Annotated in this window: 41 protein-coding genes and 1 other RNA gene (1 of these 42 running past the window's edge); 19 read left to right on the top strand and 23 right to left on the bottom strand. The window is 42.4% G+C overall.

The features are described 5' to 3' along the window. From hrpA to CXF62_RS04060, 5 genes are all read right to left on the bottom strand, one after another. Positions 1-2,879, bottom strand: partial view of an ATP-dependent RNA helicase HrpA gene (gene hrpA / locus CXF62_RS04080; protein ID WP_228153159.1) — the 5' portion only. Its footprint begins 1,354 nt before the window's first position; 2,879 of the gene's 4,233 nt are visible here — the first part of the coding sequence; the start codon lies at positions 2,877-2,879; the stop codon falls past the left edge of the window. Positions 2,880-3,085: 206 nt separating this feature from the next. Beyond that, complete coding sequence (locus CXF62_RS04075; RefSeq protein WP_102093020.1) at positions 3,086-3,676, bottom strand: DUF1543 domain-containing protein; 591 nt, start codon at positions 3,674-3,676, stop codon at positions 3,086-3,088. Between the two features lie 85 nt (positions 3,677-3,761). Continuing rightward, positions 3,762-4,556: a metallophosphoesterase family protein gene (locus tag CXF62_RS04070; RefSeq protein WP_102093019.1), complete on the bottom strand. Its 795-nt coding sequence runs from the start codon at positions 4,554-4,556 to the stop codon at positions 3,762-3,764. After that, positions 4,549-5,547: an alpha/beta fold hydrolase gene (locus CXF62_RS04065; RefSeq protein ID WP_102093034.1), complete on the bottom strand. Its 999-nt coding sequence runs from the start codon at positions 5,545-5,547 to the stop codon at positions 4,549-4,551. Before CXF62_RS04065 ends, CXF62_RS04070 begins: the two co-directional genes overlap by 8 nt. Before the next feature lie 155 nt (positions 5,548-5,702). Next, positions 5,703-7,124, bottom strand: a complete 1,422-nt coding sequence (locus tag CXF62_RS04060; RefSeq protein ID WP_102093018.1) for an SLC13 family permease — start codon at positions 7,122-7,124, stop codon at positions 5,703-5,705. A 390-nt stretch (positions 7,125-7,514) separates the two neighbouring features. Between CXF62_RS04060 and CXF62_RS14675 the strand changes: the two genes are divergently transcribed. Then, positions 7,515-7,679, top strand: a complete 165-nt coding sequence (locus CXF62_RS14675) for a hypothetical protein (RefSeq protein WP_185156592.1) — start codon at positions 7,515-7,517, stop codon at positions 7,677-7,679. Positions 7,680-7,743: 64 nt separating this feature from the next. Here the strand turns inward: CXF62_RS14675 and CXF62_RS04055 are convergent, their stop codons facing one another. After that, positions 7,744-8,442 carry a YoaK family protein gene (locus CXF62_RS04055; protein WP_102093017.1) on the bottom strand — a complete coding sequence of 233 codons (699 nt, stop codon included), beginning with the start codon at positions 8,440-8,442 and terminating at the stop codon, positions 7,744-7,746. 134 nt (positions 8,443-8,576) lie between these two features. Next, positions 8,577-9,386 carry an enoyl-ACP reductase FabI gene (locus tag CXF62_RS04050; RefSeq protein ID WP_102093016.1) on the bottom strand — a complete coding sequence of 270 codons (810 nt, stop codon included), beginning with the start codon at positions 9,384-9,386 and terminating at the stop codon, positions 8,577-8,579. 445 nt (positions 9,387-9,831) lie between these two features. On the opposite strand from CXF62_RS04050, the gene folE reads away from it, so the two are divergent. Then, the gene (gene folE, locus CXF62_RS04045; RefSeq protein ID WP_185156591.1) at positions 9,832-10,428 is read left to right on the top strand and encodes a GTP cyclohydrolase I FolE; all 597 of its coding nucleotides are present in this window, start codon (positions 9,832-9,834) and stop codon (positions 10,426-10,428) included. Positions 10,429-10,526: 98 nt separating this feature from the next. Here folE and msrB read toward each other — a convergent pair whose 3' ends face one another. From msrB to CXF62_RS04010, 7 genes are all read right to left on the bottom strand, one after another. Then, complete coding sequence (msrB, locus tag CXF62_RS04040) at positions 10,527-11,741, bottom strand: peptide-methionine (R)-S-oxide reductase MsrB (protein ID WP_102093015.1); 1,215 nt, start codon at positions 11,739-11,741, stop codon at positions 10,527-10,529. Positions 11,742-12,195: 454 nt separating this feature from the next. Then, positions 12,196-13,500, bottom strand: a complete 1,305-nt coding sequence (locus tag CXF62_RS04035; RefSeq protein ID WP_102093014.1) for an iron-containing alcohol dehydrogenase — start codon at positions 13,498-13,500, stop codon at positions 12,196-12,198. 283 nt (positions 13,501-13,783) lie between these two features. Continuing rightward, the gene (locus CXF62_RS04030; protein ID WP_228153158.1) at positions 13,784-15,463 is read right to left on the bottom strand and encodes an ABC transporter ATP-binding protein; all 1,680 of its coding nucleotides are present in this window, start codon (positions 15,461-15,463) and stop codon (positions 13,784-13,786) included. Between the two features lies 1 nt (position 15,464). Beyond that, a complete protein-coding gene (locus CXF62_RS04025) occupies positions 15,465-16,514 on the bottom strand; it encodes an ABC transporter permease (RefSeq protein WP_102093033.1) in 1,050 nt (349 codons plus the stop codon). A gap of 62 nt (positions 16,515-16,576) precedes the next feature. Then, positions 16,577-17,647: a microcin C ABC transporter permease YejB gene (gene yejB, locus CXF62_RS04020; protein WP_057760341.1), complete on the bottom strand. Its 1,071-nt coding sequence runs from the start codon at positions 17,645-17,647 to the stop codon at positions 16,577-16,579. Positions 17,648-17,750: 103 nt separating this feature from the next. Next, positions 17,751-18,530 carry a hydroxyacylglutathione hydrolase gene (gene gloB, locus CXF62_RS04015; protein ID WP_057760343.1) on the bottom strand — a complete coding sequence of 260 codons (780 nt, stop codon included), beginning with the start codon at positions 18,528-18,530 and terminating at the stop codon, positions 17,751-17,753. A gap of 322 nt (positions 18,531-18,852) precedes the next feature. Next, positions 18,853-20,685 (bottom strand): extracellular solute-binding protein, encoded by a 1,833-nt coding sequence (locus CXF62_RS04010; protein WP_102093032.1) that lies wholly within the window; start codon positions 20,683-20,685, stop codon positions 18,853-18,855. Positions 20,686-20,918: 233 nt separating this feature from the next. Here CXF62_RS04010 and tnpB point away from each other — a divergent pair, with 233 nt between their 5' ends. Next, positions 20,919-22,073 carry an IS200/IS605 family element RNA-guided endonuclease TnpB gene (gene tnpB, locus CXF62_RS04005; RefSeq protein WP_102093012.1) on the top strand — a complete coding sequence of 385 codons (1,155 nt, stop codon included), beginning with the start codon at positions 20,919-20,921 and terminating at the stop codon, positions 22,071-22,073. A 261-nt stretch (positions 22,074-22,334) separates the two neighbouring features. Here tnpB and serC read toward each other — a convergent pair whose 3' ends face one another. From serC to ffs, 5 genes are all read right to left on the bottom strand, one after another. Then, a complete protein-coding gene (serC, locus tag CXF62_RS04000; protein WP_102093011.1) occupies positions 22,335-23,462 on the bottom strand; it encodes a 3-phosphoserine/phosphohydroxythreonine transaminase in 1,128 nt (375 codons plus the stop codon). Between the two features lie 92 nt (positions 23,463-23,554). Further along, on the bottom strand, positions 23,555-24,463 hold the full coding sequence (locus CXF62_RS03995; RefSeq protein ID WP_102093010.1) for a DNA polymerase III subunit psi: 909 nt from the start codon (positions 24,461-24,463) through the stop codon (positions 23,555-23,557). A 114-nt stretch (positions 24,464-24,577) separates the two neighbouring features. Then, positions 24,578-27,532: a M48 family metalloprotease gene (locus tag CXF62_RS03990; protein WP_228153157.1), complete on the bottom strand. Its 2,955-nt coding sequence runs from the start codon at positions 27,530-27,532 to the stop codon at positions 24,578-24,580. 13 nt (positions 27,533-27,545) lie between these two features. Beyond that, positions 27,546-28,142, bottom strand: a complete 597-nt coding sequence (locus tag CXF62_RS03985; RefSeq protein ID WP_102093008.1) for a LemA family protein — start codon at positions 28,140-28,142, stop codon at positions 27,546-27,548. Between the two features lie 268 nt (positions 28,143-28,410). After that, positions 28,411-28,507: signal recognition particle sRNA small type (ffs, locus tag CXF62_RS03980), an RNA gene on the bottom strand. Positions 28,508-28,815: 308 nt separating this feature from the next. Between ffs and CXF62_RS03975 the strand changes: the two genes are divergently transcribed. Continuing rightward, positions 28,816-29,532 carry an SIMPL domain-containing protein gene (locus CXF62_RS03975; protein ID WP_102091728.1) on the top strand — a complete coding sequence of 239 codons (717 nt, stop codon included), beginning with the start codon at positions 28,816-28,818 and terminating at the stop codon, positions 29,530-29,532. A gap of 123 nt (positions 29,533-29,655) precedes the next feature. Here the strand turns inward: CXF62_RS03975 and CXF62_RS03970 are convergent, their stop codons facing one another. Beyond that, positions 29,656-30,399 (bottom strand): DUF4124 domain-containing protein, encoded by a 744-nt coding sequence (locus tag CXF62_RS03970; protein WP_102093007.1) that lies wholly within the window; start codon positions 30,397-30,399, stop codon positions 29,656-29,658. A gap of 202 nt (positions 30,400-30,601) precedes the next feature. After that, positions 30,602-32,011 (bottom strand): type I glutamate--ammonia ligase, encoded by a 1,410-nt coding sequence (gene glnA / locus CXF62_RS03965; RefSeq protein WP_057760355.1) that lies wholly within the window; start codon positions 32,009-32,011, stop codon positions 30,602-30,604. A gap of 828 nt (positions 32,012-32,839) precedes the next feature. Here glnA and CXF62_RS03960 point away from each other — a divergent pair. The 5 genes from CXF62_RS03960 to CXF62_RS03940 all read left to right on the top strand — a co-directional run bounded on the left by CXF62_RS03960 (position 32,840) and on the right by CXF62_RS03940 (position 37,408). Beyond that, positions 32,840-33,463, top strand: a complete 624-nt coding sequence (locus CXF62_RS03960) for an anthranilate synthase component II (RefSeq protein ID WP_102093006.1) — start codon at positions 32,840-32,842, stop codon at positions 33,461-33,463. Between the two features lie 97 nt (positions 33,464-33,560). Then, entirely contained in the window at positions 33,561-34,682 is a 1,122-nt protein-coding gene (gene trpD / locus CXF62_RS03955; protein ID WP_102093005.1) for an anthranilate phosphoribosyltransferase, read from the top strand. Positions 34,683-34,852: 170 nt separating this feature from the next. Continuing rightward, the gene (gene trpC / locus CXF62_RS03950; RefSeq protein WP_102093004.1) at positions 34,853-35,728 is read left to right on the top strand and encodes an indole-3-glycerol phosphate synthase TrpC; all 876 of its coding nucleotides are present in this window, start codon (positions 34,853-34,855) and stop codon (positions 35,726-35,728) included. Between the two features lie 108 nt (positions 35,729-35,836). Beyond that, a complete protein-coding gene (locus CXF62_RS03945; RefSeq protein WP_102093003.1) occupies positions 35,837-36,568 on the top strand; it encodes a Smr/MutS family protein in 732 nt (243 codons plus the stop codon). 207 nt (positions 36,569-36,775) lie between these two features. Then, positions 36,776-37,408 carry a DNA-3-methyladenine glycosylase family protein gene (locus CXF62_RS03940; RefSeq protein WP_102093002.1) on the top strand — a complete coding sequence of 211 codons (633 nt, stop codon included), beginning with the start codon at positions 36,776-36,778 and terminating at the stop codon, positions 37,406-37,408. Positions 37,409-37,469: 61 nt separating this feature from the next. Here the strand turns inward: CXF62_RS03940 and CXF62_RS03935 are convergent, their stop codons facing one another. Beyond that, the gene (locus CXF62_RS03935; RefSeq protein WP_371547192.1) at positions 37,470-39,395 is read right to left on the bottom strand and encodes a mechanosensitive ion channel family protein; all 1,926 of its coding nucleotides are present in this window, start codon (positions 39,393-39,395) and stop codon (positions 37,470-37,472) included. Between the two features lie 497 nt (positions 39,396-39,892). Between CXF62_RS03935 and CXF62_RS03930 the strand changes: the two genes are divergently transcribed. The 10 genes from CXF62_RS03930 (at position 39,893) to CXF62_RS03885 (ending at position 56,586) form a co-directional block, all read left to right on the top strand. Further along, positions 39,893-41,812, top strand: coding sequence for a TonB-dependent receptor plug domain-containing protein (locus CXF62_RS03930; RefSeq protein ID WP_102093000.1), 1,920 nt, complete (start codon positions 39,893-39,895; stop codon positions 41,810-41,812). Between the two features lie 353 nt (positions 41,813-42,165). Next, positions 42,166-43,590 (top strand): adenosylhomocysteinase, encoded by a 1,425-nt coding sequence (ahcY, locus tag CXF62_RS03925; RefSeq protein WP_102092999.1) that lies wholly within the window; start codon positions 42,166-42,168, stop codon positions 43,588-43,590. A gap of 13 nt (positions 43,591-43,603) precedes the next feature. Then, positions 43,604-44,452 carry a methylenetetrahydrofolate reductase [NAD(P)H] gene (metF, locus tag CXF62_RS03920; RefSeq protein WP_102092998.1) on the top strand — a complete coding sequence of 283 codons (849 nt, stop codon included), beginning with the start codon at positions 43,604-43,606 and terminating at the stop codon, positions 44,450-44,452. Positions 44,453-44,752: 300 nt separating this feature from the next. Then, complete coding sequence (locus CXF62_RS03915; protein WP_102092997.1) at positions 44,753-45,688, top strand: 16S rRNA (uracil(1498)-N(3))-methyltransferase; 936 nt, start codon at positions 44,753-44,755, stop codon at positions 45,686-45,688. Positions 45,689-45,850: 162 nt separating this feature from the next. After that, entirely contained in the window at positions 45,851-47,563 is a 1,713-nt protein-coding gene (locus tag CXF62_RS03910; protein WP_102092996.1) for a putative bifunctional diguanylate cyclase/phosphodiesterase, read from the top strand. Between the two features lie 594 nt (positions 47,564-48,157). Next, positions 48,158-49,951, top strand: coding sequence for an acyl-CoA dehydrogenase C-terminal domain-containing protein (locus CXF62_RS03905; RefSeq protein ID WP_102092995.1), 1,794 nt, complete (start codon positions 48,158-48,160; stop codon positions 49,949-49,951). Positions 49,952-50,299: 348 nt separating this feature from the next. Beyond that, entirely contained in the window at positions 50,300-52,084 is a 1,785-nt protein-coding gene (locus CXF62_RS03900) for an acyl-CoA dehydrogenase C-terminal domain-containing protein (protein WP_102092994.1), read from the top strand. Between the two features lie 237 nt (positions 52,085-52,321). Continuing rightward, entirely contained in the window at positions 52,322-54,766 is a 2,445-nt protein-coding gene (locus tag CXF62_RS03895; RefSeq protein WP_102092993.1) for a site-specific recombinase, read from the top strand. A gap of 193 nt (positions 54,767-54,959) precedes the next feature. Beyond that, positions 54,960-55,319, top strand: coding sequence for a hypothetical protein (locus CXF62_RS03890; protein WP_102092992.1), 360 nt, complete (start codon positions 54,960-54,962; stop codon positions 55,317-55,319). Positions 55,320-55,647: 328 nt separating this feature from the next. Beyond that, entirely contained in the window at positions 55,648-56,586 is a 939-nt protein-coding gene (locus tag CXF62_RS03885; RefSeq protein ID WP_102093031.1) for a lantibiotic ABC transporter permease, read from the top strand. A gap of 184 nt (positions 56,587-56,770) precedes the next feature. On the opposite strand, the gene CXF62_RS03880 is transcribed toward CXF62_RS03885, so the two are convergent. Next, positions 56,771-57,607: a symmetrical bis(5'-nucleosyl)-tetraphosphatase gene (locus CXF62_RS03880; RefSeq protein ID WP_102092991.1), complete on the bottom strand. Its 837-nt coding sequence runs from the start codon at positions 57,605-57,607 to the stop codon at positions 56,771-56,773. Positions 57,608-57,671: the final 64 nt, after the last annotated feature.

Below are 57,671 nucleotides of genomic sequence, written 5' to 3'. Positions count from 1 at the left end.
AGATCGCCCAGCTTCCACACTTCTGGAAAGTCCCCTGTGGTCGGCGCCTGGCTATTAAGTACATCTTTATCAGTGAAGAATAGATGCTTGGCATCATGCTTTTCGACTTCTGCACGCCAATCCTCAAACGCTTTACGACTGGCAACGTGCTCAGGGATTTTCTTATCATAGAACTGATAGAGCGTCTCTTCATCTACCAACAAATCGCGGCGGCGCAGCTTGTCTTCGATACGCTCAACATGAGCAATCTTGTCCATGTTATGTTGCAAAAATGGTGCATTGCGACCAAAGTTACCAGTCACCAAGCCATCACGGATAAATATCTCTCGTGACTCGACCAGATTGACTTGCTCATAATTGGTCAGCTGCTTACTAATAATAATCAGCCCAAACAGACTGATCTGTGCGTAGGCTTTAACGCGTCCTGTTTTTTTGGACCAATGTGGCTCAAAGTAATGATATTTCAGCAAATCACCTGCCGCTGAAATAATCCATTCTGGTTCGATTTTGGCAACAGTACGCATAAAGACTTGTGAAGTCTCCACCATTTCAAACGCCATCACCCAAGGTGGTATTTGTTTAAACACCGTACTGGCTGGGAATATCTTGGCCTTTTGCTGACGCGCCGCTAAATACTCACCGCGGCTTTCAGTCTTGTGCGCGATGATAGACAATAAACCCGTCAATAACGCTCTATGCAGATTGGCATATTTGACCGCTTTTAGCTCTTCGTCTTCGATCGCTGTTGGATCATTGACAGCCACATTTTTATCAGCAGCTTTTGACTCATTGACATCAGTTAACTTCAGTTCAGTAACCATTTGTACCAATTGACGATGTGTCTGATGCCACTCACGTACACGCGGGAAGCTTAAATAGTTTTTCTTAGCAAACTGCTTACGCTGATTACCAGACAGTTTATTGCCGTCTTCATCTTTTTCAAACAGCGCCTTCCATAGACTCAGATAAAACAAAAAGTCAGAGTCGTCTTGACGGAAGACCGCATGCTTTTGATCCGCTTGCGTGCGTTTATTGGCAGGACGCTCGCGTGGATCCTGTACAGCAAGCGCTGCCACAACGATCAGCATTTCGCGAATACAATCAAAATCAGAACCAGCCACCAGCATACGTGCTAGCCTTGGATCGATTGGCATACGTGCCATTTTCTGACCAGTTGCTGTCAAACGCAGATGATCAAGCCCTTTCTTAGCTTTTGGTTTATTGGTTTTGTCCTGAGCAGCGATGTCTTTCTTAGAGGTAATAGCGCCCAATTCATCTAGCAATTTATGACCATCAGTAACCAATCGGCTATCAGGCGGCTCAATGAATTCAAAGTCATCTACACTACCTAGACGTAGGTTGGCCATTTGTAGGATTACTGACGCTAAATTAGTACGTAAAATTTCAGGCTCAGTAAACTCAGGGCGACCACTAAAATCTTCTTCACTATAAAGACGAATACAAACACCTGGAGCAACACGGCCACAGCGACCTTTACGCTGATTAGCCGCTGCTTGGGAAATTGCTTCAATCGGTAAACGCTGTACGCGCGAGCGATACGAGTAACGCGAAATCCGCGCAAAACCCAAGTCAATCACATAGCGGATACCTGGTACGGTCAATGCAGTCTCAGCAACGTTGGTCGCGATAACAATACGGCGACCTCGACCCGATGGTTGAAAGATACGCTGCTGCTCTTCGTAAGTCTGCCGTGCAAATAGTGGCAGTACTTCGGTATGGCGCGGACCATGACGCTCAAGCACCTCTTGCGTTTCGCGAATCTCCGCTTCAGTCGCAGCAAATATCAAAATATCAGCTTGATCGGCGTGGCCTTTGCTCTGCGCATCGCTAAAGCACTCTTCGACAGCGGCAACCACAGCACGCGGCAGGTTCTCTTCAAAATCATCGTAGCTGTCATCCTCTGAGCTGTTTACTGGCTCATCTGTCAACGGACGATAACGGACTTCTACTGGAAAGCTACGCCCTTCTACATTAAAAATAGGTGCAGGAACTTGCCGTTTTAGCTTGTTATCATAATGGCTGAAATACTCACTAAAGCGCTTGGTATCAAGGGTCGCCGAGGTAATAATGACTTTTAAATCTGGGCGCTTGGGCAGCATCTTTTTGAGATAACCCATAATAAAATCGATGTTCAAACTACGCTCATGCGCCTCATCGATAATAATCGTATCGTACTTACTCAAGAACCGATCATGACCCAACTCAGCGAGCAGAATACCATCGGTCATGAGCTTTACAACAGATTGCGCTGTCCCTTGCTCATTGAAGCGAATCTTAAAACTGACAGTATTACCTAATGGCTCACCCAACTCTTCTACGATACGGTTTGCCACACTACGAGCAGCCAATCGTCTCGGCTGTGTATGCCCTATCTGCCCTGTGATACCACGCCCTGCCAGCATCGCAAGCTTAGGCAGCTGCGTCGTTTTACCAGAACCCGTCTCACCAGCGACAATAATGACTTGATTATCAATAATCGCTTGTACTAAGTCTTCTGCGCGCTGGCTAACAGGCAGATCTAAATTTAGCTTGGTAGGTAAATCACTTGGAATACTATCGATACGTGCCTGCACAGCTTCTTGAGAACGCGTTTTGATTTTTTCGTACTGAGCACGTTTCTTGGCGATTACATCATCTGAATTATTCTTTTGCTCAGAATCATGATCAGATTTTTTATTTTTAGATACAGCAGCACGTGCCAGTTCTCGCTCAAGACGGCTTAAGTAATAGCTATCCTTGGCAAGTACTGGTAGATCCGCCAGTGGTACTGCTGGCTTCTTAGTATCTTGAGTTTCATTTACAGTAGATGTATCTGGATCGCTGTTTTTAGGAATATTGGGCTTAGAAGTATTGGGCATATTTGCTTAGGCTATTTATTATGTAGAAGTGGTTAGATTATGGGGGTAATTGGGGTATGATTCAAGTTAGTCGAGTCCTGATTGCTCTTGTATCAATAATGCTGAAACTATCACACATTACAGAACGTATCCGAACTTAAGTTATCCAGTAAGTTCATTTAATCAAGCATGTATTGGGTTACTTTTATAAAATTTAGATGAACCTATTATAGCGCCAATTTCTTTAAATTCTTGATGCTTAGATAGCCAACATATTCTTTGTCTTCGCAAGCATTCAGCTCATCTATATCACTGATAGGCTCAATCGAAAGTCGAACATTTGAGAGAAGATCATTTACGTTATATATGTCATCTATATCTACTGCAAACTTATCATCGATATGTGAGGCAGCGTCAAAAGGTGATGTTTCATCTTTAAAAGTAAATTGCTTATAAAAATCACTGTTCTTCGCTTGTTTGATCGCGTCAGCTTGGTTAGGTGCAACGATGAGTAGCTTATAATGGAATTCTTCAAAACTGCCCTGCTGATAGCCACCTAGATTGATAAAGAATAACTTTAAGTCAGCAGCAGCCGTTATTTGCTGACTTGGTTCAATTAACTTGATGGCATAACTACCCACTTTAGTAACTGCTCGATATGAATCAATATGCCATTTATTTTTTACTTCAGGCCAATGCTCATTGATATCTCCTATCAAGTCACTCACCTGGCTGGCTGCGCCAAAGAAAATATCGTGTTGCTCAATCAGACGGCCTTTAGGACGACCGCCCAGTTGAACCATATATAGTGTTACCATTTTACGTAATCTCTATTAAATCAAAATCCATAGTTAATCTAAAGGTAATGCTGTTAGTGCTAGGATAGAATGTTTTTAAGTACTGTCATACTGGAACTACTCTACCCGTCTTCAATGCAAATGCCCAATCTTCACGTCCGTTTCTTAGAGCCATATTTGCTGCTGCTTCATGGTTATAAGCCACTTTGACATGCTCAGTTTGCCAATGTTTACCTTGTTGAGTCTCAATACACTTGATAAGAGCATAATTAGCATGAGGCGAATAAGTTTGCATCTTATGAATAATAGGCAAATCATCTTCGTAAGCTGGATAGCCAACGCTACCACTATTCACAATAGTTTGTCCTGACGACAGTACTACTGTTCGCGGGATGTGTGTATGACCACATAAGATAATATCATTATCAATACCATCAAGTAACGCCAATATAGTCGCATCATTACGCACTATTGGTTGACCCGTTTCGATATCCTCTAGTAAATATATCATGTCATCGGTCGGCGAACCGTGGCAGAGGTATACATCCTCACTGACATGAAAATCAAATGGCAAAGACCGCATCCATTCAATCGCTTCTTTAGAGAGATCTTTGATAATAAAACCCATGGTTGGATTATTAGCAATTTCTGCCGTAGTGGCTTCATAAATCTGCCTATCCTGATTGCCTCTAATAGTAATAATATCATCTCGATTTGCTATTAATAGCTCATAGGTAGCATAAGGCGCTATTGGCCCGTACAAAATATCACCAAGATTGACAATCTGATCAACATCTCGATATCTTATATCGGCAAGCACAGCTTCAAGAGCGTAGACATTACTATGAATATCTGAAATCGCAGCGATGGTTGTTATTTGTTTCTTTTCTAAGTTATCCATTTCCTGACTCACTAATCAAAAACTGCTTTACAACGTCAATGGTTGCTAACGGATCTTCTTCGTGCGGTACATGACCTAAGTTATCAAATATCTTAAGCTGACTATTACGTATATCTCTATGAAATAACGCGGCGTTTTCTACAGGAATAAGGTCATCTTTTGCACCCCATAAGATCAAAGTCGGTATGTCGAGCTGCTTTATCTGCGCTTGGTCACTGTCATCATCAGTCTCATTTAGGCGACGACTTAGTGCTTGCCGATTACCTTGGCGCAAGGTCAATTCATAGTATCTATTAATCAACTCCTCATCGACTTTACTGTCATCGGCATACACGCTTAAAACGCTTTTCTCAACAATATTTCTGGGTAGGATACGATTTAAAATTGGTGACATCATTGGATATTTAGCAATTTTAAAACCAATAGGAATATGTTTTGGCGTTGCTGGATAACCAACTGAGTCTACTAATATTAACCGATCGACACGCTCAGGATACAAAGCGGCGGTGCGCCACGCTACCTTGCCTCCTAATGAATTACCGGCTAGCGTGACACGGTCCAGCTTCAAATGATTGAGTACTTCAATAACAAACGCCGCATAATTTTCGCTGCTATATTGTGTGCTCTCGTCCACATAAGGACCTGTAAAACCAAACCCTGGCAAATCCATGCTCACGACACAGTATTGATCAGACAGCGCCTTGGTCCAGCCCTCCCATGTATGCAAACTTGCCGATGTACCATGCAATAAAACGATTGTTTCAGGTTGATCTTTTTCAGCTGTATTGCCACGATTTACATGACAATTAGCTGACTGCGATACATGCGCTTGCATACCTTGTATGTTTATAAATTCGCTGTTGGGTAGTTGCCATTTTTTTAGCTCAGCGATGGTACGATCAGGTGCCCAGTATTTTGCTATAAATACCATTACCACGGCAATTGCGCCTAGTACTATTAGACTAATTGCTTTTAATAAATACTGTGTCATGTGATCAAATCCATTCAATAAGATGACGTTAATAATAAACATTCTATACCGTTATCTCGTATGATAAGCCATAAAAAACCCGACGTTTAAGAATCACTTAAACATCGGGGTTTTTAGCATTTGTACATATGACTGTGTCTACATGAGCTATTTAACTATAATAAGAAAAAGTATGCCCAACACCCAATGATGATAGTAGAGATAATATTAAGGATGACACCTGTACGTATCATCTCTGTTTGCTTGATCAAACCTGTACCAAACACAATAGCATTCGGCGGCGTGGCAACTGGTAGCATAAAGGCACAAGACGCACCGATACCAATAATAAGTACTAAGACCTCACTCGGTATACCCATATGCTCGGCAATTGCCACAAACACAGGTACTAAGAGCGCGGCTGAAGCCGTATTTGATGCAAACTCTGTTAAGAAAATAATAAAGGCTGAGATTGCAAGCATCACCACCAATAGTGGTGCTGTTTGTAAGCCATTAGCAACCGTCTCGCCTAACACTAATGACGCACCTGATACTTTTAAGATATTTGATAGCGCAATACCGCCACCAAATAACATGAGCACGCCCCAATCCGTGTTGTCTGATACCTGTTTCCAAGAAACTAGACCCAAGCTCACGACCGCCACTGCTGCAAGCAACGCGACAACGGCATCTGTATCTTCGATACCAACTGCAGCCCCAATTTGTTTAGACAACATCCAGCTAGCTGCCGTGACAATGAAAACAGTAATTGTTAATAGGCGGGTTTTGGTCCAAGGAATGATTTCATCTTGCTCTAGCTGCATAGTACGGTTTAGGTTCGGCTTTAGATACAAATACATCGCACCCAACAGTACTGGTAATAGTATCAGCATCATTGGGATACCAAACTTCATCCAATCAACAAATGCGATATCCAATGCTTTTGCAGCAATGGCATTTGGTGGCGAGCCGACAATCGTGCCCAAACCACCCAAACTTGCTGAATAAGCAATACCAAGCAGTACAAACACAAAAGTACCGCGATCTTCTTTACTATCAACTTGCGTTAAAATACCGAGTGCCAATGGGAGCATCATTGCCGTTGTCGCTGTATTCGATATCCACATGGACAAGAATGCCGTCACACCAAATATCAAAAATACTGCTGTACTGAGCTTGCCGCCCGACAACGATAGAATTTTTAGCGCAATCTTTCTATCAAGCTTTTGTACATGTAACGCGGCCGCCAAGGCAAAACCACCAAAGAAGAGATAAATAATGGGACTAGCAAAGCTTTGCAGACCGACTTCAGCATTAAAATCAGGAATGCCAATTAATGTCCCAACCACAACCACCAAGATCGCAGTGATTGTGACGTGTATCGCCTCAGTGAGCCATAGCACGCCGATAAAAAACAGCATTGCTAGCCCTTTGTTAGCACTGACCTCAAATGGCAATACACTATAAATAATAAAACTAATGATTGCCGCAATGGCGACCACGATCAATCCTTTTCCCGTTCCCTTTGGGAATGTATCCGTAAATAAATACTCGTTACCATCATCAGGAATATGGCTATCCAGCTTTTTCTCTGACATAAATTATCCTTATCGCATCCAAAGTGAGTATGAAGTCAAAATTATTGCAACATACACTTATTATAAGACATCATGATATTCATATAGCGAACATTACGCGCGAAAATATCATATCAGAATAACTTATATATGAATACATTTTGATTAATTTTGTTTTTTTAGGATATCTGTTTGATTCGTTAATGATAATCACCTCTCGACTTTGTGAGATTTTTCAATAGTAGCTCTCTCACTACTTTGTTCTCACTGCTTTGAATGGACGCCTTGGTTGATAAAAATTACATAAAGCATTCAAACATTCATCATTTGGGGCTATACAAGTAAAAACCGATACCACATAATTTTAGGGTTAGATAGATAATCATCAATAAAAACAAGAGGAATGACACTATGACAGATGCAAATAAAACCGATGCAACCACAAAAATGGCGCCAAAAGACATCAATCAAGATAGTCTGGCCAAAGAAGATCAACAACGTACTGACGACTCTATGCTCGATATGATGCAAGGGATGCATGAGCACGAAGATCATAAAGAAGAAGGCGCAAAATAAAAGATGGCAGAACGGCAGATAAAGCCAGTTATCTAGTATTAACAGCAAAAATAAGAAGCGCTTGTCATGATGATGAGCGCTTTTTTAGTTTTGTTTCTCTCACCTCTGGCAGATGATCTGAGACATAGTTATATATAAATGCTGCTGTTAGAACGATTGCGATGGGTACAAGCAGCGCATCATAGCTAACTTTGGCAAACAAAAAAGCCCCCACTGTACTGCCACCGCAGAAGCAATACCAAATAATGGCTTGAAAGCCCAATGTCGGCTTACTAATGGAGCGACCCGCAAGCCAGTTACCGATTGCTGCACCCATATCGGATGTCAGTCCTGTCAAATGAGTTGTGCGAATAACTGCTCCACTATAAGTGGCTACCATCGCGTTTTGTAATCCGCAGGCCATCGCTGCTGCCAATTGTCCGAGATAGTCATGCTGCTGATATAACCAATAACTCACCAACAGTAGTGCTGCTTCTAGATATAGCGCTCGTCCATAACGACGACCGAGTTTCAATGATGTCTGTCCAATGACAAAGCCGCTTAGTATAGCCCCTACCAAAAAGGACAGCAACAAGGTACCAATATATAAAATACTACGCGCGTCTGAATGAGCGATTGCCGCTGCAAACAAACTCACATTGCCCGTGACGTGCGACACTGATAAATTGGCAAACCCCATTAACGCCGTCGTATTCACGCAACCAGCACTAAATGCCAATACTGCCCCGCCCCATAGTATCCACTTTGGTAACTTGGTTATCATATCCCTCGTCCAAAGGCACGTAGCTAAAAAGCCGCATTGCTAAAAAAGCACGTAGCCAAAAAGACTCATAGTATAACTAGAAAAGACAGCCAATTGGCTGTCTTTTCTATTATCAAACGAATCATCTATAACAATTACTGTGCTGGTTCATCAAGCATCATCAACTGCTCGCTGATAGCAACTGTATTGAAACCCGCATCAACGAACATAATCTCACCTGTGATACCAGATGCCCACGGCGACAATAAGAATAACGCAGCGTTACCTACTTCTGTCTGTGTGATATTGCGTTGTAATGGCGCAATTTTTTCGCTGATATCGAGCATTTTACGGAAAGATTTGATACCACTAGCCGCTAGCGTGCGGATAGGACCTGCAGATATCGCATTAACACGGATACCTTCACCGCCCATAGACGTTGCTAAATAACGAACACTGGCTTCTAAACTGGCTTTTGCCATACCCATGACATTGTAGTTTGGCAATACTGAGATACTGCCTTCATAAGTTAATGTCAGCATAGAACCATGACGCATTGCAAGCAACTCACGAGCTGCTTTTGCCAATGCCACAAAGCTGTAGCTAGAAATATCATGTGCTATGTGGCTGCCTTCACGCGTGGTAGCATTGACAAAGTCACCATCGAGCTGATCCATTGGGGCAAAACCAATGGCGTGTACCACACCATCAATACCATCACCCCAATGCGCGGTTACTTGCTCAAAACAAGCAGCAATCGACTCATCAGAGGCGACATCACACTCTAGCACCAAATCCGCTTCGAACTGTTCGGCAGCCATGTCCACACGCTTTTTGATTTTATCATTCGGATAAGTCAGGATCAGTGAGGCGCCTTCGCGGTGTAGCGCTTCTGCAATAGCCCAAGCGATAGAGAGTTTACTTGCGATGCCAGTTACGACAAATCGTTGTCCTTGCAATAGCATAAGATTTCCTTTTGAATCAATCGAGATGATTTAGAGTATAGGTTTATTTAGAGTAATCAGAAAGTGACGCGTCATGAAATGATGCAAATCAAAAGATGACTTATTATACACGAATTAGTTTAAGTAAACAGTCGTAAACTGTACTTGTCGACTCTCATTAACGTTGTATTAACCTCTCATTTAGTAAACCAATCAGATATCTGCCATCCATAACGGTCTTTATATAAACGTTCTAAACGGTATACACCGTTATAGTTATGACCCTATTGATTTGTCTGACGACTCTGAACAGATTAAACACTCAACTGCTTGCTACAGCAGTATGAAGTTCAGCAGATTTCGAGTATAATCACAGCCCTTCCCAGCTTGCACAATTTTATAAGAATCCTGACATGATAGGATTCAACGTTAAGCTACACCCACATTTTGGATGGCTGCCAAACTTATGAGTAACACCCCAATAATAACCCCAGATTATAAAGAAAGTACCGAATCTTATCGCCAACTGATTGCTTCAACTGGCGAAGACTTAGATCGTCCGGGTTTGCTAGATACGCCTGTACGTGCTGCAAAAGCTTTTGCCCATCTGACCCAAGGCTATCATCAAAGTATAGATGAAGTGGTCAATGATGCTGTGTTTCCATCAGCCAATCGCGAGCTGGTACTGGTACAGAACATTGAGTTTTATTCACTGTGTGAGCATCATATGCTACCGTTCCATGGTGTCGCTCATATCGGCTACTTACCTGACGGCCAAGTACTGGGACTGTCAAAATTTGCCCGTATCGTCGATATGTTTGCCCGTCGTTTGCAAATACAAGAAAACCTAAGTGAGCAGATTGCGCAGACCATTATGGATGTTACTGGCTGCCGCGGTGTAGCAGTCGTCATGGATGCCTCGCATATGTGTATGATGATGCGCGGTGTTAGCAAACAACATTCAACCACGCGTAGTACCGCGATGCTTGGTGAATATCAACACAACAATCAAGCCCGTAATGAATTTTTGGGTGCGGTACCTAAACGTCAACCAGCGTTTTAAGTCGCTGTTAATTGATTAGGCTGTTGTGAATAACAACCAAATAAAAAGGACGCATATGATGCGTCCTTTTTATTTGACTGAGTGATGGAAAAATAGTACTAACCAATTGGTTTTACATCATCTACCCAATTGCCATAACCTTCAGCTTCCATATCCGCAAGCGGAATAAAGCGAAGTGCTGCTGAGTTCATGCAATAGCGCTTGCCTGTCGGTGCTGGACCATCATCAAATACATGGCCCACATGTGAGTCCGCGTAACGGCTACGAATTTCAGTACGGGTTCCAAATATCCCTCGATCTGGCTTTTCAACCACTAAGCTCGTATCCAATGGGCGAGTAAAACTCGGCCAACCCGTACCAGATTTATATTTATCACGCGAAGAATACAGTGGCTCGCCAGATACGACGTCTACATATAATCCAGGCTCTTTGTTATCCCAATACTCATTATCAAAGGCGCGCTCAGTACCCTCTTTTTGGGTGACTTTGTACTGAATGTCACTAAGGGAGTTCTTTAGCGCATTTTGTGAAGGTTTTACGAATGTATCTGGGTTAAAACCTTTACTTACTTTGTTATCCGCTGTGTTATTTGACGTCACTTGCTGTGTGCTATCTGCTTCGGGCGTAAACTTACTAAAATCAAGCTCATAGTTTTTACCATAGACACTCTCGATAAATTGATAGCGACCAGAATTGAAGGTATAAGCTTTATAGCGTATCGGGTTCTTTTTATAATAATCTTGATGATACTCTTCAGCAGGATAAAAAGTGCTAGCAGGAACAATCTCAATCACTACTGGATTGGCATACACACCAGAGGCTTGCAGTGATTGCTTGGCCGCTTCTGCGATTTGCTTTTCTTGCGCATTATTATAAAAAATTGCTGGACGGTACTGTGTGCCGCGATCAACATACTGCCCTTTATCATCAGTAGGATCAGCGATTCTCCATAGCGCCTGTACTATGCCGTTGTAAGTAATCTTCTTAGGATCATAATACACCTGCGCCGCTTCTGTATGCCCAGTACCACCTGCTGACACCTGCTTGTAGGTTGGGTTTTCAGCGGTTCCACCCGTATAGCCAGACACGACTTCTACCACGCCAGGGATTTTTTCATAACCTGCTTCAACACACCAGAAACATCCGCCCGCTACTGTGGCTACTGCCAATCCTGGCGTAGTCGGTGCATATGGGTTAGCGGCAGTTGTGTTCTTTACAGTAGAGCTGTTTTCAGTTGATGCGCAGCCTGCGTAAATCGCACTACTCGCTATGATAACTAACCCTATAATTCTAGATGGTAATATTCGATTCATAAAAATCTCCTAAGCGTAATGTCCTTTAGATATCCTAACGCTTTTGTATCACTGAAACATTCCTATACTGTAATATATTTACAGTTTATTAAGATATTTTTTATCAACTGGGTTTAGAGCGTGTCCTCAATTCAATCGATAGTCATCTAAATGGGTTAAAAATGGCTAAATCTTGTCAAATGGTGTCAAATAGCTGACTAATATCTCGATATTATCTGCGCTATTTTCCTTGTTTGACTGCAATTTATCTTATTTTTATCACCATTTTTAAAATGAGGACACGCCCTAATCACAAGATAAATTAAACGGTTGTTTGATAACGATTATATATTTTAGTATGAGTTAACTATAGAAATAAGACGAAAGCTTTGTTATCTCAATGCATTAAAAAAGCCCATTCTTAAAAAAGTAATGGGCTTTTATTTATCGTAAGGTTATCAATGTAAGCATAGGATTATGAAGATTTTTGGCTATCTTTATCAGCACGTTCGTCACTTGCCTGCTTAATCTTCATTAGAATTTCTTTGATTTCAGTTGCTGACAGATAGGTTGGCACGGCATAAGTATCGCTGACCTCTTTTGCAGCTGCCTTTGCAATCTCATCAAAGTCGCTAGTTTGCATACCATTGACAGTCGGGTCAATATTTAGATCTGCAATCAAGTCTCTAACTTGGGTGATAAGGTGATCTGCTATCTCACTATCGCCATTGGCTGCTTGACCATCCTGTACCATACCGGTTCTTTTCGCCAATGCAGCCAGTCTTTTTTTGCTCGCTTTGCGATTGACGTCGAGCACATAAGGCAACACGATGGCGTTGGCACGACCATGAGGAATACTATAGTAAGCGCCTAACTGATGCGCGATAGCATGCACATAACCCAAACCTGCTTTGTTAAAGGCTATCCCGCCATAATGAGCAGCGATACCCATCTCTTCTCTTGCTTTTAAATTGCCACCGTCTTTATAAGCTAGTAGTAGATAATGCATGACAGATTTTACGGCAGAGGCTGCATAGTAATCTGTCTCTACGCTGGCATTGGCACTCATCCATGCTTCTAAGGCATGGGTCAATACATCAATACCAGTATCTGCTGTTATATGGGCTGGCATGCCTTTCATAATAACTGGGTCAATCGCAGCGGCTAGTGGTACCATTCTTGGGTCGATAGACAATGCTTTTTGATGCGTTTTGTCATCAGACACTACTGCACCAAGTGTCGCTTCTGAACCCGTGCCAGCTGTCGTTGGTACGCAGTATAGCGGCGTTGCAGGCTTTCTTGCTTTAAGAATACCGATTAGCTGCTTTGGCTTGCACTTATTGCCTTGAGACATTGCTATCATTTTGGCCGCATCGATCACTGAGCCGCCACCAATGGCTACGATAGAGTCACAATTGGCCTCTATAGACTGACGTAGTCCTTCTTCAACTACTTTAAAAGTAGGATCTGGCGTAACACCGTCATAGATGTGGTAACTGATATTTTTCGCATCTAGATAATCGGTAACTTTTGCTGGTATGCCCAGTTTGTTGAGCACTGCATCCGTGACAATAAACACATTGGTATTGCCTTCATTGATAAGCATATCGCATAGCTCGTCACAGGCAGTCTCGCCAACGAATAACATCGGTCTTCTGATAGGTATCACATAAGATACTGCTTTTAATACCTTTGCCCGAGTCTTAGCCACAGCCAAATAACCAGCATGCTGCAAACTGTTGTTCTTTACCAATTTAGTAATACTGTTTTGTGTTTTCATGAGCACAAAAATCCTTTTTAATGATGGTTTTAACTGCAATAAAGACCGTTAAAGACCGTTTTTGCCAGCCAGTTAAATATTACTAATTTACGAGCGCCAGAATGTATAAAGATACGCATCACAGCATTATAAAATGGGCAGCTCTCTAAAATTATTGTACCACTGCTTTTTTCGTTATGTCGCTATTATTATGAACTGTGATGTGTCAATTTTATACCAAGCCGCTTATTTTAGTCGCTTAGTTTGATTGATCAATCTAAGTGGCTACAGTAAGTCGTTTAAACTAGTCAGTACTTGCCCTTAATAATTGCTGAGTGTAAGTATGTTGTGGATGATTAAAGAGATCTTCGGTACGTCCAGATTCTACGCAAGTGCCTTGTTTTAACACCATGATATGCTGACACAGTGCACGTACTACCTTGAGATCATGACTAATAAAGACATAACTGATTTCTAGTCTTTCTTGTATTTCACGTAATAAACTAACTACTGTGACCTGTGTGGTACTGTCGAGCGCAGAGGTCGGCTCATCCAATATAAGTAAGCTTGGTTTCATAATGAGGGCACGCGCCAGCGCCACGCGTTGACGCTGACCACCTGACAGCTCATGAGGATAACGCTGCGCAAATGCTAAAGGCAAATGTACCGTAGCAAGACTATCTAGCACCGCTTGCTGACGGGCGACTTTATCCACGCCTTGTACTAGCAATCCCTCTTCAACGATTTGCATGACTGTCATACGCGGATTAATACTGGCAAATGGATCTTGAAATACCATCTGAATTTGCGAGCGGAAATTACGTAGTGCTTTTTTGGACAATACTGAGATATCTTGACCATTGACCACTATCTGCCCATTCACACGTGCTTGGTTGCTCAGTAGTTGGCTAAGCCCCAGCGCAATGGTGGTTTTTCCAGAGCCAGACTCACCGACGATACCCAATGCTTGGCCTTTTTGTAGCGTCATATCGACATCTTTGACCGCATCGAACCAGCGCTTGGTACCTCCAAGCAGACCTTTTTCAATTGGGAACTGTACGTTAAGACGCGTCACTTCTAATACGATTGATTGTTTATCTGCGTTATCGTCTTCTATGGTTAATGCTTGCCCAAAGTCTTGCTTGATAAGTGTGCGGGTATAATCAGCTTTAGGCTGATCAAATACCGCTGACGTTTGACCCTGTTCGATGGTTTGACCTTGGCGCATAACGATGACCTCATCACTATAGCGCCTGACCAAATTGAGATCATGACTGATTAATATCATCGCCATATTGTGCTTGCTTTTGAGATCATCTAGTAGCGCTAAAATCTCATGTTGCAAGGTAACATCGAGCGCAGTCGTTGGCTCATCAGCAATTAAAATATCAGGCTGCTGAGCCAATGCCATCGCAATCATTACTCGCTGACGCTGACCGCCTGATAACTCATGTGGGTAACGGTTCAACTTGTCAGCAGGATCTGTAATATTGACATCATTTAGCAAAGCAATGCTGGTTTCTTGCCATTGCTTCTTAGGCACGCCAACTAGACGCAACGATTCAGCGATTTGTTTGGCGACCGTATGCAACGGATTTAGTGCGGTCATTGGTTCTTGAAATACCATACCGATACGCTGTCCACGAATAGCACGTAATGCGGCATTACGCGCCTTATCATTCGCTATGGACAAGGTCGACATGCCTGTTGTACTTGCAAGCCGCACCTCACCAGTAACGGTGAGGCTATCTGGTAACAGCCCTAGTAGCGCAAGACTGGCAATTGACTTGCCAGAGCCTGACTCACCAACGATGGCCAAGGTTTGCCCTTGTCTTAACTCATAAGACAGCGCATCGACCAACTGGATGCCTGTAGTCGTCGTGATAGTTAATCTATCTACAGTTAGCATGAGCTTATCTTGTGCACGATGAAGACTTTCATTTGGCGCATTGCTGTGCTTAGTGGCGACAATATTTTTAGTCATATTAAGAACGCCTCGGATCAAATGCATCACGCAGCGCTTCGCCGACGAAGATGAGCAATGACAAAATAAAGGTCAAACTAAAGAATCCTGACAAGGCAAGCCAAGGTGCATCAAGGTTGTTCTTCCCTTGTACCATTAGCTCACCAAGAGACGGCGAGCCAGGTGGCAATCCATATCCCAAGAAATCCAGCGCAGTCAAAGCGATAATATTGGCCGTTAGAATAAATGGCAACTGCGACAAACTAGAAGCTAACGCATTGGGTAAGATATGTCTAAGCATGATTTGGCTGTCCGAAACACCTAAATTGCGTGCAGCTCGCACATAGTCAAAGTTACGGGCTCGCAAAAACTCTGCCCGTACCAAACCGACCAAACCCATCCAACCGAACAGTAGCATCATGGCGAACAGCATAATAATGCTGGGACTAAACAGACTGACCAAAATAATAATCATAAACAGCTGAGGCATACCGCCCCATACTTCCATAAATCGCTGCCCTGCCAGATCTACCCAGCCGCCATAATAACCTTGTACCGCACCGACGATAATCCCAATCAGTGCACCCGCAAGCGTCAAGGCCAGACCAAACAGTAACGACACTCGCATACCATAAAGTATCCGTGCCAGCACATCACGTCCCATATCATCAGTACCAAGCCAGTTCTGAGCATTGGGTGCTGCTGGATAAGGCAGACCAAGCTCGACGTTGGGCGTCTGGTCGGCAAACGGAATAGGCGGCATTATATAAAACCCTTGCTCATCAATCAGCGACTGCACTGCAGGGTCTTTATAATTGGTTTCGGTCTCAAATACACCACCAAACGTCGTTTCAGGATAGGCCTTTAATACCGGAAAGTAATAATCGCCTTGATATTGAACCAGTAAAGGTTTGTCATTGGCAATGACGTTAGCTGCCATACAAATAACAAATATCACTGCGAAAACAAACAGCGATATCACCCCAAGTCTATTTTGACGAAAGCGATTGAGTCGTGCTTGCCAGATAGGGTTCAAGCGTTGCTTTTTTGTGGTAGATAGCTGCTCAGGCATTGGCGCTTTATCTGGTTCGCTATTAATAGTACTGCGATTTGGTGAAGGTTGATTATTTGACATTAGCGCCCCTCAAAGTCAATACGAGGATCGATTAAGTGATAGCTCAAATCACTGATTAACTGTAGTAGCAGCCCCACTAAGGTAAAGATAAATAGTGTGCCAAATATCACTGGATAATCGCGTTGTTGAATGGCTTCAAAACCTAGTAAACCGAGGCCATCAAGTTTAAAGATAATTTCAATCAAAAAGTTACCGGCAAAGAAGATACCAACGATAGCGGCCGGAATACCTGCGATAATAATCAACATCGCATTGCGAAAAACATGTCCGTATAGTACTTGACGCTCACCTAAGCCTTTAGCACGAGCAGTGAGTACATACTGTTTGCCCAGCTCCTCTAAAAAGCTGAATTTGGTCAGATAGGTCAAACCTGCAAAACCGCCTACAGTACTTGCCAGCAGCGGTAACGCCAAATGCCAAAAATAATCTTTCACTTTACCAAGCGCGCTTAGCTGATCAAAATTTTCGGACGTCAGTCCCTGTAATGGAAAGATATTCCAATAGCTGCCACCTGCAAAGAAAACCAGTAAAATCACTGCGAAGACAAACACAGGTATTGCATGTCCGATCGCTAGCAGCATAGCAGTGGCTTTATCAATGCCTGAGCCATGATGCATCGCTTTATAGACGCCTAGCGGAATAGCGATCATATAGATGAGCAACGTACTCCACAGCCCAAGCGATATCGAGACTGGCAGCTTCTCTATGATAAGATCGGTCACCGACTGCCCTTTAAAAAACGACTCACCAAAATCTAGCTGAGCGTAGTTCTTTAGCATGAGCCAAAATCGCTCTGGAGCGGATTTATCAAAGCCATATTGAGCATTGATCGCAGCGACCATCTCCTCAGAGAGACCACGCGTGCCTTGATAAGTACTGTCGTTGCCACCTGCACTGCCCGCACCAATATTACCGCCAAGCGCATTATCTTTTGCGCCCTGCTCAATAAGTGCCAGCTGCTGCTCAACAGGCCCGCCCGGTGCCGCCTGTACGATCACAAAATTGGCAAGCAATATCAAAAATAGTGTCGGCAATATCAGTAGTAGTCTTTTTAAGATATAACGACCCATAATGGCGACTTCCTAAATAAAGAGAGATAGCAATGACGTTCAGCAGCGAATTGTGGTGTATTAAATAGGTGCTTAAAAGCAAACTATTTGTTAAAAACTTACTTTAAAAGTTGTTTTTCAGCTCACGTAACGCTGCAAATACCGTTAACGACTTCTCATCATCGATAGGCATTTTGGATTTAACTCCTGCGATTACACTCGGCTCTTGTGTACGTAAAAACACATTTACCGTGCGCTCATGCTCTAGTGTCACTGGTAGCGTTGCCATGCCTTGTTCAGTTTGTACCTCTGCTCGTGCTAAGGCTTGCTGCATCGATTCATTGTCAGGTTCAATAGACAGGCCAAAACGCAGGTTACTGGCCGTATATTCATGCGCCGGATACAGTAGCGCCTCATGAGGCAAGCCGTTCAAACGCTTAAAGCTCTCATGCAGTTGCTCAATCGTACCAGTAAACACACGTCCACAACCTGCACTAAACAACGTATCACCGCAGAAACAATGCTTTTGCCCATCGATATCCAAAATATAGGCCATATGGCTAGCGGTATGCCCTGATACATCCCAGACTTGCGCAGAGCAGCCCCATGCGCTCACCGTGCTACCGTCTTTGATAGTTTGATCTTCATCGACGCCATGCTCACTATGCGCAACCAGATGAGTCATCGGATACGATTCCTGCAACTCTGCAACGCCGCCGATATGATCATGATGATGGTGAGTCGTCCAAATCGAGGTTAGTTCGAGCTCATGCGTCTCTAGATAATCAATGACCGGTTGGGCTTGACCTGGATCAATGACAATCGCCTGCTTATTATTTTCATTAATCAATGTCCAGATATAGTTATCGCTAAATGCTTTAATGGGGTGAATACGAATACTCATATTAAATCCTTACCGGTAGTTATTTTTGTTACGTGTTATTTTGAGTTATCTAGGGCGTGTCCTCAATTCAAACGAGTGTCCTCTAAATGGGCTAAAAATAGCTAAATTTTGCCAAACATCGTCAAATAGTTGGTCAATATCTCGATATTATCTGCACTATTTTCCTCGTTTGACGGCAATTTATCTCATTTTTATCACCATTTTTAAAATGAGGACACGCCCTAATCTAACTGTTATTTGATAGCAACAGCATATATTTAATAAAACAGCATATAGGCTCAGCTGTCCGTTATCACAAGGTCAAACCTCATATAAATACTGTCTACTGCTTTAAATATTTATTGATACGCCCTTCTGCCTCTTTATCGACCCACCAGTAATCAATACCAACAGCATTGGTCGGTAGTTTTTCGGTATGGCGATACTGATCCCAGTAGGCGACATTTGTACCAGATTTGCCGTATAGCGGTACAACATAATGTCCTGCGCGCAACAACCGGTCTAGCACCTGCGTATACAGTACAATCTCATCACGATTTTTAGCATTACCAAGGGCAGCAACGACTTTATCGACGGCTGCATTCTTGATACCAGCACTATTATGATTACCCGGCTCGTCAGCAGCAGCACTTCCCCAGAATGCCGCTTGCTCAGCACCAGGAGATAGGCTTTGAGCAAATACGTCCACGACCATGTCATAGTCAAAACGGCGCATACGCTCATAATATTGCGGCCCATCGACTTGACGCAAGGTTGCATCAAATCCCAAGCGTTTTAGATTGCGAATGTAAGGCAACAATACACGGCCCATGGTCTCGCCTGTCATCAAAATCTCAATCTGGGCAAGCGATCTATCAGGCTGATATAGTTTCATATCCTCATAATAAAACCCAGCCTCTAATAGAAGCTGGCGCGCTTCTAATAATCCTTGACGATTAAAACCATTACCATCACTGGTGGATAGCTGCCATTCTTCTAATGTTGCTTTACGCTGAGTCGGTTCAAGCTCAGACAATAACGGCGTCAACACCTGCATTTCTGCGTCAGATGGCGTACCCATTGCGGCGAGCTCTGAGCCATGAAAAAAGCTTTGCAAGCGTTCATATTGCCCATGAAATAAGGTTTTATTCATCCATTCAAAATCATAAGCAGCCGTCAATGCTTGGCGAACTTTGATATCTTGAAAGATTGGGCGGCGCAAATTCATCACCAACGCTTGCATCGGTACTGGGTTTTGGCTGATTATCGTCTCTTTTTGGATAAGCCCTGCTTTCACTGCGGGGAAATTATACCCAGTTACCCAGTTAGATGCTTTATTTTCGGGGCGAAAACGGTATTGACCGGATTTAAAACCTTCAAAGGCAATTTCATCACTTTGATAATAAACAAACTTGATCATATCAAAATTGTAGCGGCCACGATTGACCATCAAATCACGACCCCAATAATTGGGATCACGTATATAACTTACCGAACGCCCCGCATCGACGCGTCCCAATTTATAAGGACCACTACCCATCAATGGTGACAGACTGATTTTCTCAAAATCGGTATCAATGGAAGACTTGGCAAATATAGGGAACTGGCCAACGGTCAGCAAAATTTCTTTGTTTTCAGCAGAGGCAAAGACAAACTTTACTTGTTGATCATTAATGATTTGAATGTCTTTGATATCACTTAGATAACTGCGAATATACATGGGGCCTTTGTTCAATATCGCCTCAAAAGTTGCTTTTACATCGCGACTGGTCACAGTAGACCCGTCCCAAAAACGAGCATTAGGATTGAGATGATAGATAATCCAGCTCGTATCATCTGGATCATATGTCACTTTACTTGCCAGCTGCGGATACATGGTAAAAGCTTCATTTAATGAGCCAGTCATCAAAGTATCATACAGATAGTCTGTGCCAATCATCGCGACACCCGTGGTCATCCATTTATTGGCGCTATTAAACGTACCGCGAGCATCTAGAGAAAGCGTGCCCCCTGATGGCGCTTTTGGATTGGCATAAGGTAAGTAAGGTGCATTGATGTACTCAGTAGGGCTATTGTGACCAAGCGCGGTCGTCGTGATAGGTGCAGCGATACTGCTCGGTATCCAACTGACGGTGATGGTTAGCAACATGGCTTTTAACAGGGCGTTTTTTATTATCATGACGTTATAACAAACCTCTATGCTAACCAATATAAATATCAAAACGTAAAGCCTGACAGCAAAACAGCGTTATAGCAAAATTTTATCATAGCAAACTTAGGTTTTTTAACACTTCAGCGCAGAAGCTCCCTACTTCTAAAGTAGTGGGATGAATGCATTGTTGGTAGTAACTATTTCTACATGTGGTATTATTAATAATAAATATAGCACGAAATATAAGCACCGTCTGTATGCCCACTCAAATTCTAAACGCCCATAAAGTTAGGATATATCCTAATGCCGATCAGCAAGTATTCTTTGCTAAATCATTCGGTTGTACGCGCTTTATTTGGAATAAAATGCTTGGTGATAAGATTGATCATTACAAAGCTACTAAAACCACCCTAAACAACACCCCAGCTCAGTACAAAAAAGAGTTTGAATGGCTCAAAGAAGTGGATAGCCTGGCATTGGCTAACGTACAGCAACAGCTAAGAGCTGCCTATAGCAAGTTTTTCAAACAAGGCTCAGGTTTTCCTAAATTCAAGAAAAAAGGCATTAAAGACAGCTACACCACCAACAATCAAAAGGGAACGGTAGCCGTCACAAAAAACACCGTTAAACTGCCTAAAATAGGCCACATCAACGCCAAATTCCCCAGTAAAATAAACGGCTTAATAAAAAGTGCCACCATAAGCAAAACCCCATCAGACAAGTATTACGTCAGCCTATTGGTTGAAACGGTCGTTGAGCCACTACCAAAGACTCACTCTAATATCGGCATTGATTTAGGACTGACCCACTTCATCGTCTTATCAAATGGATGCAGAGTTGCCAATCCTAAGTTTCTGGCAAAGTTGCAAGATAAACTGGTGCGAGAACAAAAGATTTTAGCCAAACGTAGAGCTGTGGCCAAAGCGGATCAACGTAAACTATCAGAGAGCGGTAACTACCAAAAGCAAAAACTTAAAGTTGCTAAAGTCTACGAGAAAATAACCAATAGCCGCAAAGACTTTCTACATAAGCTCTCATTCAATATCATCAAAAACCACGATGTTATTGCTATTGAGGATTTGAATGTAAAGGGTATGGTTAAGAACAGGAAACTTGCCAAAGCCATATCGGACAGCGCTTGGTCGGTCTTTACCACCATGCTGGCATATAAAGCGGAATGGTACGGTAAAACGCTTGTTAAAATAGACCGGTGGTATCCATCCTCTAAAACGTGCTCAGGATGCAGTCACTTGCTAACGAAAGCTGAATTACCGCTGTCGTTAAGATCTTGGAATTGTCCAAGTTGCCTGCAAGAAAATGACCGAGACCTCAACGCCAGTATTAACATCTTAAATCAAGGATTGCTACTGGCTAAACACTCAAAAACTGTCGGTGCGACAGGGTTAGCTTAGTCAATTCGCTTAACCGCTGATACAGAATATCGTGTCAAGTATGAGCGTTACCTAAGAAACCCCTACCTATAAGGTAGTGGGTAGTTCATCCTAATGGTTTGCCGTGTTACGCGGCATCCATCAGTACGACATCATTGATATTAGATATAATGGCGGCAGATATTAAACGCTTCTTCCTAAAACTGCGCATCGACAAATACACTCATAAAAAAAGACGCAACTTGTAAAAGCAGCGTCTTTTATTTTAAAGGCTATTATGACTTATGCATGCTTTTTTTCAAAAGCAATCATAAAGTCAACCAACTGCTGTACCCACTCAAGTGGTACGGCATTGTAGATACTGGCTCGCATACCGCCTACGTCGCGATGACCTTTTAGATTTAACAAACCAGCTTTTTCTGACTCTTCTAAGAATACTTTATCAAGGCTGCTGTCTGCTAAAGTAAACGGCACGTTCATGATAGAACGATACTTAGAATCTACTGGATTATTATAAAAACTGCTCTCATCGATTGTCTTATAAAGTAAATCGGCTTTTTGCTGATTGATTTTACCGATAGCAGCCACACCGCCCTGCTCTTCCAACCAATCAAACACTAGCCCTGCTAAGTACCAAGAGTACGTCGCTGGCGTGTTAGACATAGACTCTTTGTCAGCTTGATGCTCATAGTTCAGCAGCATAGGACACCATTCACTTGCTTGCCCCATCAAATCATCACGGATAATGACAATGACTAGACCTGCAGGACCGATGTTTTTCTGTGCGCCGGCGTAGATCATGCCAAATTTAGACACATCTATCGGCTGTGACAAGATACAAGATGACATATCAGCAATGATTGGCGCATCTACTTGTGGCGGCTCAAATATCTGTAAACCATGAATCGTTTCATTGGCACAGTAATGAAAATAAGCGGCGTCTTCACTGATATTCCAACCGCTTTGCGCTGGTACGTCAGTAAAGTTACTCTCTTTGCCAGTCGCAACTAAGTTAATCTCGCCCAAACCCAATGCTTCATAGCGCTTAGCTTCTTTGATTGCTTTACCTGACCACGCTCCTGTCGTCAAATAGTCACCGCGTCCGCCATTTAACAGATTCAATGGAATCGCAGAAAACTGCAAACTTGCGCCACCTTGCAAAAACAGCACTTTATAGTTATCTGGTATTTCCATAAGCGTGCGTAGCTTAGCTTCCGCCTTGTCAGTAATGGCCATATACTCTTTACTACGATGGCTGACTTCCATGACCGACAGGCCGCGACCTTGCCAATCAAGCAGTTCGCTCTGCGCGCGCGCTAATACGGCTGTTGGCATAGTAGCAGGACCAGCACAAAAATTTGGCAGGCGATGCGGGGTGGCAGTTGCTGTAGACGTTGGGGTTGTAGGCATAATCACAGTCCTAGGTATGATGAAATAAAAGGATGTTTTTTATTTCAGTTTGTTGATAAAGGCAATGGTATCGATGTTAGTTTTTATACAACTCAATGAGATATCTGCTCCCACAACTGACGTTTAGCATCACTGTCTGCGAGCATTGCTTCTAATGTCGGCACAGTGGTCAGATTGGGATGTTGGAGGCCGTTAGGCAGCGCTGTCAGTGCAGCAACTTGTATCTCTTCACTCCGGCCAATTCGAAAGATATATCCTGCAAGACTGGCATTGGCAAGCTCAGCAGTATCCATACCGTCGCAAATCGGGAATGATGTTGTCTCGCAAGTGATTGATAGCGCTTGAATGATGTTTTGCCATAGTTTTTGACTGTCACTATTTAGCGCTTTGATATCAACCACTATTACCCAGTCACCATAGCGGCCACCTTGCAAGTCAAATGGTACTACTTTTTTTAAGCTATCATCATTTATGCTGTCATCACTAGCACTCTGTGGAAAACTACTTTGCGGAAAATTATTCTGCGCAAATTGAGGTTGCTCAATAGGTGCATTCGTAGAGGTTACAGCAGTTTGGTTCGATGTAGTACTTGGGATGTCATGATAGATAGACCCAGTACTTGAACTAACAGTAGTTGAATCAACGGAATCAAAACTATAAATAACAGGGCTTTGCTCGCTAGCCGTCTGCTCAGCGGTAGCTTGCAAATCAGGATCATACTCATCGGCAACATAGCCCTTAGCATTGTAATCATTGATATCATAACCATCAGTCGATCGATCAACTGTGCCTAAAATTCCAACGCTCACTACTTCATTGTTACTAGACTCAATATCAGTGGAAACAATATTTGACTGCTCAACCGAAGCTGTCGCAATGTCAGCCATATTGATGGTTTCTGACTCAGGTTGTACCCACTGATTGATACCTATCATCGCTAGAATTTGGCGTTGCTGCACACGGCGCTGTAATACAGTTAGCGGGTCTTGGGTATCACTCATTCGACTCTACTATCCTACTCATTTTGTTTATATCATTTATAGATGTTTTTATGCTTTTGGCAGCTCTCATTAAGCATGCGCTATACTATCAATTAAGTAATAAATACATGCCCATCAAAACAGCTGTCGAATACCGAGCCAACGCTCTGATATTGCCAACAAACAATCGTATTCATCTTGGCTGATTATCGTATCGTGTAACATCACCGTATGCAACGTACTTAGCCATTGGCGATACTCATTATGAGTAGGCTGGCTCATTTCACTTTCATTATAATCTATTTGACTACCATCCTGTTGCTTCTCTCGATAATTATCAGCATTCGGATCACCTACCAAGCGCTTGATAAAGTGATTGGCAGAGACAGGAACCGCAGAAATAATCGCCAATAACTGAATGCTATTCAAGTGCTGTGCGGTCAATAATAGCCACTGTAAATTAACATCGCTTACTGTCATAAGATCAATATCAATCAAGCGCGCATGCCGTCTCAAATCTACAATATAATGCGCCACACTGTCAGTACCCTCACTCAATAGCGATTGGTCATGCAGTGAGATCATCTGGCCTTTGGCATCTTTTGATAGTCGATAAGCCAATAAGACAACAACTGATACTTCTGATTTACTAAGTCCTGTAAACGCCTGACTTGAAGGATCTAGTTGCGCCCTTACGTCTTCCATACCAGTCTTTAGTATTTGCGGCCATAGAGACTGCGCGTCTGTATCTTGTAAAACTTTAGACAATATCGGTAGTAACTGCTGCAAATGTAGCGCTTGCCATAATGATGATATTGGCGATTTTTGATGTGCTAAAGCTAACGGGTTATTCAGAGTAATCGCAACCGCATGAGCGTTATCACTAGCTATATTTTTATCTGACGAATCATAAGCTAAGCTTTTGGTTAAGTCAGATGTCAGCTGTTGGTTAAACAGCTCAAATATGCCCTGCTGATAACGCAACAACATCGTACGGCATTTCTCTTGTTTTTTATAGTACTGATGACTGTCGTGACTATGATCGTTTTTACTTTTGAGCTTTAGATCTTCAATACATAGTTCAGATAAATTCTTTTGATGCAATTGGTTTAAGACGAGCTCAATCAAAGCGCTGTCTAAACGCCTGTCCAAACTGGCTACTACTGTCATCAGCTTAGTATCTATCCTATGTGGCAATACTTGCTCATGGGAAGTCGAGTCAGTCGCAACAGAGAAGCCATCATTCCAAATATCATTCAAACTATAAGTGGCAGTCGTTGATAATGATTGATGCTGATGACAAAGCAAGACAGCTTCGACTAATGCTAGCGCACCTAAAGGATGATGACTATGGTTGAGTATGTACTGAGGTAGTGATACCTTTTTAATATCATCAAACCCAATTAATGTGTTTTCTGGTAGGTCAGCGTCAGGTTTGGACTGCCACGGTTTTAATAGCTGATGAACGCCAACGTCTTCGGCCTGTACTTGAAGCCGCCCATCGACCACCACATCAGCTTCTACGGCAAACTCTAAACCGTCATCAATCTCTAATTCGCCATTATCTTTATTACGATTTTCGCTTATAGACTCAGCTAGAACTTTTCTGTCACTTGTCTGTTTATTGTCACCTGTATTAATCGTTGCAGCTGTTTGAGTCTCAAATACTGACGAGTGACGCGTATTTTTTTCTGGCAAATATTCACTTAGGCTATTTTCTTTTGTTGCTCCCCAATCACCTAAGCGGCGTTGCCTATATATTTCTTTGACCTTTTGCTGATTTATTCGCTTTTCTTTGGCGACTTGTACCGCGAACTGATGATAAGCATCCGCATTAATAGCGTTCATACGCTCAGTCAAGCTTGGATGGGTGGCAAACCATGACACATCACCTAAGTCTGCCCCACTACTAGCAAAGAAAAAATGGCTGAGTCCGTTGATATCGGCGATGCCAGACAAACGCGAGCCGAGCGAGTCTTGATGAATGGCTTTTAAGGTTTCGATAATCGCAGGTGTACGTGTCAATTGAACACTAGTGGCATCAGCAAGTAGCTCACGCTCACGATTAAAACTGTGCTTAATCAACTGCGCGCTTGCCATGCTAGAGAAGCTTAAACCATGCAGTAGCAATGTCCAGACACTACGCGGGGCTTGACGATCTATTATAGGTGGCGTTTGTACCCATTTAGACTGACGCTTGGCTGAGTACTGCTGTTGTTGTGATTGCTGCTGCCAGTAAGCGACCCATTCACTATGCGTGGTGAAATTAGCGGTTTGCGCTTCTGTATTGCGTGCAAGCGTATCAACCTGTCTCTGTGATAGAAACTTTTGTGAAATACTATCGCTATCAAAATAACGGTAATTAGATATTGGGTCACTCCAGTCGTATAGTATCTGCAAGCCTGCCAATACCACCATCAGCTGTAAATTGAACGTAGCATCACCGTGCAATATATGACCATATTCATGACCAATGAGTCCGTATAGCGCCTCATCAGACAGTTTATCTAACGCACCTTGAGTAACGACGAGTACCATATCTGAGCTATGGCGACTAGCGACGAAACCGTTGATACCCTGCTCGTCAGGTAGCACGTACAAAACAGGGGTTTGCAAACCTGCCGCAATGGCCAGTTGTTGAGCGATTTCATAGTAGCGACGATAAACGGGCGGAAAATCGCGCTCGTCACGTACTGCTATATGACGTGAACTATAGCGAACCCTTTCTTCAGCTTCGTGTTGATGAGCGACTCCTTGACTGTGCTCCCATGCTTCTTGGCTGTTATCAATGAATAGCCTAACCGCCCCTACTCGCTGAGCAATAGCGCGGCCACCTGCTCGCAGGCGTCGATACTCTAAAAAACTACCACCAACGAAACTGCCTAACGTCAAGACAATGACCAGAACCAATACCCAGTAGTATATACCGCCTGTAAATACTGTCAGCAGTATAGACATGACAGCCAGTCCCACTGCCATATGAGCAAGTACAATCAGGAAAAACAGTCCATAAAGTAATAGACTGCGCCGCGTACGTATCCGCTGTTCACCAAAAAAATCCATCAGATTGGGCTGCCTAGAGTTCGCCAAAATTGTCTAAACCTTAGCCCATATTGACAATCGGTGCCTGAGCAATCGCTTCTCTGTCTTCGAATACCAACTGACTGAGTGGACGAAAGCCAAACGTCGTACTAACGAGGTTATTAGGAAAGACTTCGCGATCATTATTATAAAACATTACGCTGTCATTATAATGCTGACGGGAAAATCCGATGCGATTTTCCGTATTGGTTAGTTCGTCCATGAGTTCCTTGATCATACTATCGGCTTTGAGCTCTGGGTAGGCTTCGACGACAGCGGAAAATTGACTCAACGCTTTGGACAGCATACCTTCTGCTTTTGCAAACAGTGCCATATGCTCTAGCGAGTCTGGCTGATGCTTATTAGAGTCTTGTAGATCTTGAGCATGATTACGCGCGCTAATGACGCGAGTGAGTGTTTCTTCTTCATGACTCAAATAACGCTTGGCAGTTTCGACCAAGTTTGGAATCAGATCATGACGACGCTTTAGTTGCACATCTATTTGAGCAAAGCCGTTCTTTGCTTGGTTACGTGCGCGTACCAATCTATTAAAAATAGATACCCCAAACACAACTACCAACACCAAAAATGCAATGAATAGCCAAACAAACATCTTCATAATCAAACTCCAAGGTGTCTAGAATGTTAATAAAAAGTTAATACATTGTATTTTAACTCATATTAATCAATAAAACCTTAGAACTAGATCGGAACTATAAAGGAAATCGAACAGGAAATTAAATTGAAAACTACATAAGCAATTAGCTAACCATCAGACAAAAATTTGACCCAAAAAAAGCCCTTTACAATGAAGGGCTTAATACATTACAAATATGTCTTTGATACTTTATAAATATAATTATCAAATTTTAGGCAAAAAAAAGCGACTCCATCAGCACATCCTCGGCACACACTATAACTATTACCGTTGCTACCTTCCGGTCCTGGCGGGATTCATAGAACAATGTTGCGAGGCTACCAATGGAGCCACCAGTCGCAAATTATACAAGAAATTTTTAATTTTACAACCCCTATCTTAAAACTGTTTGCTTTAGGCCCTAAATAGCACTGTCATTTAGTTCATTAGCTCAGGTCCGCAATGTATGAGCACAAATTATATCAGTAACTTAGGTCACAAAATTCTCACAGCAACTTATATGAATTTTGCTATTTTAGTGAATGAAGTTGCACCCATGTCGATTTCTAGAGAACAATAGGGACAACTTTTCATGTATGAATGAGCGTTGATAATTGTCATTTATATATTATTAGAATCAACTTAGGAGATAATAATGAAAAATACTTTATTGAATAAAGCAGCACTAGCTTCTGGTACGGTTTGTCTCATGACAGCGATGATGGGTAGCGCCCATGCAGAGCCAACAGGCTATGATCAACTGACATTTCAGACAGAAATAAAAGAAGAGATTCAGAACGATGAAGTACGAGCCAGCTTGTACAAGAAAGCACAAGCAACTGACTCTAAGACTTTAGCTACAATGCTTAACACCTCAATCAACAATGCCATGAAAATTGCCAAGCGCTACCCTAGCGTGACCGTGAGCACAGGGCAACAGCGCACCTATCCACGCTATGACAAAAACGATAAAATCATCGGCTGGACAGGTCAAGCAAACATAGATTTAAAAAGTACAGACTTTTCAGCGACTAGCCAACTAATTGCTGACTTACAAGAAACCTTAGTGATGGACAATCTTAATTTTGGCGTATCAGATACCAAAAAAGATGCGCTAGAACAAAAATTAATGACCGAAGCTTCTCGCGCTTTTCAGCAGCAAGCTAAGAGCCTTACCCGCGCTTGGGATGCTCGTGGCTACCGCGTCGTCAATGTTAACCTAAACACAGGTAGCAACTATCCACGTCCAATGTATAGCGCTATGAGCATGAAATCAGGAATGGCAGACGAGTCAGTACCAAGCCAAAGCTTTGAGTCTGGTAATAGCACTATTTCTGTGACTGCTAACGGTACCATCGAGTTAACTAAATAAGACAGCTTATAGTTAAAATAAAATAAGTGATTTACATTAAAAAAGGCAAGCATCGTTAACGGTGCTTGCCTTTCTATTTTGCTAGCGATATCTATCCATTATATTCAATCATTATTGAGACCATTATTGTGACTGAGCAACTTCCTGTTGACGCAGCTTTAACATCAATTTTTGATACCAAGCTAGCTTTTGATAAGCCAATAGCTGCGCTGCCTTTCTTTTGTTGTCTTGCAATGTGGTTGTATTTTGAATCACATATACAGTACGTGTGATTTGCTCAAGTGTTTGGCCATTTTCGCTTTGTATAACAGCCTTGATTGTATGAGCACCTGGCAAAACATCAACAGTAGCAATAGATGCACTTAAACCTTGTGCAACCTCTTTATCATCAAAATAAATACGGGCGCTATCACCTGCCTGTAACGCAGGCTTAATCTGCACATTGACATCGATATTCTGTACTGGACGACGATAGGCTCTCTCTTCGCTAGGTTCAGTAATTACTAACTGATAGTTTACTGGCGTGGTAACCTTAGTATTTATCGCAGGCGACTCAGTAGCAGTCACTGTCTGCGACGCATTTGATGATTGGCGACTTGTACTAGAATTGGTTGTCGTATTCAGACTAGTTGACCTGCTCGTCTCATCACCTGTCGTAATAGCCATTTGACTGACTTGTTTGCCAGCTTGCTGCTCATAATCCTGTGGACGGTCGGTAAAGGTGACTTGACCGGTTTGCTCATCGACCACTTTATAAATAGGTGCAGCATTCGTGAGAGATGTACAAAGACTAGCGAGAGCAACCGTAGTCCATAGCGCAACTCTAATCTTACCCTTCAAGAAACTCGGTTTTGCTAATAAAGTCATAATCCATCAACCTAAATAGTGTCTACTATTAATATAATTTTATAAAACTATTATGCGTGAGTTTTGACATGAAATCAGCAGCAATTTCAAAGAAAATTCAGCAATTGGACTGATGTACTTTGTTGATACCCATAAAAAAAACCAGCTAAGAATAACTTAGCTGGTTTTGTGACTCAAAATAAATGAGTGTTTTAGCGACTAATTAGCAGCTATAGTACATGTCAAATTCGACAGGGTGTACAGTTACGTTCAGACGTTGTACTTCTTCTTCTTTCAAAGCGATAAACGCTTCTAGCATGTCTTCAGTGAATACATCGCCTTTTAATAAGAAGTCATGATCGTCACGCAGTGCTTGTAGTGCAACGTCTAAGCTCTCTGCAACCGTTGGGATTTGTGCTTCTTCTTCTGGTGGCAAGTCATACAAGTTTTTGTCAGCAGCTTCGCCTGGATGCATTTTGTTTTGGATACCGTCAAGGCCAGCCATCAATAGTGCAGCAAACGCTAGGTATGGGTTAGCCGTTGGATCAGGGAAACGTGCTTCTACACGTACCGCTTTCGGGCTGCTTACATGTGGAATACGGATAGATGCTGAACGGTTAGATGCTGAATAAGCAAGTTTGATAGGCGCTTCGTAATGTGGTACTAGACGCTTATAGCTGTTCGTTGATGGGTTAGTAATCGCATTCAACGCACGAGCATGCTTGATAATACCGCCAATGAAGTACAATGCTGTTTCAGACAGACCAGCATACTCATCACCAGAGAATGTATTTACGCCGTCTTTTGAGATTGACATATGTACGTGCATACCTGAACCGTTATCACCAACGATTGGCTTAGGCATAAAGGTCGCTGTTTTACCAAACTGATGCGCAACGTTATGAACAACATATTTCAATTGCTGAACTTCATCCGCTTTACGTACCATCGTGTTGAATGCAACACCGATCTCAGACTGGCAAGACGCTACTTCATGGTGATGAACTTCAACTGAACCTTCACCAACAATCTCTTCAATGCGTTCACACATAACAGCACGCATATCATGTGAGCTATCGATTGGTGGTACTGGGAAATAACCGCCTTTCACACGTGGGCGATGCGCCATGTTGCCCCACTCGTAAGTCTCGTTAGTCGACCATGCTGCTTCTTCAGCCGTGATTTTATGACTAACGCCAGACATATCGACTGACCATTTAACATCGTCAAATACAAAGAACTCAGGCTCAGGACCAAAGTAAGCAGTATCACCGATACCAGTAGACTTTAAATACTCTTCAGCGCGGCGTGCGATAGAGCGTGGGTCACGGTCATAACCTTGTAGCGTTGATGGCTCGATGATATCGCAAGTCACTACCACAGTCACCGCGTCAAAGAACGGGTCAACAAAAGCAGTTTCTGGATCAGGACGCAAGATCATATCTGACGCTTCGATACCTTTCCAACCAGCGATTGATGAGCCATCAAACATTTTGCCATCTTCCATAACATCTTCATCAACGGTATGCGCTGGAAAGCTGATGTGCTGCTCTTTGCCGCGTGTATCAGTAAAGCGAAAATCAACCCATTTAGCATTAGAGGATTGGATAAGATCTAATAGTTTATTCGACATGAATAGTCTCCGTTGTGTTGATCACGTAATTGCGATTTAAAATTATTAATATGATGTTCTTGTCCAAGAATGTCAGATGTGCTCTCAATACTAAAATAGCGCATTCGATATTATGCTTATTATCAGCACTATTTTGCGTATTAGTCAAGATGCTCATCTAAAGCGTTTACTCAATCAGACCAATATTTGTGCACATGGTCTAACATACGCCAATTCAATCCTAACGACATTCTAGCAATATACAACTCATAATGCTGAACTCTTCGGGCTCTTGTTAATAATTATTTTTAGACCACTTTCTTGGCTTTAAAAATAATCATAACAGCAATAATGCAAAGGCTATGCCAATGTATTGCCACTCTGATAACAGATATAGTTATAGATAGATTTAATTATCAATATTTACAGTGATTTATACGATTAAAATCGTTATATATTAATTAATTCTCATCTAGTTCAGTTTTAGAATAGCACTTAATTAGAGCACCAGTTGAGAACCAAAAGCACTAAATTGGTGCAAATTAAAATATATTTATCGTTATAATGCTATTTGTTAGTGCGCCGTTAATAGCTGAATTAATAACATTATCCCTGCTCAAACTATTCTCATTGTCGACAAAATAATAAAAAATATGTTTTTGCTTGGTGCTTACTTAGATAGCCCGTACCCTACATTTGATAGAAAACAAAATAGTGGTAAGATAACCGCGCGCAATAACCTCCTCTGTTATAGTCAGAGCTGCTTGTGTTCGGCAATCAAGTGACTCGATAACAGTGAGAACAAATTTCATGTTAAAAATATAATAAAACTGATAAGTTGAAGACTTAATGATTTTGATGATCGATAATTACGATAGCTTTACGTACAATATCGTACAGTACTTCGGCGAGCTAAAGCAGGACATCACTGTCTGGCGTAATGATCAGGTCAGCATTGAGCAGATTAAAACCCTCGCACCTGATGTCATTGTGATTGGCCCAGGTCCATGCGATCCTGACCGTGCGGGTATTTCGCTGCAAGCCATTGAGACATTTAAAGGAATTATTCCTATACTGGGTATTTGCTTGGGTCATCAAGCTATCGGTCAAGCCTTTGGCGGTCAAGTGGTCAAAGCTGGCGAAGTCATGCATGGCCGCTTATCCGCTATCTATCACAACGAGCAAGGTGTGTTTGCTAGATTACCCAACCCGTCACAGGTTACGCGCTATCATTCACTCGTCATTGATAAGACAAGCCTACCAGACTGCCTTGAACTCACCGCATGGACACAGAATGCTGATGGTAGTATTGAAGAAATCATGGGTATTCGCCATAAGGCGTTTGCTGTAGAAGGTGTTCAGTTTCATCCTGAGTCGATATTGAGCGAAGCAGGTTACCAATTGCTCAATAACTTTTTACAGACTCATGGCTTGGCTACCCTGACATTCGATGAGCTACCACAAGTTGGCTAGATTTGACTAAAAGCACCTTGGCAAAAATACTGCTTTCATAAGCCTATGCCACATTTCACACAGATTCATATAAAAAATAATAGTAAGCGAGACCATAATGAGTACGAAAAAAATAGAAGAAACGCACACGCCAGAGAGTATTGCAGAATTGTCTGACGAGCAAACACATCAATTGCTAACCACAGCTTTGGGTAGAATATTTCAACACATCGATTTAACCTTTGATGAGATGTATCAAGTGATGCTGATTATCATGCAAGGTAGATGCAGCGACGCTATGATGGGCGCTATCTTGACGGGGCTGCGCATGAAGGGCGAATCCATTGACGAGATTACTGCATCAGCCAGCGCCATGCGTGCACTAGCCGCCAACATTGAACCAAAGAACTGCGATTACTTGGTAGATATCGTTGGTACTGGCGGCGATGGTGCTAATTTGTTCAATGTCTCAACTGCATCGGCATTGGTTGTTGCGGCAGCTGGTGCACAAGTTGCTAAGCACGGCAATCGCGGCGTCTCGACCAAATCTGGTAGTTCAGACTTACTTGAGCAAGCAGGTATCAGTCTTGCGCTCACGCCAAAGCAGGCGAAAGACTGTATCGAAAACCAAGGTATCGGGTTTTTATTTGCACCCAATCATCACAGCGCCATGCGTTATGCCAACCCTGTACGCCGTGAATTAAAAGCACGTACCATCTTTAATATTTTGGGCCCATTGACCAACCCTGCTGGCACGCCAAACTTAGTCATCGGTGTGTTTACCGCGCAGTTATGTGAGCCGATTGCTAAGGTGATGAAAAACTTAGGCGCACGTCATGTCATGGTAGTAGGCGCAAAAGATGGTCTTGATGAAATCAGTCTTGCGACTTCGACCACAGTCGCTGAGCTAAAAGATGGCGAGATATCAGTCTATGACATGATGCCAGAAGATGCGGGTATCGAGTCACAAACTCTTATTGGCCTCGATGTCGACTCTCCAGCACAAAGCCTTGAGTTGATTCGTGCTGCGCTATCTGGAGCCGACACTCATGACCGTGCCGTACTTAAAGCACGTGACATGATTGCGCTAAATGCAGGTGCCGCGATATATACTGCAGGACTTGCCAGCAACTACCCTAACGGTGTTAGCCGAGCACAAAAAATTATTCAAAATGGCGATGCTTTACTCAAACTTGAGTCTTTGGCCAACTATACCCAGCAGCTAGTCGCTCAAGGTTAACTTATAAGCACTCATCTACTGTCTATAGTCAAAAAAATCTAAAACGGATACAAGGCAGCCGACCACAGATTGTACAAATCGTACATCTAGGAAGGGAAACGCCGTAGCCATTTAGTAGTTATTAATAGCTCTCTGACTGTATTTACATTTAACGATATTCGGATACCAGTATGACCACAACCCATTCAGACATACCGTCAGTGCTACAGCGCATTGTCGCCACCAAAGTAGAAGAAGTAAAAGCCGCTCGCGAAGCATTGTCTTTAGAGGACTTGAAAGCACAGGTCGCAGCTGATGATAAACCGCGTCGAGGTTTTGCCGCGGCATTACGTGCTGCTGGCACTAAAGGAAATGGTATCGGTATCATTGCTGAGATTAAAAAAGCCTCACCGTCTAAAGGCATTATCAATCATAACTTTACCCCTGCTCTATTTGCGCAGCAGTATGAGCAAGCGGGCGCTAGTTGTCTGTCTGTATTGACCGATCGTGATTACTTTCAGGGCGATGACATCTATCTTGTTCAGGCGGCTAATACCTCAAGCTTACCGATATTACGTAAAGACTTTATGATTGATGTCTATCAAATCTATCAATCTTACCTAATGGGCGCTGACTGCATCCTACTCATTATGGCTTGCCTAGATGATGCCCAAGTACGAGAGCTACATGCGCTCAGTATTGAGCTTGGTATGGACGTATTGATAGAAGTGCATACCAAATCTGAGCTTGAGCGTGCGCTACAGTTGCCACGTTCAGTACACAATATCTACGGTATCAATAACCGTGATTTAAATACCTTCGATGTTGACCTGCAAACCACGCTTGATCTTAAGAATATTTTAAACGACGCACTCGCTGCTGATGCTAATAGCACTGAGCAAAAACCACTTATCGTGACCGAAAGTGGTATTCATAGCAGTGATGATATTCGTCTCATGTTAAATAATGAGATTCAGCACTTTCTAATCGGTGAGCAATTTATGAAAACTGATCATCCAGGGCAAGCGTTACAATCCTTACTTGCGGGCGTCGCAGCAGACGGGTAAAGTAACTCAATAATTTATGTTTCAATAAATGCTCGATAGCTTGAACAATGTCTGCGCTATATACATAGTTCAATCAACCATTCATCAATCAACGATACGTTAACTTTTATGTCAAACTCTCTGTTTTCAAAAGAAATGCAAGACCAGCTTAAAGAACTCAAAGGCCAGCTGAGCAAAGGCCGTGATACTAATTCACCTGAAGGTGAGAACCAAAAGCCAACTGAGCCGGTGTCGCTACCGACTCAAAAGCAAGTAAAAAAGACAGTTAAGCAGCTAGATAGTGAACATATCGATGACGATAAAGTTCTATTTATGCAAGCCATGCACGGTGTCAATCAGCTAGAAGACAAAAATGTCCGCTCACCTGCCAGCGCAACTAGAGCAGGCAAACCTGATGCAGCGACACTATCAAAACGTGCGGCGGCTCAAGGTAGTGAAGCCAGTGATCTAGGCGCAGGCTTGTCAGATATGCAAGCACTACTAAACCCAGTAGCTGCTGAAGCTTATTTGTCTTATAAGCAGCCTACACTGCAAAATAAAATCTTTGATCAGCTCAAAAAAGGCAAGCTACGTTGGTATGATGCGGTAGATATCCATGGCTGTACGATAGAAGAAGCACGTGAAGCGATGACTCAACTGTTGAGCCAAGCCAAGCAGAAAAACGAGACTATGGTAAAAATCGTCCATGGTAAAGGTAGCGAAGCGATTCTAAAAACTTGTATTAACGGCTGGTTACGTCAATTGCCAGAAGTATTAGCTTTTTGCTCTGCTCCACCAAAAGATGGTGGTAACGGTGCTGTACTAGTACTACTTAAAAAACCTAAAGCAGATGGCGAATAGGTCTATTGTTAGTGATACGGTACTATATAAAAAGGACTGCTTATTCGCAGTCCTTTTTTTATCAATCACTTATGGACTAGACATGGACTGCAACAATGTTTCCTTTAATGAATACTCTCTTTAATGTACATTCCATTTAATGTGAGCTTCTCACTTTTTATTAATATATAGACTTGAGCACCTTCTACTTAGCAAAGCGAAAACACTATGAGCATACAGATTATTGAAAATACCAACGAGCTAGAACAGCAAATTGCTGCACTAATTGCCACTGAACCAAGGTTTGCTCCTGTGCATAAACAGGTTGGCACACCTAATCTTAGGCGTAATGCAGGTGGGTTTGAGCAGTTGATGAGAGCGATGGTTGGTCAGCAGTTATCAGTTGCCGCCGCTGCCAGCATTTGGAAACGGTTGGTTGATGCAGAATTGATCACCCCGCAAGCAATACGTGAAGCGACAGACGATACTTTGAAGACGCAAGGATTGTCTAAGCAAAAAACTCGTTATGTACGCTCTTTAGTGGATCATGATATAGACTTTTCAGCATTAGAAACTTTGCCAAATGAAGAAGTCATAACAACCTTGACAGCCGTGACAGGGATTGGACGTTGGACAGCTGAGATGTATTTATTATTTTCGCTAAAACGTACAGACATACTCGCTGTCGATGATTTGGCCATTAAAGTTGCAGCCATGGAGTTGTTAGGCTTAGCAGAGCGCCCAACACCCAAGCAGCTTAAAGATCTAACTCAGCACTGGTCACCTCATCGCAGTGCTGCCAGCCTATTGCTTTGGTCGTACTACGGCTCATTACGTGATAAAACCGCAGTACCTTTATAACTAATAGAGCAAAAAACATAGCTAGTGTTATTCACTACCATTCGTGAGCAAAAAGTCTCTTTTAAGGCTGGTTCCATATAGAAAAGCCAGATTTGTTTTTAGTGTGCTTAAACTTACTTTTTCTTAGCATATGACTTTTATGCTTTAGTGCCTTAAGCGCACCACTTCTGCTGACGGTCGCCATAGAGAATTTGTGGTGACTTGCAACATCATTTTTAGCCTTGTCACTATCTTTACGAATATCAACGCCATCGTCGTTGTAATCTTTCCTGTATACGCTTGTGTTTACTTCCTTGTTATCAGACACTTCATTATTAGCAGAGTTACTACTGTTGTCTGATTCATCTCCTTCTGCTGATTCATCAGTACTACTTCCCACATGATGTTCAAGTTCAGCTTGATTAACAATCAACTGCTGAGTCGGCAATGCATGTTCTACTTTATATTTCGCGACTTTCTTTAATATATCGACAAACAAAGCGTTTTGTTTGTCATAGAACTCAATGATACCAATAGCATTCACATAAGCTTGCAACTGAATAACATAGCAATCTTGGCGCAGCTCCAAAATATTGACCTGATTCCATTCTTGATTGGTCAAATCATGCTCTTTTATAAATTCATCCAAGTCATTAACCATTTTGAATATTACGTCAAGATCAGCGGTACGCTTAATATATAAGTAGTGGAAAAAACGAAACATATCGCGAGAGGTAAAGTTTTCGATCTGCATCGATGAAAAGTCACCATTTGGTACCGTAACAATCGTCCGCGACAAGGTCCGTACACGCGATGAGCGAATACCAATGTCGATAACTGTGCCTTCGTAAGTACCAAACTTACAATAGTCACCGATACGCACAGGTGAATCTGCGACGACGACGACACTACCAACTAAGTTTTCAATTGTCTTTTGCGCACCAAGAGCTAACGCCAAACCACCCACACCCAGTGCGGCAATACCAGTGGTCAAATCAAAACCCAAATTGCCAAAAATAACAATCACTGCAAATATCAGTAATAGCGCTTTGACGACCTTACGCAGCAGTCCCAAAATTGAGACACGCTCAGTATAGTTTTTCTTGTAGCTTAGATTTACCGCTCGGGTAAATATCGCATCGATCACTCGCAATAGTAGCCAAGTCAGCGCCAGCCAAGAAGCGATATCCGTAAAGCGATTGACTGGCTCACGTAGTGTCACCGATACGCCTGCATAAACCATCACTTCTGATAGTATCAATGCCATAATGACCACAGAGAGTGGCAATATTACTTTGTTAGGTAACGGCAATGGCGTACCACGCAAATACGGATAAACAATCCTTAATAAGTGGTATAGCAACCATACCGCGACATAAGTAAGTACAAAGCTAGTCACAATCATGGTGAGCGCGGCGACCAAATCAGCTAGTTGATAGCCAAAAAGCTTTTTGCCATCTAAAGAGTCAACCGTATAGCGCGAGACCAAGGTCGGCTCAGTATTTTCTATCACTTCTGGTACTGAGGTCAGCGTATCGCTAGAGAATTGCCAATATTGCTCATTCTGTTTTGAGACCACCCTTTCTAGCAATAGCGGAACACTTCGCTCCCCGATATTAATCACACCGACATTTTCTTGGCTAGGTGGCAGTTGGTCAGTTAGATTACCCTCAGGTGAGTTACTAATCTGTAGATCCGGCTGAAAACGCCCACCTGCATCTAGTGCCTGTTTAAACTGTCGCACAACGGTCGTTGGGTTATCGGACTTTGATAAGTTGAGATAATTACTTGCCAGCAAATAATCATTTTCACCCAGCGCACTGATAAACCCTTGTACCGTATGACGCGGCGTATCTCGGCCAAAAGAATCAGGCAATGGCGTACTTACTGTCTCTCCACTACTGTCATTACCCACTCCAAGCGCACCAGCCTCGACAGCATAAGCATTATTTGGCAAGGCAATACTCAACAGCATAGTCAGTAATAGCATTGCGACTATAAATGGCATCTTAGTAATAGCAGAGAATAAATTAGGCGAAGGACTGGGAGTCAGATTATGCTTGATAGACAAAACAAACCTCTTAGTTTAAAAATGGCATGATAAATGACAGGTGGCGTCCATACTATAGTAACAATTATTTATAACAGCAGTACTTTTGATTACGCAATTTTGTAGCTAACTGTATTGGTATTTGGTTTCTTACTCTATGTAGGCTTCTAATAGTAGGTGTTTCTAAGGATAGGCTTCTCTTATACAGTGGTATAAATTCCCATAGAATATCTAAGTAAAGTAATTTTTAATAAATCATTTAGCAAACTAACATGAATACCATTCAGCCTACCCTGAATAAACATTAGGTTAAAGTAGTTTATAAAGCAGGTTAATTTGTAGATAATGAGCGCAGTTTTGCTTATATACTGTTTTTTGTAACTTTTGACCCCTTTTACGTCATAATAGTTACCTCTCATTTCTGCATTTTTAACTTGATTACTTTGGAATCGACTATGTCTGTATCACGTGCATCTTCACGTACCTATCTTCGTTTAAGTATTTTGAGCGTTCTTAGTTTACTTGCAGTAAATACTGCAATGGCAGCTACCTCTGAAAATATTTCCATCAACGATAGCAGTTTGCCACAAGTTGAGCTTGATGAAATTGTCGTGACAGCCACTCGCACACCTACTAAGACAAGTAATGTAATTGCGCAAACACGAGTAATCGATAAAGAAGAGTTACAACGTTATCAAGGTCAAACCGTTTTGGACGTACTCAAACGTCAGCCAGGCATTGCTTTTAAACAAAACGGTGGTCTTGGCGCTTCTTCAAACTTTTATATGCGCGGCTACGATAGCAAACAAGTCCTCGTATTGATTGATGGTATACGTTATAGCTCAGTCAGCGCTGGAGGCGCCGCGTTAAACTTGCTACCTGCTGATCAAATTGATCGAATTGAAGTTCTCTATGGAGCATCAGGTTCTAGCATCTACGGTGCGGATGCGATGGGCGGTGTCATTCAAGTATTCACTAAAGGCGGCAATATAGATCGAAGCAGTATGTCAGTTACCGCAGGTATCGGCTCAAACGATCATTATGTATACGGTGCAAGCGCACAACTTGCCAATACTAATGGTACTACATTAAGCCTTTCAGCCAGTCACAACGAAACAGATGGTATCAATGCGACCCGTCCAGATCCCAGTAATCAAAATGACCCTTATAATAAAGACGATGATGGTTTTGAGAGCGACAGTGTAAGCTTAGCAGTCAATCAGCGTTTTAGCGACACGTTACTGACAGGTGCTAGCATCTTGTATAGTAAATCCACTACTGAATATGACGATGGTACTTTTGAAGACGCTCATGCTGATCAAGAAAACGGCGCAGCACAAGCTTATGTCGACTGGCAATATATGCCTGATGCCTCTGTTAAGCTCCAATATGGTCACTCTATTGATAAAAGCGAGTCTTATTCTAAGTATCCAAATGTATTCGATGGTACTCAAGACCAGATTAGCTTAGTTGGTAAAAACAAGCTGCTAGCTGGTGAAGGTGTTTATGGTCTCGAATACCTCACTCAAGACTTAGACAGCACGGCTTACAGTATTGATGACCGTAATGTCAAAAGTGCCTTTGCTGGCTATGTCATCGCCAATGACCGCTTTGATGCACAAGCCAACCTACGCTACGATGATGACTCACGCTATGGTGATGAAACCACCTATAATTTGGGCGGTGCAATGCATCTTAGTCCTGATTTCCGCGTTGGTGCGAGCTATGCTAAAGGCTTCCGCGCACCTGTTTTTAATGATTTAAGCCCTGTATATAGTGGTAACCCCGATCTAAAGCCTGAAACTAGCGACAACTACGAAGCTTTTGCTGAATACAACACTCTGCTACAGTCTACACGTCTCACTGGCTATTATAATGATGTTGAAAATTTAATCAGTTACGTCGCAAGCCCTACGCCTAGCAATCCTTATGCAGGAGCTAGTCAAAATATCAATGAAGCTAAAATCAAAGGTATCTCATTAACTTCTGACTGGGAAATGAACGACTATCTGTTTGGCGGCAGCTATGATTACCAGAAGGCAGAAGACAGTAGTGGCGGAAGTGATGATGGCAACTCTCTTCCCTACCGTCCTGAACACAAGGGCTTGGTATATGTCGGATACCGTCTGCCAAGTTTAGATATACGCGCTGAATATCAGTATGTAGGGGACTATTACAGCAGAATTACCAATACTGACTCTCAATTTGTAGACAACTATGGATTGCTGAACATCAGTGGTAACTACAAACTTACTGATAATTTGTCTATGACTGCACGTCTAAACAACATCACTAACGAAGATTATATAACAGATATTGGCTATAATACTGACGGTATTAACTACTTTACCTCTCTAACCTACAACTGGTACTAAGTTTAACTTAGTCTGATTAAAACCATCTGAACTAAAATAAAAAAGGTCATCTAAAGGTGGCCTTTTTTATGGCTATAGATTCCTGTTTAAAGTTTTATCTGCATAAGCCGTCAGCTATTTATCTCAGTCAATAGGTGACAATTAACCACTCATCTATTACAATAACGACCTCCGAGAGGTGTTGCGCCATAATAGTGATTTACTGCATTAACATTCTATAGTTATGCAATCACAGGTTATGTTAGGCTCGGTTAACTGTCGAGAGTCCATATTTTTGGTCGCTCACAGCGCAAACAACGGCACCTGCGTTTTTATTCTTTTTATCATTCGTTAACCACTGATAGGAGCATATTATGGACGCAGTGTCTACTACACCATCTGCCCATACGATCGATCCCTCTTTCACTGACTACAAAGTCGCTGACATCAGCCTTGCTGATTACGGCCGCCGTGAAATTACCCTTGCTGAAGCCGAAATGCCTGCCCTAATGGGTTTGCGTCGTCGCTACGAAGCAGACCAGCCGCTTAAAGGCGCGAAAATCGCTGGCTGTATCCACATGACCATTCAGACAGCCGTACTTATCGAGACACTAGTCGCGCTTGGTGCTGAAGTACGCTGGACATCATGTAATATCTTCTCAACCCAAGACCATGCTGCTGCTGCGATTGCTGCTGCTGGTATCTCTGTCTATGCTTGGAAAGGCGAAACAGAAGAAGAGTATGAATGGTGCCTACGTCAGCAAGTACATGTTGACGGCGAAGCATCAGGCCAACTGTGGGATGCTAACTTAATCTTGGATGATGGCGGTGATTTGACTGCTTTGATTCACAATGATTATGCAGAGCTTCTTGATAACATCCACGGTATTTCAGAAGAGACCACCACTGGCGTTCATCGCTTGGTTGAGATGCTTGGTAAAGGTACGCTTAAAGTACCAGCCATCAACGTCAACGATGCAGTTACCAAGTCTAAAAACGATAACAAATACGGTTGCCGTCATAGCTTAAACGATGCTATCAAACGCGCTACCGATATGTTCCTTGCTGGTCGCCGCGCTTTAGTTATCGGTTATGGTGATGTAGGCAAAGGCTCTACACAAAGCTTACGCCAAGAAGGCATGATCGTACGTGTTTCAGAAGTTGACCCTATCTGTGCGATGCAGGCATGTATGGACGGCTTTGAAGTATTATCACCATACATCGACGGTGACAACACGGGCGGCGCAGCCAGCATCAACAAGCGCTTGCTTGAAGACACTGACATGATCGTCACGACTACTGGTAACTACCATGTTTGTGATAGACATATGCTAGCAGCCCTTAAGCCTGGTGCTGTGGTATGTAACATTGGTCACTTTGACACCGAAATCGACACTCAGTTTATGCGTGATAACTGGCGCTGGGTTGAGATCAAGCCACAAGTGCATCAAATCTTCCGCTCAGACGATGAAAACGATTATCTAATCTTGCTTGCTGAAGGTCGCCTAGTAAACCTAGGTAACGCAACTGGTCACCCATCACGCGTGATGGACGGCTCATTTGCCAACCAAGTATTGGCTCAAATGTATCTGTTCGAAGAAAAATTCGCTGACTTGCCAGCTGACCAACGTACTGACAACCTATACGTAAAAGTATTGCCTAAAAAGTTAGACGAAGAAGTAGCCGCTGCGATGGTTGCAGGCTTTAACGGTACGCTAACCAAGCTGACCCAAAAACAAGCTGAGTATTTGGGTGTGCCTGTCGAAGGTCCGTTCAAGCCTGACGCTTATAAATACTAAAAGGAGCTAGCCTGTGAGTAAGCCTGCTTTCTCCTTTGAGTTCTTTCCTGCAAAGACCGAGCAAGGTCACGAAAAGCTTCTCAGCACTTATGATGAGCTTAATAAGTTGTCACCAGCTTATTTTTCGGTAACTTATGGTGCGGGCGGTTCAACCCGTAGCCGTACTTTAGATATCGTACAGGCACTAAGTACGCGTGGTACCACTGAAATCGCGCCGCATATGTCTTGTATTGGTGATGACAAAAGTGAAATCGCTGAATTGCTCGAGTATTATAAGACTTTAGGTATTAGACGCTTAGTAGCGCTACGCGGCGACTTGCCATCAGGTCAGGTGGGCATGGGTGAGCTACCATTTGCGGTAGATTTGGTAAAGTACATTCGTGAATATTCGGGTGATCACTTCCATATCGAAGTGGCCTCCTACCCTGAAATGCACCCACAAGCGCGTAGCTTTGAGTTTGATATCGATAATCTGGTAAATAAATACCAAGCTGGTGCCAATGCGTCGATTACCCAGTTTTTTTACAACGCTGACAGCTATTTGTACTTGCGTGATAAGTTAGAGAAACGCGGTATTGATACAGTAGCTCAGCCTTTGGTCGCTGGTATCATGCCAATTACCAATTCGAGCAATCTCTTGCGTTTTGCTGATAGCTGTGGCGCTGATATTCCGCGCTATGTACGCAAACAGTTGACGGATTTTGGTGATGATCGTAAGGCTATTCGTGAGTTTGGCTTTGATGTGGTTTATCGCTTGTGTGAACGCTTGATTGCCGAGGGCGTACCCGCTATGCATTTTTATAGCATGAACAAAGTTGAGCCAAACAAACGCTTAGTAGAAGCTTTGGGATTGACCGCTTAAACTTGTAAGCATTCTAAAATATCCCTTCATCATTCCTGAATACATTATTAATAACTGGCGCTTCTAGGAGCGCCAGTTTTTTATTGTCAAAATTTTGACCAATAATCCTTTACCGTTTTATTCATACACTTTATCTTATTTGATTTTTAAAAATTTCTTCACTGTGTAATAATGCTGCTCTAAAAATAATTTTCTTTATTAAGAAAAATTCTCATAAAACAAATGTCATTAATTGTCTCAAGTGATATTCTATAGATCTAATAATAACTATACTCAATCAAATAATAGGAATAAGACCACGTGCGACGTTTTTTTTATGCCATTAACAACGACAATGCTGATGCCTCAGCACTACCTAAATTGGGTGAGTTGCCACTAGGTAGCAATGTCGAATTACCCGATAGTGTAGTTCATCACTGGTGCCGTGTATTACGAGCCAACATTGGTGATCAAGGGATTTTGTTCGATGGATTTGGTGGCGAATATATAGTAGAGCTACAGGCAATCAGTAAAAAAAATGCCACTGCTACTTTGCTTACACATATAGACGACGATCGTACGCCGCCTACTATCACTCAGATTGGTTTGGTAATGAGCCGCGGTGAGCGTATGGACTATGCTATCCAAAAAGCAACTGAGCTTGGAGTGACTGCCATTCAGTTGCTCAGCAGCCACCATGGCGAAGTCACATTAAAACCTGCTCAAGTTGAAAAGAAACTGGCGCACTGGCAACAAGTGGCCATCGCTGCTTGTGAACAATGCGGCCTTAATCGCCCACCTCTTATTCTTGCGCCACAATCAATCAACGAATGGCTAAGCAATACCAATTCTGATGCTAAGACTACTGATGCTAAGACTACTGATGCTAAGACTACTGAGGCTATGGCTACTGACGTTACAAAGACGCAAATGGCTGTCAGTTCTATCGTTTCTGTGCTTAGTCATGATTCTTACTATCAAGTATTAGCAAACGCTCCAGATCTATGTATGCAGATGAGCGTACCAGCAGCAGGACAACCTGCCATGCCTAGTGCTCTACCTGATGTGCTTAAAAAACAAACTCCTTATATTAAACTACTGATTGGACCTGAAGGAGGTTTAAGTAGTGATGAGTGTAAACAAGCAAATAATGTTGGCTTTATACCGTGGCAAATTGGTACAAGAGTGTTACGCACTGAGACCGCACCAGTGGTTGCTTTGTCTACTATATCCGCCTTGTATAGCTGGAAACGATAACCAATAATAATAGTCATTATCATTAATAAATTTAAAAGTAGAACTTTTGTTTTACATTTTGTAGACTTAAAAGTGATCTTAGCTCAATGTTGAGAAGTTGAATCACCATATTTATTTTTATAAGCCATTATTTTATAAGCCATTATTTTGTGAGCCATTATTATGAGCGATTTTGACACTATCCCAGCATCGATTAAGCAACGGTTAATGACCGAACTGTGTGAGAGAATTGAAGATGCCATATTTATACTAGACGAAAATCTACGTTATTTATCTGTCAATCCTAGCTATGAGCTTTTGATTGGCTACAAAGAAGAGTTTTTAATCGGTCGTCCACTTGGTATATATGCTGCTGAATTTTTATCAGAAGCAGAGCAAGTAATTCTAAAAGATATCAAGAAAAACTTAAACGAACATGGTTTTTATGAACTTGATTTTTCGATGGCCAACCGTTATGGACAGAATATTGACTGTCATATTACTTATCGCAGAATTTATATAGATCAAATGGCTTATCATATTGGTATGCTGCGTGATATGTCTGCAGTTATTAAAGATCAAAAACAGGTCGCCCATTTACTCAACTATGATCAGCTCACAGGTCTCCCTAACCGCAAGGTATTTTTGAGTCAGACAAGTGACATGCTATTGGATAGTTACCAAGAGGTTGTCCTTGTACGCTTAAACATTGACCGTTATCGCAATCTTGCCAGCCTATTAGGGCCTGATGGTGCCAATGATTTAATAAAAAACTTTGCAGAAGGAGTCGAAAAGCTCAAACTGCATAATTTACGCTCCTTTTCTCACTTTGGGGGTGATGATTTTGCGCTATTATTTGAAGTTAAAGATGCCAATATGGTACGTCATCAGCTAGACACACTCATGCAAATGTGTGAGCGTCCCTTCTCTACTGACAAGAGCCATGCGACAGATGCAAATATCTATTACCATATTTCTGTGGGTGTGAGCCGTTTTCCAAAAGACGATAACGAAGTAACGGGTTTATTGACCAAAGCAGAAAAAGCATTGGACTATGTCAAGCAGCATGGAGGCGATGATATACGTTGGTACGATGAGGCCATTGAAAGCGCTACCGCTGGCAGTTTAGAGTTAGAGTCTGAGCTTAGGACTGCTACCATTGAAGGTCAATTTGTTCCTTATTATCAGCCAAAGTTCTCATTAGAGACTGGAGCTATCACAGGTTTTGAAGCATTGGTACGTTGGCAACACCCTACTCGCGGATTACTCAAGCCCGTTCATTTTATCAATGCCATTATCGCGCACAAGCTCTCCTTTGATTTGTTTTCGCAACTGGCCATTAAAATCGTCAAACAATTAGCCGTTTGGCAACAGCAAGGGTTTCATCAACACGTCTGTATCAACGCTGATGCTGCTGAGTTTAGCCACCCTGACTTCTTTGATATGGTGAGTACACTACTGACCGAGAATGACGTTGCTGCTGATCAGTTGCATATCGAAGTGACCGAGTCGTCTTTGATTCAGCGTCATGATAATGTAAAAAAACAGCTTAACTCGCTTAGAGAGCTTGGCGTACGTCTAGCGCTCGATGATTTCGGTACTGGTTATGCGTCATTGAGCTACTTGCAAGAATATCCATTTGATTTTATCAAGATTGATAAGAGCTTTATCTCCAATATTGAAACCGATCGTACCCAGCACGCGATTGTAAAAGCCATTTTAGACTTAGCAGTCGCTTTAGACATGCAGGTCGTTGCTGAAGGTATTGAAACTGAGCAGCAGCGCGATGTGTTGTTAGATATGGGTTGCAAAATTGGTCAGGGCTATTGGTTTAGCAAACCCGTGGCTGCTGATGTTGCCACTGCGATGCTGATTCAACAAAACGCTTCTGAGTAAATGCTAAGCTATTCGCTATAACTTATTAACCATAAGCTACTATGTTCAGACTCCTAACATACGAGCATATTTAATGTTTATCACGCTTATATCTGTGAAATAACTTACATGCTCGGTTCTACCAAAGAATGTTGTAATTTATACTAATGCGTTTGTCTTTCTGGCGAACGCTATTTTTTTGACTGTCGTTTTTTCATGTTAATACTGGTCATATAGAGGACTATCTGTCTTAGTAACGTTAGAGTTTTCATATGCTTAATGATGCTATTTCCTAGCGCCTAACGTCGATTGCATAACCGATGCAAGATAGGTTCATGACTTATCAGTCCTGTCACCAAACTTGTATAATCACCTATGAAAGCCTATCTTTTATAGTGAATTTGTTAGAGCACATTTAATCTCTCATTGACTCTGACAATCACCACTCTTTTCAACACTATTTTATGTAATCGATAGCATGGTTGACCTGCTTGACTGTTTATCCTTTATTTAGATTTTCAGATTGGCTAGGTAAGAATAACGCACTAGAGGATAGTGCGACCATATGCTCATTATTAGCTATGATCGGTTACATTCCAAAAAGGACAGGAAGTTATGCAATACAAAGCGCCCTTACGTGATATCCAATTCGTTATGCATGAACTACTCGATAGTGAAAGCCACTACAAAACTTTGCCTGCGTTCCAAGAAGCTGACCGCGAGCTAATGGACAGCCTATTTGAAATGGCTGCAAGCTTTGCTGAAAACGAACTGTCACCATTGAACCAAAGCGGTGATGCTGAAGGCTGTAAGTTTGATAATGGTAAGGTCACCACGCCAAAAGGCTTTAAAGAAGCTTATGACGCGTATTGTGAGCTTGGCTTCCCTGCTTTATCTGCTGAAGAAGATTTTGGCGGTCAAAACATGCCGTTCTCATTATCTACTGTCATCAATGAAATGGTTGGTACGGCTAACTGGTCATTCTCTATGTACCCTGGCCTATCACATGGTGCTATTCAAACCATCGAGCATCATGGTACTGACGAGCAAAAACAAACCTATTTAGAAAAAATGGTCACGGGCGAATGGTCAGGCACCATGTGTCTTACAGAAGCGCATGCTGGTTCTGACTTGGGTATTATCCGTACCAAAGCTGAGCCTAAAGAAGATGGTAGCTATAGCATCACGGGTCAAAAGATTTTCATCTCTGCCGGTGAGCATGACCTAACTAGCAACATTATCCATATTGTATTGGCTCGTCTACCAGGCGCACCTGCTGGCACCAAAGGTATCTCACTATTTATCGTTCCTAAAATGACGGTAAACGCAGATGGTAGCATTGGCGAAAGCAACAATGTCGTTTGTGGCTCTATCGAACACAAAATGGGTATCAAGGCCTCTGCAACTTGTGTCATGAACTTCGATGGTGCAACGGGTTACTTGATTGGACCTGAAAACCGCGGCCTACAGTGCATGTTCACCTTTATGAACGTGGCCCGTATCGGTACTGCTGTGCAAGGTTTGACTGCAGCAGAGTATGCGTTTCAAGGTTCATTGACTTATGCAAAAGACCGCTTAGCGATGCGTTCACTATCAGGTACGAAAGCACCAGAAAAAGCCGCTGATCCTATCATTGTACATCCAGCAGTTCGTAACATGTTGTTGACTGAAAAAGCCTTTGCTGAAGGTGGTCGTGCGCTAGTTTATTATCTCTCACACTTTGCAGATACCGTTGCAAAAGGCGAAGGCGAAGAGTTGAAGTTTGCTGACCAAATGTTATCACTACTGACACCAATTGCTAAAGCGTTCTTGACTGAAACAGGTTTAGAAGCTGCTAACCATGGTATTCAGGTTTATGGTGGTCATGGTTTCGTTAGCGAATGGGGTATGGAGCAGAACGTACGTGATACGCGCATCTCTTGCTTATACGAAGGTACCACAGAGATTCAAGCACTTGACTTGTTAGGCCGTAAAGTCTTGGGTTCACAAGGTAAGCTACTTGCTAACTTTGTAAACGTTATCAAAGAATTCTGTGAAGAAAACAAAGAAAATGACGAGATGGGTCAGTTCATTCGCCCACTTGCCAAGCATCTTAAAGAATGGGGCGATTTAACTGCACGCATCGGCATGCAAGCAACTGAAACGCCAGACGCTGTCGGCGGCGCTGCAGTAGACTATATGTATTTCAGTGGTTATGTCACCCTAGCCTACTTATGGGCACGTATGGCACTGGTTGCTCAGACTGCTATCGCAAACGGTACTGGCGAAAAAGCATTCTATGACGCTAAAGTTAAAACGGCTCAGTTCTACTTTGCTAAGCTATTGCCACGTACGACTACGCACGTACAGCGTATCAGCACTGGTGTAGAGCCATACATGAGCATGGACGTTGATCAGTTTGCCTTTTAATTAAAGCGCTAAACTTCGCTATCGTATAATCTTGAGCGGCAATATACTTCGGTGTGTTGCCGCTTTATTTTGCGCGTGCTTATGACAACTATCAACATAGTTTTGACTATAGCAACTGTCTATAAGTACCGACCCGCCTACCTTCTCACATTATAGTTATCAGCAAGGTGTCTATAAGCACTTCAATAGCCGTTGCTAACTTTTGGTGTACGCACAATTCACGAAGAAATACACTCGCTCACAAGCTTATTTGTTAAACTTTGATTATTAATCGCTAAGGTTATACCAAGAAAACAGTTGATAATCTTAACAACTTCAATTTTAATTATTTGAACCAAAGGAATGTTTATGGCTGTTTATAATGCCCCTCTTAATGACATGCGCTTTATCTTAAATGATGTATTTAAGGCGCCAGAGTTTTGGCAAAACAACGAAAACTTGGCTCATGTTGACATGGAAACTGTCGATATGATTTTAGAAGAAATGGGAAAACTGTCAAAAAACATTCTACTTCCTATTAACCGTAGCGGTGATGAAGAAGGCGCAACTTTCGAAGGTGATGGCGTCGTCACGACTCCGACAGGATTCAAAGAAGCCTACAAGCAATATGCTGAATCAGGCTGGGTTGGCTTAAGCGGTAATGCTGAATACGGCGGTCAGGGCTTCCCTAAAATGGTTACCATGCTCACCGAAGAGATGGTTTTCACTGCCAACCAATCATTTGCCCTATATCCAAACCTAACAGTCGGTGCGACGCTTTGCTTAAATGCAGCTGGCTCTGAAGAGCAAAAGCAAACTTATCTAGAAAAAATGTACAATGGCGAATGGGCTGGCACTATGTGCTTGACAGAGCCGCATGCTGGTACTGACTTGGGTATTATCAAAACCAAAGCCGTGCCTAATGATGACGGTAGCTATGATATCTCTGGCACCAAAATCTTTATCACTGGTGGTGAGCATGACCTTACTGACAACATCATTCATTTGGTATTGGCAAAAACACCAAATGCACCAGAAGGCTCAAAAGGCATTTCACTATTTGTCGTACCAAAATTCTTGGTCAATGCAGATGGTAGCTTAGGCGAGCGCAACACATTAGCGGTAGGCTCTATCGAACATAAAATGGGTATCAAAGCCTCTGCGACTTGTGTCATGAACTTTGATAATGCTAAAGGTTGGATGGTTGGCGCGGAAAACACTGGTCTATCATCAATGTTCATCATGATGAACTACGAGCGTGTCACTATGGGCTTGCAAGGCCTTGGTGGTTCTGAGCTTGCCTATCAAAATGCAGCGTTATATGCCAATGACCGCGGTCAAGGCCGTAGCGATACACAGCTACAAAGCCCAGAAAAACCTGCTGATGCTATTATCCATCATGCTGACGTCCGTCGTATGCTATTGAATGCCAAAGTAAACACTGAAGCGTCACGCTGTTTTGCGATGTATGTTGCCAAAAACCTTGATGAAGAGAAGTTTAGTACCGATCCTGAGTCGGCCAAAGCAGCTGCGGCTCGTGTTGCCCTATTAACACCAGTTGCTAAAGCGTTCCTGACTGATAAAGCACTAGAAGCCACTGTTGATTGTCAGCAAGTATTTGGTGGTCATGGCTATATCCGCGAATGGGGTATGGAGCAGATCGTTCGTGATACCCGTATTGCGCAGATTTATGAAGGCACCAACGGTATTCAAGCGCTTGACTTGTTAGGTCGTAAAGTTGCTCGTAACAACGGCAAGTACGTCACTCACTTCTTGGGCGAGATTCGTGACTTTGTTAACAACATGCAAGCAGACCACGCTATCAAACAAGCTACGTTAAATGCAGCAGATACCATTGAAGAGCTAACCACCACTGTGCTTAACAACATCGGCGAACGCAAAAATGAAATCAATGGCTGTGCGGTTGACTACATGCATGCGTTTGGCTACCTTGCCTACTCGTACATGTTTGCATTGATGGTAGAAGCCGCTAATGGCAAAGAAGGCGAGTTTTATACCAATAAAGCCAAGCTTGCTGATTATTTCGTCGGTCGTGTCTTACCGCGTATCGATGCTCATGCACAAATGGTCAAAGCTGGTAGCGACCCAATGATGAACTTTGATCTTGCTTATTTCGACGTTCCTGCAAGCTAAGCTCATGGCAAAGCTAACCTAAAATATCTTGATTAAAAGGACAGTCGTGTTACTGTCCTTTTTTTTGTCAAAATAACTGCTAACAAAATAATTCAATATCAATAGGCAGTTCCGATTAAAATAACGCAAGACAAGATGTCGCTCGACTACAATTGAACGATTGGTAAACATTACTCAACCACTTATACCGACTTAAATAATAAAAACGATTGAAACAACCATGATAAAGGGTGCGACGTGTCAGAATTAAAACGCATTTTACAACAGATTACCGCCTTGAGCGACGTGCCAGACCCTGCGGTACTTAAACGCTTGATTGATGAGCTACGAGTCAGTGATAAAGAACCTGCATTGGCCAACGAAAAAATTCAATCCCTTATTGATATCATACATCAGCATCCAGAATATGGAGATGGGCTGTCTAGTTTTGTGCTAAAACTGATTATTCAATATCGACAAATTGCGCTGTATACCGATACTGGTATTATGTCCGATCAAGGTTTCTTCAATAGCTTACGCCGGTTGATTGGCCATCGGTTTTTACCATTATTGCCACAAGATGACTCTGTCGTTGAACTGGTGGGCTACTTATTTAATAAACGCTCTGATGAACGCTGGCTGGCCAATATTGAAAAGGAAAAATGGGACAAACTGGTTGAGCTGGTTCGCGTAGAAGAGAAACACTTAAATCTAGTCGCTACTGCAAAAAACAGTATTCTAAACGCCATTATCATTTTGTCTTATCGCATCAGCGGTATCGGCTTGCATCCTGATTTGATGGAGTCGTATCCGCAAATACTGAACTATTCCGCGTCTTTTGTTGCACAAAATCAAGAAGCCGTACTCTTCGTCAATCAATATCGTCAAGCACATGAGCTTGATACCTTGACAGATATCACGCCTGAGCAAGCAGTCGACCCCGCGCCATTGTTGGTTATGCTGGAACAGTGCGAAGATATCGTCGCTACCGTACGCAAGCGAATTTATAAGACCGGTATTTCTATTCGTTTGACTAATATGATGCTGCGTCTAGATCAAAGCTTGCAGCGTATGCGGATTTTGACTGAGCTGGTCACAGACGATAATCAAAAGCGAGATCGTGCTGTTATCGAACTGATACAGGCGCTCATCACTACAGCCAACCAGCGCTATAGCATTGGTTATTTGATTGATAACAATACCAAACTACTCTCTCGTAAAGTCACAGAAAATGCCAGCCGCGTCGGTGAGCATTATATTAGTACCGACAAAGCTGGCTATCAAAAGATGCTCAAAAAAGCCTCTATTGGTGGTTTTGTCATTGCATTTATGGCAACCATAAAAATACTGGCGTATCACTTAGCGCTCGCACCCATGGGTCGCGCGTTCATCAACAGTATGATTTATGGTTTGGGTTTCGTATTTATTCATGTTATTCGCGGCACAGTCGCGACTAAGCAGCCAGCCATGACCGCGGCTGCAATCGCTTCTACCATATCTGAAGGCTCTGGTAAAAAATCACATCAGTTAACTAAGCTATCAGAATTGGTCGTCGATATCTTGCGCACCCAGTTTATTGCTATCATGGGTAACGTCATGTTAGCCGTACCCGTCGCCTTGATTATCTCTTTTGCTTGGTTGCAATATACTGGCGCGCCAATGATCGATACCGAAAAAGCAGGACACCTGTTACATGATCTCGACCCCTTTCACTCATTAGCACTACCCCATGCTGCCATTGCTGGGGTTTACCTATTCTTATCTGGTTTGATTGCCGGCTACTACGATAACTTGGCAGTTTATAACAACGTAGGCGCACGCATACAACGTCACAAATTATTAAAATACATATTGCCTAGTTCATGGCTTCAGCGTTTAGGCGGCTTTATAGAGGCCAACTTGGGCGCTATCATGGGTAACTTCTTATTTGGGGTGTTCTTAGGTAGTACCGCGACTATCGGCTATATCTTCGGCTTACCAATTGATATTCGTCACATTGCCTTTGCTTCAGCAAACTTGGCACACGGACTATTCAATATATCTGCTGATGACATCAGCTGGAGCCTCATCCTAATTTCTATACTTGGCGTGGCCCTTATTGGTCTGGTCAACTTGATCGTTAGCTTTTCGTTGGCACTGTTTGTCGCCCTACGTTCTAAAGAAGTTCGCTTTTTTGAATGGAGTCGCCTCACAAAACTGGTATTTGGCCATATTATTAGCCATCCGTCTGACTTTTTCTGGCCACGTGATAAGCCAATGAAATATGCGCGTATCGACAGTCAGGGTCACATGATATTTGATGACACTTCCGCACAAAAAAATGGCAAATCTATACCAAGTAATTATGTGGTAAGGCGTCTGTCTGATGTCAGGATACTGCCTGAATCTAAACATGCTGATGCTCAATATTCTCAGACCAATACAGATATCAACTATGAAAAGCAGCCGACAGATGAGCATACGCAGCCGTATAACTCTCCTGAAAAGGTAATGGATTTGGACGATGGTTTAATCGATGACGAACTAAACAGCGTTCCTTATACCGATGATATCCAATACGATAAGGCCACCAAAACGATAAGTGCGATTGATAGCGATGTTGTTAGTGATGAGCCACACTACACTGACTCTGATGACAAGCAAACTGGTGATGCAAAAACACCTCTACCAAAACCTAAAAAACCACCAAAGCTGCCTAGTTAAATAGGTAGTTGCGGTGGCTTTATGCTCGATCGACTGTTGTTACTAAAATTATTTGTCATAACGTCTGTTATCAGAGTATGTTCGATGCGCTATAAAGGTAGCGAAGCATTGGCTATATAATTAGCATTCTTTTGTCTATCATCCTAAATTGTACTAAATTAATTGACCACAGACTTTGATCATAGGAAAGAAAATGTCGTTCTTTTATCCTAAAGATGTAGATTTTATGGAGATGTTTGGATGCGAGAGTCATATAGATAATGATGGTTTGCTAGAATCCACATTCATTGATACACAAAATAAAAAAATGGTTTTTTCTATCAGTGATATTCAGAACTCAATATCTGCTTATATATATCAAGATGAAGCATTAATATTTAAGATATATGAAGAAGGAGCGATGAGGGTCATGATATATGAAAATCAGATCATTATAGAATATCTGAATTATCAGGATTTATACGCTAAAAGACTTACTATTATTGATGTGTATCCAATATTTAAAATTGACCACTCTACTCTGATAGACAAGGATATGAACCAGCTAAACTAAATACTTTAAAGGTATTATCATATTAAGATGTACCTACAGCGAACCAATCAGGTGCTTTCACTGGTTCGGTACCCTAGTGAGGACTTGAATATTAAGCTGTCGGCTAATGGTATCAACGTTTTAACTCGCTAAAACAGTCACAGTGTACTTCGTGGTGTACTTACCATACATATTCTATCTGTGATCGATGCGCTATACAGGCATCAATGTGGTAGGTATATGAGACACCTCGGAATTTTAATACTCTCTAAGATTGTTGGATATCAAACAATCCCAGCGTGGTTCAGCATATGTATCAAAAAAACATTTTTTATTAGGAAAGGCCATGCTGCTTAGTTTTATTGCGCGCCATAGCACATTAATTATGCCAGTTTGTGCAATTATGGGCTTTGTTTTTCCAAACTTATCCAATGCAGTATTGGTATATTTACCCCAAATATTGTTCTTCTTGATGTTTTTTACTTTACTAGGCATTGACCAATATGCACTTTTAAAGCGTATAGCGACAAGCTATGTATGGGTTTTTGCCTTGTTACAAAGCGGGGGCATGAGTCTAGCTTTAATAGTAATTGCTTATGCACTCGGTGTACGTGGCGATTGGCTATTGGCGATTGCAGGTCTTGGTGCCACTGCCCCATTATTCGGTAGTGGTGCGTTGGTCAATGCGGTGGGATTTGATGCACAACTGGCGACGGCAAAAACTATCGCTGCTACGCTCGTTATGCCCTGTACATTATTAGGCGTATTATGGCTATTAGGCGATGAAAGTTCGAATTTAGACGTTGGTCTTTATGTCAAACGCTTGTTAGTTTATATTTTCATGCCAATGGTGCTAGCTGTGGGAGTGCGTCGGTTTGTTCCACCTGCTATTTTGTCACGTTATTATCCCAAAATTGGGCAGTTTAATATTTTACTGCTGATGTTGTTTCCACTGGGACTGATGGCAGGATTTCGTACTACGTTTGACCATAATCCCTGGCAAGCGTTGTTATTACTAGTGCTAAGTTCGGTATTGGCATTGGTGTTTTATTTTACCGCTTATATAATATATCGGCGTTTTGGCTATGAGAATGCTATTGTCGCGGCGCTGGTATGTGGCGGACGCAATGTATTACTTTCTTACACCATAACTGTACCCTTTATGGGTGCGGTGTTTCTACCGTTACTGGGTGCTTTTCAATTACCAATGTTTTGCTTACCCTTACTGGGCAAATATATGGCAAAACGCCATACAACTAGGCCTATGGATTTAAAATCAAGTTTTTGAACAGCCAGACTGTTAATAGATGATTTATCGTTTAAAGGATTTATTTTTTGAGTATACCCCAACGAAACCAGTTATTTCACCCTTTAAGTCTATTAACAGACTACTTAAAACAGACTGGTATAATGGAACTACTTATAACAGACTGTTTATTTAGCCTTATATATTAAGACGCTTATAACCCTCTTTATGGACTCGGGCACTGTGCGCTTGAAGTAAAAACCTTGCCGTCACCCAATCGATAAGCCAATAGATAATTACCCCACACGCAGCCACCATCGAGTGCGCGCGCATGTGGCAAATCAATCTCGCCTTTTAGCGCAGCCCAATGACCGAATAGTATCTTACGAGTGCGCGGTACTTTCCACTCAAACCAAGGCAAAAAATCGGTTGGCATAGCCTCATCTAAGCCTGCTGAAAAGCTAAACTCAAGCGACCCATCCTGCTTACACAAGCGCATACGCGTAAAGTAATTAGCGATCGCCCGCATCTTAGTAAATCCTTCGATACCTGCATGCCATTCATCCGCTTCTTTGCTATATAGATTTGGCAGCAATTGGTCGAGCTGCGCTAAATTACTTTGCAGCTGAGCTTCTAATTGCTGTGCATACCCTGCAGCTGCTTCAATACTCCAGTGCGGTGGAATACCCGCATGTACCAATACAGTATGCTCATCAGGATAAGCCAATATTGGCTGCCTGCGTAACCATTCAAGCAAATCATCACAGTCATCCGCAGCAAAGATAGGTGCGGTTTTGTCTTTATTTTTAAGCTTGGCTGCACCGCGCCAGACTGCTATCAAATTAAGATCATGATTGCCCAATACCGTTGCCGCAGCGCCTTGCTCACACAACGCTTTGACATGACGCAGTGTGTTCAATGAGTCCTCGCCGCGTGCTACCAGATCACCAGCAAACCATAACTTGTCTTGGGTAGGATCAAAATCCAGTGTTTTTAGCAATTGTAGATACGCAGCATAGCAACCTTGTAAGTCACCGATAACATACTGATGGCGAAAACTCATAACACCTCAACGATTTAAACCCGATAGTTAAAGACGGCTCGATAAGAAATAAATACTTAAGTAC

It is taken from the genome of Psychrobacter sp. MES7-P7E (assembly GCF_002863645.1).
GTDB lineage: Bacteria > Pseudomonadota > Gammaproteobacteria > Pseudomonadales > Moraxellaceae > Psychrobacter.
Note: the sequence above shows the minus strand (reverse complement) of the source record. Positions and strands in the feature narration are given on the sequence as shown.

Bases quoted from the DNA above. Each gene is read 5' to 3' on its own strand.
- CXF62_RS04025 (WP_102093033.1), bottom strand. From the start codon at position 16,514: ATGCCTGAGCAGCTATCTACCACAAAAAAGCAACGCTTGAACCCTATC.
- CXF62_RS04035 (WP_102093014.1), bottom strand. From the start codon at position 13,500: ATGAAAACACAAAACAGTATTACTAAATTGGTAAAGAACAACAGTTTG.
- CXF62_RS03900 (WP_102092994.1), top strand. From the start codon at position 50,300: ATGGCTGTTTATAATGCCCCTCTTAATGACATGCGCTTTATCTTAAAT.
- CXF62_RS04075 (WP_102093020.1), bottom strand. From the start codon at position 3,676: ATGGTAACACTATATATGGTTCAACTGGGCGGTCGTCCTAAAGGCCGT.
- trpC (WP_102093004.1), top strand. From the start codon at position 34,853: ATGACCACAACCCATTCAGACATACCGTCAGTGCTACAGCGCATTGTC.
- CXF62_RS04050 (WP_102093016.1), bottom strand. From the start codon at position 9,386: ATGCTATTGCAAGGACAACGATTTGTCGTAACTGGCATCGCAAGTAAA.
- CXF62_RS03930 (WP_102093000.1), top strand. From the start codon at position 39,893: ATGTCTGTATCACGTGCATCTTCACGTACCTATCTTCGTTTAAGTATT.
- CXF62_RS03960 (WP_102093006.1), top strand. From the start codon at position 32,840: ATGATTTTGATGATCGATAATTACGATAGCTTTACGTACAATATCGTA.
- CXF62_RS03910 (WP_102092996.1), top strand. From the start codon at position 45,851: ATGAGCGATTTTGACACTATCCCAGCATCGATTAAGCAACGGTTAATG.
- CXF62_RS04055 (WP_102093017.1), bottom strand. From the start codon at position 8,442: ATGATAACCAAGTTACCAAAGTGGATACTATGGGGCGGGGCAGTATTG.
- CXF62_RS03935 (WP_371547192.1), bottom strand. From the start codon at position 39,395: ATGCCATTTATAGTCGCAATGCTATTACTGACTATGCTGTTGAGTATT.
- trpD (WP_102093005.1), top strand. From the start codon at position 33,561: ATGAGTACGAAAAAAATAGAAGAAACGCACACGCCAGAGAGTATTGCA.
- gloB (WP_057760343.1), bottom strand. From the start codon at position 18,530: ATGAGTATTCGTATTCACCCCATTAAAGCATTTAGCGATAACTATATC.
- CXF62_RS04065 (WP_102093034.1), bottom strand. From the start codon at position 5,547: ATGACACAGTATTTATTAAAAGCAATTAGTCTAATAGTACTAGGCGCA.
- CXF62_RS04030 (WP_228153158.1), bottom strand. From the start codon at position 15,463: ATGACTAAAAATATTGTCGCCACTAAGCACAGCAATGCGCCAAATGAA.
- CXF62_RS04060 (WP_102093018.1), bottom strand. From the start codon at position 7,124: ATGTCAGAGAAAAAGCTGGATAGCCATATTCCTGATGATGGTAACGAG.
- CXF62_RS03985 (WP_102093008.1), bottom strand. From the start codon at position 28,142: ATGAAGATGTTTGTTTGGCTATTCATTGCATTTTTGGTGTTGGTAGTT.
- CXF62_RS03995 (WP_102093010.1), bottom strand. From the start codon at position 24,463: ATGAGTGATACCCAAGACCCGCTAACTGTATTACAGCGCCGTGTGCAG.
- serC (WP_102093011.1), bottom strand. From the start codon at position 23,462: ATGCCTACAACCCCAACGTCTACAGCAACTGCCACCCCGCATCGCCTG.
- yejB (WP_057760341.1), bottom strand. From the start codon at position 17,647: ATGGGTCGTTATATCTTAAAAAGACTACTACTGATATTGCCGACACTA.
- CXF62_RS03945 (WP_102093003.1), top strand. From the start codon at position 35,837: ATGTCAAACTCTCTGTTTTCAAAAGAAATGCAAGACCAGCTTAAAGAA.
- CXF62_RS03975 (WP_102091728.1), top strand. From the start codon at position 28,816: ATGAAAAATACTTTATTGAATAAAGCAGCACTAGCTTCTGGTACGGTT.
- CXF62_RS14675 (WP_185156592.1), top strand. From the start codon at position 7,515: ATGACAGATGCAAATAAAACCGATGCAACCACAAAAATGGCGCCAAAA.
- CXF62_RS04070 (WP_102093019.1), bottom strand. From the start codon at position 4,556: ATGGATAACTTAGAAAAGAAACAAATAACAACCATCGCTGCGATTTCA.
- CXF62_RS03940 (WP_102093002.1), top strand. From the start codon at position 36,776: ATGAGCATACAGATTATTGAAAATACCAACGAGCTAGAACAGCAAATT.
- CXF62_RS03970 (WP_102093007.1), bottom strand. From the start codon at position 30,399: ATGACTTTATTAGCAAAACCGAGTTTCTTGAAGGGTAAGATTAGAGTT.
- ahcY (WP_102092999.1), top strand. From the start codon at position 42,166: ATGGACGCAGTGTCTACTACACCATCTGCCCATACGATCGATCCCTCT.
- msrB (WP_102093015.1), bottom strand. From the start codon at position 11,741: ATGAATCGAATATTACCATCTAGAATTATAGGGTTAGTTATCATAGCG.
- tnpB (WP_102093012.1), top strand. From the start codon at position 20,919: ATGCCCACTCAAATTCTAAACGCCCATAAAGTTAGGATATATCCTAAT.
- folE (WP_185156591.1), top strand. From the start codon at position 9,832: ATGAGTAACACCCCAATAATAACCCCAGATTATAAAGAAAGTACCGAA.
- CXF62_RS03890 (WP_102092992.1), top strand. From the start codon at position 54,960: ATGTCGTTCTTTTATCCTAAAGATGTAGATTTTATGGAGATGTTTGGA.
- CXF62_RS03880 (WP_102092991.1), bottom strand. From the start codon at position 57,607: ATGAGTTTTCGCCATCAGTATGTTATCGGTGACTTACAAGGTTGCTAT.
- CXF62_RS03905 (WP_102092995.1), top strand. From the start codon at position 48,158: ATGCAATACAAAGCGCCCTTACGTGATATCCAATTCGTTATGCATGAA.
- glnA (WP_057760355.1), bottom strand. From the start codon at position 32,011: ATGTCGAATAAACTATTAGATCTTATCCAATCCTCTAATGCTAAATGG.